This is a genomic window from Hydrogenophaga taeniospiralis CCUG 15921 (assembly GCF_001592305.1).
Classification (GTDB): Bacteria; Pseudomonadota; Gammaproteobacteria; order Burkholderiales; family Burkholderiaceae_C; genus Hydrogenophaga; species Hydrogenophaga taeniospiralis.
Map to the genome: position 1 here is coordinate 1 of NZ_BCWR01000015.1, position 55443 is coordinate 55443.

Sequence of the window (55443 nt, forward strand, 5' to 3'; positions counted from 1 at the left end):
GTATTTCTATGTGTGTGGTCTGAAAAGCATGGAAGAGGGCGTGGTGCTGGCGCTGCGCGACGTGGCGACCCAGGCGGGGTTGAACTGGGAGCAGATCGGCCAAGCGCTCAAGCGCGAGGGGCGTTTGCACCTCGAAACCTATTGAGTCGGCCCTGGATGTGAATCGGCACCAGGTCTGGCAGGGCAAGCGGATCGGCGACCATGCAACGCTGTGACCGAAAGTCCGGGCGACCGATTCCAGTGCCGGACCGGTGTTCGCAGTTGCGAGCGTGGATACACCCGATCACGGAGTGAGCCCGACGTCAAGCTCTTGCGCCGATTCACTGCCCATCGTGGAAGGTCTTCGAGATTTCGATTCGTTGTCCTGCTAGGATGCGTGCCGTCGAAAAGAGAGCAGACCGTTTGGTAGCACGGTCGGTCGCTGGGAAGCGGTATCTCACTCCGGTCACGGACCCACGACACCCGACGCCTGGTTCAACCAGGCGATTTTGGTGTGTCGAAGGGATCTTTCGTCGGCGCACCTGTCTTCAAATGTCAGGTCACCATGAGTTTCAAAGTTGCCATCATCGGCGCCGGTATCGGCGGCCTCTGCTTGGCCCAGTCGCTAAAAAGCGCGGGCATCGAGTTCCAGATTTTCGAGCGCGATTCCTCGCCTTCAGCACGACGACAGGGCTACCGCCTGCACCTCGACGCGGACGGCATCCATGCCTTGAAAGAGGCGCTTCCCGACCCGCTGTACAGGCTCCTCGAGGCCACCTCGATGACGCCTCTTCCCTATACGACCTTGCTGGATCCGGGTTTCGGTCTGCGGCGACGGTTCCCGACCGACGACTACAGCAAGACGCAGCACCATGTCGCAAGCGGTATCGCGGCACACATCAACGTGAATCGCATCACCTTGCGGCAGATACTCATGACCGGCCTGGAAGACCATATGCGTTTCGGTGCCGGGTTCGACCACTATCGATGCGACGCGCAGGGCGTGACCTTGGTGCTGTCCGACGGCGAGGAACTGCGTTTTGATCTGCTGGTGGGCGCCGATGGCGCTGGTTCGGCGGTCCGGCGCCAACGCGCGCCGCAAGCGAGGATGATGGATTCGGGAGCGCGGTCGATCTACGGCCGCCTCTCGGTGCCGCGGGCCCGGGACGTGGTGCCCGCTCACGCGCTGGCGGATCTGTTCACAGGTGTCACCAGCGAAGACAAGATGATCCTGGGTCTTGGCCCTGTGCTGTTTCCCATGGAGCCGAGCCAGGCCGCGGGCCTGCTGACACCCGGTGCGCAACTCAGCGAGCAGCAGGACTACCTGGGTTGCATTGTGGCTGGCCGCCGCGAGTTTTTTGGGTCGGATGAAGCCATGCGGGCCATGGACAGCGACAAACTCCAGGCGTTCGCGGCCACGGTGCTGCTGCGCAGGTGGTCGCCCTTGGCGGCACAAGTGGTCGAGGCGGGGGCGTCCGGCTCGTTCTTCTATATCAAGATGGAGTCCAGCGTGCCGTTTGAACTCGATGCCTGCTCCCATGTGACGCTGCTGGGAGACGCCGCTCACACAATGACGCCGAGCCTGGGTCGGGGCGCCAATGTCGCCCTCCACGACGCCGCATTGCTCGGGCGCCGCCTGGCCGAGGTGGCGCATGGCGAGACCTCGCTTGCCGTTGCCTTGCGTCGCTATGAGCAAATCATGATGGCCTATGGATTCGACGTCGTGCGTCACTCCGCAGAGATGGGCGCTCGGTTGCTCGGCCAGAACCCGCTGCCCCCGGGCTGAGAGATCGTTTGTGGTGACCGTGTCGTCCATCCCGTGGTGTGTGTCGGCTGCGAGCGAAGCGCATTCCCCTGCGCCTCCCGTGGTTGACCATCCAAGCGCACAGGGGCATGCTCTACGAGGGCAAGCTCCTGTGCTTTTTCAGGGTATTCCCTCGGGCACGCAAGAGGGTGCCCGTTTGCGACAAATTGTCGCGATGCATGCCTTACATTGCCGCTTGTGATGGCCGAACATATGAACGAGACAAGCGCCCCCGCGCGCCCCGCCATCGAGGTGGACGTGGTGATGCGCCGTGAACCGGTCAGCGGCCCCATGAGCCGCTGGCAAGCTTGGCGCTGGGTGCTCGCCGACGTGCTGCTGCACAGCACCCCCGACGAAACCACCGCGAGCGAACCCGCCGCATCGCACGAGCCGCAGGCGGTGGAGCCGGTCGAAGGCTCGGCGGAGCACCCCGGCACGCACTGGCTGTTTCCGCGCTTTCGCGTGGAGCTGTTCCGCGACGATGCCGAAGGCTATTTCCTGAACCTGAACAGCCCCAGCCCCTGTTTCTGGGTGGTCTGGCGCCCCGACGACGAGCGCCTGCTGGACGGCGAACCCATGGCCGTGCCGCAGACCGTCACGCTGAGCTACCACGACGCCGGACGCTGGCTCGACGCGCAGGAGCGGGTGGAGCAGGTGGCGGCCTCGGACGATGTGACCGACTGGCTGCGCGGCTTCGTGGACGCCAACTACCAGCCCGAGCCCAAGCGCCGCCAGCGGCCGCAAAGCTTCCAGGCGCTGACCGACCGTTTCGGTCAGCCGGTTCGCATTTCCACCGAGAAAAAAGGCGCAGGGCCCCAACGATGACACTCCGCATCGGTATCAGCGCCCGTTTGCTGCACGATCCACCACCCGGTCTGGGCCTGCCGCAGAAGCGGCTGCAGTTCCTGGAAAGCTCCATGGCGCACTGGATCATGGCCCACCGGGCGATCGCGCTGATGGTCCCCTTCATCGACGAGGAAAGTCCCTTGTCGGCCAACCGCGCGCCCATGACCGAACTGGTCGATCTGCTCGATGGCCTGGTCCTGCAGGGTGGCATCGACATCTGCCCGGAAACCTACGGTGACACACTGCGCGACCCGGCCTGGGCCGGCGACGCCGTGCGCGACCGCTACGAGCTCAATCTCCTGCGCGGCTTCATCGCGGCGGGCAAGCCGGTGCTTGGGGTGTGCCGCGGAGCCCAGCTCATCAACGTCTATTTCGGTGGCAGCCTGGTGCAGGACATCCCTTCGCAGCGCCCCGGAACCATCCAGCACCAGGACACCACGCGCTACGACCGGCTGACGCACGAGGTGCATTTCGAGACTGGATCTTCGCTGCAGCGCTTGTATGGCAACAGCGTGCCGCACCGCGTCACCAGCATCCACCACCAGTGCGTGGACCGCCTGGGCGAGGGGCTGGTGGTGGAGGCCGTCAGCTCGAAGGACGGCATCATCGAAGCCATCCGGCACACCGGCCCGGGCTATGTGCTGGGCGTGCAGTGGCATCCCGAATTCCACCTCACGCCAGGCGAAGAGATGCAGGGTCTGCTCGACAGCGGTCCGATGATGATGGACTTTCTGCGCGCCGCGCTGGCACGCGCCGACCGCCACCAGAGCGGTGCGGCCGTGGTGCACCCCGGTGTGCCCCTGTCTGCGCGATCATGAAACCCGACGAAGACGACAACTTCTTCTCGCGCTGGTCGCGGCGCAAGGCGCAGGTGCGCTCCGGGCAGCCCTTGCCCGCCGAGCCGCCAGCGCCTGAGCCCCCGGTGGCTGTGGCCCCGGTGACCGCACCAGGCGCTGTCGAAGGCTTGGCGCCAGCGACCTCGCCACCGCCGGTTTCTGCCGGGCCGGCGGAGCCCCCGCCCGCACCCACGCTGGAAGACGTGGCCCGCCTGTCGCTCGACGGTGACTTCAAGCCTTTCGTGGCGCGCGGCGTGCCGGCCGAGGTGCGCAACGCCGCGGTGAAAAAGCTCTTCACCGACCCGCGCTACAACGTGATGGACGGACTCGACATCTACATCGACGATTATTCGAAACCCAGCCCGCTGTCCGCCGTTGACATGGCCAAGATGGTGGGCGCGCAATTCCTGAAACTGGTCGACGACCCCAACGAAGTGAAACCCCCGGTGGCGCCTGTCCCCGTTGCAGCCACCGAAGCACACGCCGCAGAGCCCGAAGAGGCCCCCGCACTCCAGGTTGATGCGCCCGAACAGGTCGCCCAGCCAGACCCACCAGAACCCCACGATGACCACGCTGATCTGCAACTGCAACCAGACCATGCCGCTGAACCCCAAGACCCTGGGCGAGGCGCTGGATGAAGACCTGACGCTGCACACCACCTTGTGCCGCCGCGACGCGCCCGCCTTCCAGAAGGCCTGCCGCAGCAGCGACGATCTGGTGGTGGCCTGCACGCAGGAAAGCCGGCTGTTCACTGAGCTCTCGGAGCAGACCGAAGGCGCGGTGTCGCTCGACGTGCGGCCGATCCGTTTCGTGAACCTCCGCGAAACCGGCGGCTGGGGCCGCGAGGCCGCGCAGTCCACGCCGAAGATGGCGGCGCTGCTCACCGCGGCGCGCCTGCCCGAGGCCGAACCCGTGCCCACGGTGACCTACACCAGCGAAGGCCGCTTGCTGATCATCGGGGCGCTGGAAGACGCCGAACGCGCCGCGGACCTGGTGGCCGACGCGCTGGACGTGACGATCATGGCCACCGGTGGCGCCGGCATGCAGGCGCGCCGCTACCCCGTGATCGCGGGCGAGCTGCCGCAGGTGCGCGGCTGGCTCGGCGCCTTTGAAGTGCAGTGGCGCACCAGCAACCCGATCGACCTGGACCTGTGCACGCGCTGCAACGCCTGCATCGCCGCCTGCCCGGAAGACGCCATCGGCCTGGACTACCAGATCGACATGGACCGCTGCCGCTCGCACCGCGCTTGCGTGAAGGCGTGTGAGGCCGCGGGCGCGATCAACTTCCAGCGCGAGCCGCAGAGCCACAGCGAAAGCTTCGACCTGGTGCTGGACCTGCGCAAGACCCCAGCCTTCACACAGCACGCCCTGCCGCAGGGCTACACGCACCTGCCCGGTGGTCTGGGCGATGCCGCAGCCCTGCAGGCGCTGATCCGCCTGCGCGATCTGGTGGGCGAGTTCGAGAAACCGAAGTTCTTCACCTACAAGCAGAAGCTCTGCGCGCACGGCCGCAACGAGCAAGTGGGCTGCAACGCCTGTGTCGACATCTGCTCGGCCTCGGCCATCAGCAGCGACCTCAAGCGCAACCAGATCGTCGTCAACCCCAACCTCTGCGTGGGCTGCGGCACCTGCACCACCGTCTGCCCCACCGGCGCGCTCAGCTACGCCTACCCGCGTGCCAGCGAGCAGGGCGTGAAGCTGCGCACCCTGCTGGCCACCTACGCCAAAGCCGGCGGCAAGGACGCCGCCCTGTTGCTGCACAGCCAGGAAGCGGGCGCCGCGCTGATCGGCGACCTGGGCCGCGCCGCCGCGCTGGACAAGACCGTGCGCGGTGTGCCCGCGCGCGTGATCCCGCTGCCGCTCTGGCACACCGCGTCCATGGGGCTGGACGTCTGGCTCACCGCCTTTGCCTACGGCGCGTCGCAGGTCTGGGTGTTGATGACCGGCGAAGAAGCGCCGCAGTACCGCGACGCCGTGCGCGAGCAGATGGCGGTGGCGCAGGCCATCGTCAGCGGTCTGGGCTACAGCGGGCAGCACTTCCAGCTGCTGGAAGCCCGCGACGCGCGCGACCTCATGGCACTGGACGAGGCGCTGGGCGCCGCGCCGGCCCAGGGCGTGTCGCGCCGCGCCAGCTTCGCCGTGCAGGCCGACAAGCGCGCCACGCTCGAACTCGCGCTCGACCATGTGATGCAGGACAGCGCCGCGCAACGCCAGACGGGGCCAGAGGCCCTGCCGCTGCCGGCGGCCTCGCTGCTGGGCAGCATCGCCGTCAACCCGGACGCCTGCACCCTGTGTCTGAGCTGCGTGAGCGCCTGCCCGGCCAGCGCGCTGCAGGACAACGCCGATCGCCCACAGCTGCGCTTCATCGAAAAGAACTGCGTGCAGTGCGGTCTGTGCGAAAAAACCTGCCCGGAAAACGCCATCACCCTGCAACCGCGCCTGCTGCTCACCGAGCAGCGCAAGCAACTGCGCGTGCTCAACGAGGCCCAGCCCTACCAGTGCGTGCGCTGCGGCAAACCCTTCGGCACGCTCAAGGGCATCGAGGTCATGCTGGGCAAACTGTCGGGCCACGCCATGTTCCAGGGCGAGGCGCTGGAGCGCCTGAAAATGTGCGGCGACTGCCGCGTGGTGGACATCTATTCGAACCCGGGCGAGACCCGCATCACGGACCTCTGACCATGACCGATTCCATCCCCGTGTCTTCCGCCCTCGACGAAGAAACCGCCCGTGCCGAGGTGTACGGCCTGCTGGCCGCGCTGTTCTACGCGCCGCCCACGCCCGAGCTGCTGGCCCAACTGCGCGTGGCCGTGACCGAAGCACCCGCGCCCGGCGGTTTTCTGGAAGAACCCTGGCGCCAGTTCGTGGGCAGCGCGCGCGAGCTGAGCGACCAGCAAGTGGCCGACGAATACGACGCCCTGTTCGGCGGCGTGGGCAAGCCCGAGGTCTACCTGTTCGGCTCGTACTACCTCAGCGGCTTCCTCAACGAAAAGCCCTTGGCCGCCCTGCGCGGCGACCTGGCCGCCCTGGGTCTGGCACGCGACGAAACCATGAACGAGACCGAAGACCACTTCGCCTGCGTCTGCGAAGTCATGCGCTACCTGATCGCCGGCGACGACGTGGAAGTGGCCAACCTCACGCAGCAGCAGAAGTTCTTCAGCACCCATGTGCAGAGCTGGGCGCCGGCGCTGTGCGAAGCCATCACCGCCCACCCCAAGGCGCGCTTCTACGCAGCGCTGGCCGGGTTCACGGCTGCGTTCGTCAGTGTGGAGACGCAGGGGTTTGATTTGATGGTGTGAAGGGGCTACGCTTTCGGTTCGATGACCAACCGCTACCAAACCACTGGGGCCGAGGGCGAGTTCGAGCCCGGCTCGAACGGGCAGGTGCTGCGCAACCTGGTGGGCATCACCTCGGTCGACGACATGGACGAATTGGAGTTGCGACTGCTGGGCGAGCTGTACGACGAAGTGTTGCTGCAGGACTTCCCCGACCGGGCACTCACCGTCGAAGACCTCAAGCGCTGGCACCACCAGTGGCTGGGCAACGTGTACCCGTGGGCGGGGCAGGAGCGTTCGGTGAACCTGGGCAAGGGAGGCTTTCAATTCGCCACTGCCGGGCCTGCTCTTGGATTTCGAGCGGCAATACCTGGCAAGGTGGACATCTTGCTGGCAACTCGCCCCCGCCGAGATTGTGAACGCCATCGCGGTGACCCATGTGGAGCTGGTCTTGATTCATCCGTTCCGCGAGGGCAATGGGCGCTTGGCCCGTCTGCTGGCCGATGTGATGGCCGTGCAGGCTGGCCATGAGCCTATGGACTACAGCAGTTGGGAGCAGCGCAAGCCGGCGTACGTCGGTGCCATTCACGCCGGGTTGTCGGGCGACTACAGCCCCATGGGCCAGTTCGTGGCCGAAGCCATGGCCGCTGGCGATGCCAGCCTCAGCGGGCCAGCTTGATGTGAGCGAAACGCACCGCGGGCTGTTGCAACTTCTGCTCCAGCTGGGTCACGCTGCGGCCCGTTTCCACGGCGGTGGAGCTGGCCACGGCGCGCAGCATGGCTTTGCTGCTGGGCTTCTTGCGTTGGGGCTCTGTGGACTTGAGCATGCTGTGGTGTCGCGATGTCGGTGGTTGCTTAGTTTACCGCTGGACCTCATAACGATCACCCCCCAGGCCGCCCATCCCGCGTGTTCACCGCCTCCGGCGCCTGCGGCTCGGTCAGCAGCCTCACACTGAACACCGCGCCGCTCTGGCCGTCTTCCCGGTTGGCGGCGGTGATGTTGCCGCCATAGCGCTCCACCAGCCCCTGGCTGATCCACAGGCCCAGGCCGTTGCCGTCGTTCCGGGTGGTGAAGAAGGGGCGGAACAGGCGTTCGGCCACGCCGGGCGCCAGGCCCGTGCCGGAGTCCTGCACTTGCAGCAGCGCCCCGCGCGCGCCGTGTTCGTCGGCCCAGTCTTGTGTCACCAGTTGCAGCACACCGCCCTCGGGCATGGCCTGGATGGCGTTGATCAGCAGGTTGATGATGACTTGCTGCAGTTCCTGGCGGTTGAAGCCCACGGCCTGGCTGGCCCGGTGGTCGCGCCGCACTTCGATGCGCGTCTGCGCGAGCAGGTGTGCCACCAGCACCAGGCAGTCGTCCACCGTGCGGTTCAGGTCCAGGTTTTCCACGTAGCCGGCGTATTCGGTGGGGCGTGCGTACTGCAGCAACTGCGTGACGATGATGCGCATGCGCTCGACCTGCTCGTCGAGCAGTCTGAGTTCGCCGCGCACCGGCAGGCTGGCCTCGCCCAGGGTCTCGCGCATCAGGTCCAGGTTGCCCTGCATCACGGCGATGGGGTTGTTGATCTCGTGCGCGATGCTGGCCGTGAGCTGGCCAATGGCCGCCAGCTTCTCGCTCTTGACGAGCTGCTGCTGCGCGAGTTGCAGCGAGGCGTTGCTCGCTTCGAGCTCGCGCGTGCGCTCGGCCACCTTGCCGTCGAGCTCTTCGCCCCAGCGCTGCAGCGCGCGCGTCTTGTCGTCGATCACGTCGAGCAGCTGGTCCAGGTGGCCGGCGAGCGCGCCGAGCTCGTCGCGCGCGCGCAGCGGGCCCACGCGCGCGCCGGCCTGGCCGGCTTGCACCCGCTGCATGGTGCGGTTCATGCGCTGGACCGGCCGGAAGATGCTGCGCGCCCAGCGCACGGAGAACAGCGCCGAGAGCGCCATCACCAGCAGGAAGATCAGGCCGATAGCTCCGAGCATGGCGTAGCGCACCAGCCGGAACGGGGCTTCGAGATAGCCCACGTAGAGCATGCCGATGCGCTGGCCCCGTACGTCCTGCAGCGGCTCGTAGGCCGAGACGTACCAGTCGTTGACCACGAAGGCGCGGTCCAGCCAGGTCAGGCCCTGGCCCAGCACGGCGTCGCGCACGGTCTGCGAGACCCGCGTGCCGATGGCGCGCTGGTCCTGGAACAGGCGCACGTTGGTGGTGATGCGCACGTCGTCGAGAAACAGCGTGGCCGTGCCCTGGCTGTCGAAGGGCAGCGAGCCGTCGGGGTAGACGATGCGGTTGATGTGGTCGATGAAGTCGAGGTTCTGGTTGAGCAGCAGGCCCCCGGTCAGCAGGGCGATGGTGCGGCCCGCGCCGTCGCGCACCGGCAGGGTGGACAGCACCACCATGGCGCGGTCTTCGACCGTGCGCGTGCTCGGTGCGGCGTTGCGCGTGGGCACCACCGGCAGCCGCACGCGCGCCAGCAAATGGGGCGCCAATGCTTCCAGCGCCTGCGGGTCGAGCAGCAGCAACCGGGCCTGGGCCCGTTGCTGGTTGTCCTGCAGCGAGTCGCGCAGGGCGGCGGGCATGGCCGCCAGGGGTGCGGCGGCATCGCTGGTGCTCAGGCCGGCGGGCAGGGCGCGCGCGAGCGGCTGGCCTTGCGGCTGGTAGAGCACCAGAAAGTCCAGGCCGAGGCGTGCGCGGGCCTGGTCCAACTGGGCGGGGAGGGCGCTGCGGCCGTCGGGCGCGGGCGCCTGCAGGGCGGCGAAGAGAGCCTGCGAGCTGGCCACGCCTTGCGTGCCCGAACCCACCTCGATCAGCACCTGGTCGAAATAGCCGCGCGCCACGGCCAGGTCGCTGCGCACCTTGGTGATGAGCAGGCGGTCGTAGGCCACGTTGCCCCACAGGGCGAGCGCCAGCACCAGCAGCGGGAACGCCACCAGCAGCGGCAGCAGCGCCATGGCCAGCAGCTTGTTGCGCACCGAGGTGGCGAGCCAGCGGGGTGTGCGCCAGAGGGTCATGCTGCTGGCCGCGCACCGTGCGGCGAGCGTGTTGCTTCACCGGAGCGCGTGACCGGACCCAGTGGGTGCCGTGGAACCGGCTTCGCCGGGCCACTGGCACCGCCCCCTTGAGGGGGACGCGCGAAGCGCGGCGGGGGTGTGGTCACCCTCTCCCCCATTCGGCCACACGGCGTTCCAGCGTGCGGCGCGACACGCCCAGCAACTGGGCCGCGCGCGTCTTGTCGCCCTGCACCGAGTCGAGCACCGAGAGGATGTGCTGCTTCTCCAGCGCGTGCAGGTCGGTGGGCCTGGGGTCGGTGGACGCGCTCTGCCGCGGGGCCTCGCCCGGGTAGAGCGCCGACACGTTGAGCGTGCCCAGGATCAGGGAGCGCTCGATCAGGTTGCGCAGTTCGCGCACGTTGCCGGGCCAGTCGTACTGCCGCAGGAAGTCCATTTCCGCTTCGCTGATGCGCAGCGGCGCCACGCCCAGCGAGGGCGCGAGCTGGTCCATGAAGTGCGCGATCAGTGCGGGTATGTCTTCCTTGTGTTCGCGCAGCGGGGGCAGGGTGAGGTCCACCACCTGCAGGCGGAAATACAGGTCTTTGCGGAAGCGGCCGGCGGCCACTTCGTCGGCCAGGCGGCGGTTGGTGGCGGCCATGATGCGCAGGTTCACCGGCATCAGCTGTTCACTGCCCACCGGGCGGATCTTCAGGTCTTCGATGGCGCGCAGCAGCGTGGCCTGGATGGGCAGGGGCAGGTCGGCGATCTCGTCCAGAAACAGGGTGCCGCCCTGCGCGTAGTGGAACAGCCCGTCGCGCGCGCGGGTGGCGCCGGTGAAGGCGCCGCGCGCGTGGCCGAACAGCTCGCTCTCGATCAGCTCGGGCGACACGGCGGCGCAGTTCAGCGGCACGAAGGGGCCGCTGGCGCGCGGGCTGCGGGCGTGCAGCTCGCGCGCCACCAGCTCCTTGCCGGTGCCCGACTCGCCCTGCAGCAGCACGGTGCTGTGGACCGGTGCGACCCGGTCGATGGACTCGCGCAGACCTTGCATGGCAGGCGACTGGCCGACCAGCGCGTGGCCCTGCCCGGGCGCGCTAGCGACGGCGCGGCGCAGCACGAAGTTTTCGCGGCGCAGGCGCGAGCGCTCGACGCAGTGTTTCACCGCGTTGAGTATCTGCGGCACGCGAAACGGCTTGAGGATGAAGTCGGATGCACCAGCGCGCAGCGCCTCGATGGCGGTGTCCAGGTCGGCGAAAGCGGTGATCAGGATCACTTCGCCGTTGAAGCCCGATTCCCGCAGTTCCTTGAGCCAGACCACGCCGCTTTTGCCGGGCAGGGAGATGTCGAGAATGATCAGGTCCACGTGGTGGCCGCGCAGCCAACCGGCGCCTTCTTCGGCGCTGCCGGCGCTCATCACGAAGTGACAGCGTGGCGCAAGCGTCTTGACCAGAAAGTTGAGCATGCCCTGCTCGTCGTCGACGATCAGAATCGACCAGTCGGGCCAGCCTTCGAGGGCTTTGTCGGGAGGCGGCGCAAAGTAGGTGGGTTCCACCCGGCGGCATTCTACGGATGAAGCCTACAAGATCGCTTGGGTATTCATGCGATTCCGACACCGCCGGTGGGCGACCTCGGGGGGCCTGCCGGGCGACGGCTGCGACAAGTTGTCGCGCTTTCGAACGACAGCCTGACGCGGGCTTGCGTGGCGCAGATCGGTGGCATCAGGGTTATCCCGTGATGGCCCGTGTCGTTGCGGTGCGACACACCTTGCGTGCCAAGGGGAGAGGCCCGAAGGCGATGCATGAGAAGAATAAGCAATTGATGATGGCACGCTTTTGGCTATCAAAACGGAAGCGGCACCACGTGCTGTGTTGCGGCAGAAAGGCGGGACCACCGATCCGTTGCAAATCCATGCCATCAGTGGCAAGTCTTCCTTGCACACCTTGTAACGGGGGGTTAAATTCCACTTATGCAAAAAGTCCGCAAGTGACGCCGTGTGGCGTTTGAGGGGCTTTTGTTCAACCAGGAGACATGCATGAGCAAGCCCCTTTCCGACCCCCGCGAGGGCCGCCCCGGCCTGAGCCGCCGCACACTGTTTGCCGGTGCCTCCACCGTCGGGGCCCTGGCCGCCGCGGCCACCCTGATACCGCGTGCCCAGCCCACCGCCGTGACCCCCGCCGAGCCCCGCCCGGCGCCCGAAAAGGGCGGTGGCTACAGCTTGTCGGACCACGTCAAGCAGTACTACAAGACCACCCAGATCTGAGCCAGCAGGAGAACCCCATGTTGCTGACCAAAAAATCATCCACCACCAGCGCCCAGGGTGGCCGCGCGCACAGCGCCTTCGTCCACAGCCTGCAGCGGGGCCTGTCGGCCGCGCTGCCCACCATGGACCGTCGCGGTTTTCTGCGCCGCTCCGGCCTCGGGGTCGGTGTGGGCCTGGCCGCCACACAGCTCACGCTGGTGAAGAAGGCCAAGGCCGCCGAAGGGGGCTCCACCGACGGCTCCGGCAAGATCGAAGTCAAACGCACCGTCTGCACCCACTGCTCGGTCGGCTGCGCCACCGACGCCATCGTGGAAAACGGCGTCTGGGTGCGCCAGGAGCCGGTGTTCGACTCCCCCATCAACCTCGGCGCCCACTGTGCCAAGGGCGCCGCCCTGCGCGAGCATGGCCACGGCGAGTACCGCCTGCGCTACCCGATGAAGCTGGTCAACGGCAAGTACCAGCGCATCAGCTGGGACACCGCGCTGGACGAAATCACCGCGAAGATGAAGGAGCTGCGCGAGGCCAGCGGGCCCGACTCGGTGTACTTCGTCGGCTCCTCCAAGCACAACAACGAGCAGTCCTACCTGCTGCGCAAGTTCGTAAGCTTCTGGGGCACCAACAACTGCGACCACCAGGCGCGCATCTGCCACTCCACCACGGTGGCCGGCGTCGCGAACACCTGGGGTTACGGGGCGATGACCAACTCGTACAACGACATGCAGAACAGCAAGTGCGCGTTGTACATCGGCTCCAACGCCGCGGAAGCGCACCCGGTGTCCATGCTGCACATGCTGCACGCCAAGGAAAACGGCTGCAAGATGATCGTGGTGGACCCGCGCTTCACCCGCACGGCCGCCAAGGCCGACGAATACGTGCGCATCCGCTCCGGCACCGACATTCCCTTCCTGTTCGGCCTGCTGCACCACATCTTCAAGAACGGCTGGGAAGACAAGCAGTACATCAACGACCGTGTCTACGGCATGGACAAGGTGCGTGAAGACGTGCTGGCCAAATGGACGCCGGACAAGGTCGAAGAAGCCTGCGGCGTGCCCGAAGCACAGATGGCCAAGGTCGCCAAGATGATGGCCGAAGCCAAGCCAGCCACCATCGTCTGGTGCATGGGCCAGACGCAGCACTCCATCGGCAACGCCATGGTGCGCGCGTCGTGCATCCTGCAACTGGCACTGGGCAACGTGGGCAAGAGCGGTGGCGGCACCAACATCTTCCGCGGCCACGACAACGTGCAGGGCGCCACCGACGTCGGCCCCAACCCCGATTCGCTGCCGGGCTACTACGGCCTGGCCGCCGGCTCGTGGAAACACTTCGCCAAGGTCTGGGGCGTGGAGTACGACTGGATCAAGGCCAAGTACGCCGAGGGCATGATGGAAAAGCCCGGCATCACCGTCTCGCGCTGGATCGACGGCGTGATGGAAAACAACGAGCTGATCGACCAGGGCCCGAACCTGCGCGGCATCTTCTTCTGGGGCCATGCGCCCAACTCGCAGACGCGGGGCCTGGAGATGAAGCGCGCGATGGACAAGCTCGACCTGCTGGTGGTGGTGGACCCGTACCCCTCGGCCACCGCGTCGATGGCGGCCATGCCCGGCAAGCCCGAAGACCTCAACCCGAACCGCGCGGTGTACCTGCTGCCGGCGGCCACCCAGTTCGAAACCAGCGGTTCCTGCACCGCGTCCAACCGCTCGATCCAGTGGCGCGAACAGGTGATCGAACCCCTGTGGGAGAGCCGCAGCGATCACATGATCATGCACCAGTTCGCCGAGAAGCTGGGCTTTGGTGCCGAGCTGTCGAAGAACTACAAGATGCAGAAGGTCAAGGGCCTGGACGAGCCCGTGCCCGAAGACATCCTGCGCGAAATCAATGCCTCGGTCTGGACCATCGGCTACACCGGCCAGAGCCCTGAGCGCCTGAAAGCGCACATGCGCAACATGGGCGCCTTCGATGTGAAGTCGCTCAAGTGCAAGGGCAAAGTGGTCGACAAGGAAACCGGCTACGACATGAGCGGGGATTACTTCGGTCTGCCTTGGCCGTGCTACGGCACCGCCAAGATCAAGCACCCGGGCTCGCCCAACCTGTACGACACCTCCAAACACGTGATGGAAGGCGGCGGCAACTTCCGCGCGAACTTCGGCGTGGAGCGGGAAGGCGTGAGCCTGCTGGCCGAAGACGGATCCCACTCGCTGGGCGCCGAGATCACCACCGGCTACCCCGAGTTCGACCACGTGCTGCTCAAGAAACTGGGCTGGTGGGACGACCTCACCGACGCCGAGAAGACCGCCGCCGAGGGCAAGAACTGGAAGACCGACCTCTCGGGCGGCATCCAGCGCGTGACCATGGCGCACGGCTGCCACCCGTTCGGCAACGCCAAGGCGCGCGCCGTGGTGTGGAACTTCCCCGATGGGATTCCACAGCACCGCGAACCCATCTACGGCACCCGCCCGGACCTCGTGGCCAAGTACCCCAGCCACGACGACCAGAAGAACCGCTGGCGCCTGCCGGTGCTCTACAAGTCGCTGCAGCAGAAGAACGTGGACGACAAGGTCTACGAAAAATTCCCGCTGATCATGACCAGCGGGCGCCTGGTCGAGTACGAGGGCGGTGGCGAGGAAACCCGCTCCAACCCCTGGCTGGCCGAGCTGCAGCAAGAAATGTTCGTGGAACTCAACCCGGCGGCTGCGGCGTCGCGCGGCATCCGCAACGGTGAGCGCGTGTGGGTGAGCACCCCCACCGGCGCACGCATCAACGTGCAGGCCCTGGTGACCGAACGGGTGGGGCCGGACACGGTGTTCCTGCCGTTCCACTTCTCCGGGCGCTGGCAGGGCGAAGACATGAAGCCGTACTACCCGGATGGCGCCTTCCCGGTGGTTCGCGGTGAGGCGGTCAACACCGCCACCACCTACGGCTACGACATCGTCACCATGATGCAAGAGACCAAGACGACGGTCTGCAACATCGAAAAAGCATAAGGAGAACGCACGATGGCACGAATGAAATTCATCTGTGACGCCGAGCGTTGCATCGAGTGCAACGGCTGTGTCACGGCCTGCAAGAACGAGCACGAGGTGCCGTGGGGTGTGAACCGCCGCCGCGTGGTCACCCTCAACGACGGCGTGCCGGGCGAAAAATCGATCTCGGTGGCCTGCATGCACTGCAGCGATGCGCCCTGCATGGCGGTCTGCCCGGTCAACTGCTTCTACCGCACCGACGAAGGTGTGGTGCTGCACGACAAGGACGTCTGCATCGGCTGCGGCTACTGCTCCTATGCCTGCCCGTTCGGCGCACCGCAGTTCCCTTCGCAGGGCACGTTTGGCGTGCGCGGCAAGATGGACAAGTGCACCTTCTGCGCCGGTGGCCCGGAAGAGCACGGCAGCCAGGACGAGTTCGAGAAATACGGCCGCAACCGCCTGGCCGAAGGCAAGCTGCCGGCCTGCGCCGAGATGTGCTCGACCAAGGCCCTGATCGCCGGCGACGGCGACGTGGTGGCCGACATCTTCCGCACCCGGGTGCTGCGCCGTGGCAAGGGCGCCGAGGTCTGGGGCTGGGGCACCGCCTACGGTACGGCTCAGGAGACCAAGTCATGATGAACACCACCACGATGATCCGTCTGCTGGCCCTGTCGGGGGTTCTGGCACTGGGTGCCTGCGGCGAAAAGCCGCAGGACATGACCGGTGGGGGCGTCAAGCAGGACAACGCGCCCTACCAGGGTGTGGGCAACAGCCAGTACGCCCAGGCCGGCTGGAAGGTCGGCGACAAGAGCAGCTGGGAACAGCAGCTCAAGGCCCGTGCCCAGTACGGCCAGAACGACTACACCCGCATGGGCGCCAAGCCTTGAAGGGACAGCCATGAACCGGCACCCGATGATCCTGAACCCCGCAGCCTGGCGTGGCTGGGGCGTCGCTGCACTGCTGGCACTGGGCGCCAGCTGGGCCAGCGCCCAGACGGCTCCGAACCCACCCGTGCCCGACGATCCGGCACCGCCCGCTGCCCAGTCCGCACCCGCGGCCGTGGGTGGCATCAAGAGCGCCAACATCTTCGAGATCGCGCCCGACGCGAGCAAGGACCCGGACTACGAGAACCAGACCAACGCGCAGCGTCGGCAGGTGCAGCCCGGCAACAACGCGCCGATGTGGCGTGACGTGGGCAAGGGCGTCACCGGCTACAGCAGTCTACCGCTGAGCCAGGCGCCGGAAGCCGGCAACCTGATCCAGCCCTTCGTGCAGTACCCGGGTTCGCGCCTGACCACCGCCGGTGAGGCCTGGCGCCAGGTGCGCAACGACTGGCTGATCCCCTACGGCGGCTCGCTGCTGTTCATCGTGTTGCTGGCCCTGGCCATCTTCTACCTGACCAAGGGTCCGCTGGGCGGGCATCTGAAGGACACCGGGCGCAAGATCGAGCGTTTCACGCCCCTGGAGCGCGCGGCCCACTGGTCGAATGCCATTGCCTTTGTGGTGCTGGCCATCTCCGGCATCGTGATGGCCTTCGGCAAGTTCTTCATCCTGCCCGTGATCGGTACCACGCTGTTTGGCTGGCTCACGTTCGCGCTGAAGAACGCACACAACTTCATGGGCCCGCTGTTCGCCGTGTCGTTGCTGATCGTGGTCGTGACCTTCATCAAGGACAACATCGCCAACGCGGCCGACTTCGTCTGGCTGTCCAAGCTGGGCGGCATGCTCAGTGACAAGGAAGTGCCGTCGCACCGCTTCAACGCGGGCGAGAAGGGCCTGTTCTGGTGGGGTGTGACCATCCCCGGCATCGTGGTGGTGGGCTCCGGCCTGTTCCTCGACAAGCTCCTGCCGGGCATGCTGTATCTGCGCGGCGACATGCAGATCGCCCACATGCTGCACATCGTGGGCGCGCTGATCATGATGGCGCTGATCATGGGCCACATCTACATGGGCACGGTGGGCGTGAAGGGCGCGTACGGCGCCATGCGCACCGGCTACGTGGACGAGGCCTGGGCCAAGGAACACCACGAGCTCTGGTACGACGATGTCAAGGCCGGCAAGATTCCCGCCCAGCGCAGCCAGCCCACCCCGTCGGCGCCGGCGGGCGACGCGGTGGCCAAGGCCTGACCCCTCCTCCAAGGACATTTGCGATGAAACGAATCCTGCTGATCTCCCTGCTGCTCGCCGGTTCGGCCAGCGTGATGGCCAAACTGCCGGCACCGGTGCTGGACGACGCCGCCAAGGCCAAGGCCGAGGAAGCCAAGGCCAAGACCGCGCACGCCGGCAAGGTGGACGCCTACAAGCTCTGCCTGTCCATGGAACGCGCCGCAGCCAACTATTTCAAGACCGCGTCCACCGCGGGCAAGACGGTGAAGCCGGCTCAGGCCGCTCCGGCCTGCGCCGATCCGGGGCCGTTCGTGCCGACCACGGGTGCTGCCCCGGCCCCGGCCGCTGCCGCCGTGGCCCCCCAAAAGCCCTGATGCCTCACGCCGCTGGGGCTACCGGTACAGAAGAGGCCCGCCGGGCCTCTTTTTTGTTGTCGGGTCGCTCCTGGGGCCTTGCCCGTGGCGTCATACTTTGGAGCCTGTCCACCATGTCCACGAGCCTGCTCGAACCCATGTCCCCGCCTGAAGCCTTGCACACCGCGCCCGCCGACGCGAAACCCCGTCCCGTGCGCCTGCCGCAGCTCACCCATGCCCGGGCGCCGCTGACGCAGGAGGTGGCCGTGCTCAACGAATACGGCCAGCGCAGCCAGGTGTCGATCCCGGCCGAGCGCGATCTCACGGTGTACGTTGACAAGCGTGAGCTGGTCACGCTCATGACGCTGGGCGCCCACCCGGAGTGGCTGGTGCTCGGTTATCTGTTGAATCAGCGGCTGGTCCGCTCGGTGGACGAAGTCGAGTCCATCACGGTGGACTGGGACGTGGGCAGCGCCGCGGTCAAGACACGGCACGGCATCGACCGCATCGAAGAGCGCACCGCCCGGCGCGTCGTCACCACGGGCTGCGGCCAGGGCAGCGTGTTTGGTCACCTGATGGACGAGATCGACAACATCCACCTGCCCGAGGCCGCGGTGCTGCGCCAGTCGCAGCTCTACGGCATCGTGAACGCGATCCGGCTCAAGGAGAGCACCTACAAGTCGGCCGGCTCGGTGCACGCCTGCGCGCTGTTCCGCGGCGAAGAACTGCAGCTGTTCGTGGAAGACGTGGGGCGCCACAACGCGGTGGACACCATCGCTGGCTGGATGTCCCTCGAAGACCCGTCCCTGGCCCGCAGCGCCGACAAGGTGTTCTACACCACCGGCCGCCTCACCAGCGAGATGGTCATCAAGTCGGCGCAGATGGGCGTGGCGGTGGTGGTCTCGCGCAGCGGCATCACGCAGATGGGGCTGGAAGTGGCGCAGCGCGTGGGCCTGTGCGCCATCGGGCGCGCCACCCACAAGCGCTTCCTCTGTTACGCCAACACCCAGCGCCTGCTGCTCGACGCCGTGCCGCCGCCAGCGCCCATGACGGGCCCCGCGACCGCAGCCTGACCGTCGCCCTCGGGCCCGCCCGGGCCCGCGAACGGGCATAAACTTGGCCGGTTCACGGGTCCGCACGCGCCTTGGCCGGCGGCTCCCAGCCATGTCCCCCTGTTTTCTGAAAGCCCGCAGATGAGCCGAGAAGTCCACGTCATCGACCACCCCCTGGTCCAGCACAAGCTCACGCTGATGCGCCGCAAGGACACCAGCACCAAGAGTTTTCGCGAGCTGGTGCACGAGCTGTCGGCCCTGCTGGCGTACGAGATCACGCGCGAGATGCCCATGCAGGAGATCGAGATCGAGACTCCGCTGGAGAAAATGACCTCGCGCGTCATCGACGGCAAGAAGGTCGTGCTGGCTTCCATCCTGCGCGCGGGCAATGGTTTCCTTGACGGCATGCTGCAGGTCATCCCGGGCGCACGCGTCGGCCACATCGGCCTGTACCGCGACCCAGCCACGCTGCAGGCGGTGGAGTACTACTTCAAGATGCCGCAGGGCATGGAAGAGCGCGATGTGATCGTGCTCGACCCCATGCTGGCCACCGGCAACTCGGCGGTGGCGGCGGTGGACCGGCTCAAGCAGACCCACCCGCGTTCCATCCGTTTTGTCTGCCTCGTGACCTGTCCCCAGGGCATCAAGACCTTCCACGACCACCATCCGGACGTGCCGATCTACACCCCGGCGGTGGACCGCGGCCTGAACGAGCACGGCTACATCGTGCCGGGCCTGGGCGACGCGGGCGACCGCATTTTCGGCACGAAGTAGGACCACCCCCATCGCTGGCTCACTGCGTGTAGCCAGCTCCGCCCCTCAAGGGGCAACGCCTGCGGGCCGGCGGAGCCGGACCCGCGGCGTTCTGGGTTATTGGGCCTCCCGCTCCGGATGCCGGGCCACTCACATCGTCCCCCTGAAGGGGGTGACATGTCCGCGAATGCGGACGTGGCGCAGGGGTGAATCAATTCAGTTAAGGTCGCAGGATGGCTGTCGCACCCGTTCCGCTTCCTGTCTCCTTCTGGTCCCTGGGCTGGCGCTCGCTCTGGCGCGACTGGCGTGCGGGTGAGTTGCGGCTCTTGTTGCTGGCCGTGACGCTGGCGGTGGCCGCGCTCACCGCGGTGGGCTTTTTTGCCGACCGGCTGCAGGGCGGTCTGGCGCGCGATGCGCGGGCGTTGATCGGTGGCGACGCGGTGGTCAGCAGCGACAACGCCACGCCACCGGCGTTCGAGCAGCAGGCGAAGGCGCTGGGGCTGCAGACCACGCAGACGCTGGGTTTCCCCACCATGGGCCGGGCCCGCGACGAAGAGGGTGGCGCGGCGCGGCTGGTGGCGCTCAAGGCGGTGGGTGAGGGCTATCCCCTGCGCGGCAACCTGCGGGTGGCCACGGCCCCGCTAGCGCCCGATGCCGCTACCCGCGACATTCCCGCGCCCGGCACCGCCTGGGTGGACGCGGCGCTGCTGGTGGCTCTGGATCTTTCCGTGGGCCAGCCGCTGCTGCTGGGTGACGCCCAGCTGCGCATCACCCACGTGATCGTGGTGGAGCCCGACCGGGGCGCGGGCTTCATGAGCTTTGCGCCACGCGTCATGATCAATGCCGCCGACCTGCCGGCCACCGGCCTGGTGCAGCCGGCGAGCCGGCTCACTTACCGGCTGGCCGTGGCCGGCGGCGACCCGGCCGTGAAGCGGTTCGTGGACTGGGCGAAGGCACAGATCGAGCAGCCCGGTGTGCGGGGCCTGCGCCTGGAGTCGCTCGAAGGCGGGCGGCCCGAGATGCAGCGCACGCTGGAGCGCGCCGAAAAATTCCTCAACCTCGTGGCCCTGCTGGCCGCGCTGCTGTGCGCGGTGGCGGTGGCGATCGCCGCGCGCGGGTTTGCCCAGCGCCATCTGGACGACTGCGCCATGTTGCGCGTGCTGGGGCTGTCGCAGGGCAGCATGGCGCGGGCCTACACCTTCGAGTTCGCGCTGGTCGGTTTGTTTGCCAGCGTGCTGGGGGTGTTCCTGGGCTATGTCGTGCACCACGGTTTCGTGTGGCTCTTGGCGGGCCTGGTGGACGCCTCCTTGCCCGCGCCCGGCCCCGCCCCGGTGCTGCTGGGCCTGGGCATGGGCCTCACGCTCATGATGGCCTTTGGCCTGCCGCCGGTGCTGCAACTGGCCAAGGTGCCGCCGCTGCGCGTGATCCGGCGCGATGTGGGCCAGCTCAAGCCGGCCTCGCTGGCGGTGTTGGGGCTGGGCGTGGCGGGTTTTGCCGCCTTGCTGCTGGCCGCCAGCCGCGACCTGCTGCTGGGCGCGATTGCCGTGGGCGGCTTTGCCGGGGCCGTGCTGCTGTTCGCGCTGGCCAGCTACGCGGCGGTGCGCTTGCTGCGCGCCAGCGTCAACGAGGCCACCGCGCCGCGCGCCCTGGTCATGGCCACGCGCCAGCTCTCGGCACGCCCGGCCTACGCCGTGGTGCAGATCAGCGCGCTGGCCGTGGGCTTGCTGGCATTGGTGCTGCTGGTGCTGCTGCGCACCGACCTCATCGCCAGCTGGCGCAACGCCACGCCGCCCGATGCGCCGAACCGCTTTGTCATCAACGTGCAGCCCGACCAGGGCGAAGCGTTTCAGCAGGCACTGCGCCAGGCCGGTGTGCAGCGCTTCGACTGGTACCCCATGATCCGGGGCCGGCTGGTCAGCATCAACGGCAAGACGATCAGCCCCGACGACTTCACCAGCGACCGCGCCCAGCGCCTGGTGGACCGCGAGTTCAACCTGTCCAACTCCGCCACCTTGCCCGAACACAACCCGGTGGTGGCGGGCCGCTGGCAGGACAACGAAGCCGATGCCTTGAGCGTGGAAGAGGGCCTGGCCGAAGAACTGGGGCTCAAGCTGGGCGACCGGCTGGGCTTCGACATCGCCGGGCAGGTCAGCGAGGGCCGCATCACCAGCCTGCGCAAGGTGGACTGGGGCTCGATGCGGGTCAACTTCTTCGTGGTGTTCCCGGTGGCCCAGGTGCCCGATGCGCCGGTCAGCTTCATCAGCGCCTTTCGAGCGCCCGAGGCCGATGTTCAGTTCGACAACGCGCTGGTGCGCCAGTTTCCCAACATCACCAACGTCGACATGAGCCAGACCATTGCCCAGGTGCAGCGCGTGCTGGGCCAGGTGATCGGCGCGGTGGAGTTCCTGTTTGCCTTCACGCTGGCGGCCGGCCTGGTGGTGTTGCTCGCCGCCGTCACCGCCACGCGCGGCGAGCGCGAACGCGAGTTCGCCATCCTGCGCGCGGTGGGCGCCGGCTCGGCCCTGCTGCGCCAGGTGCAGCGCATCGAGTTGCTCGGCGTGGGCCTGCTCGCGGGTTTCCTGGCTTCGGTGGTGGCGGTGGTGGTGGGCTGGGCGCTGGCCCGCTTCGTGTTCGAGTTCACCTGGACCGCCTCGCTCTGGGTGCCGCTGGGCGGCAGCCTGGCCGGTGCCGTGCTGGCCTTGCTGGCCGGCTGGTGGGGGCTGCGCAGCGTGCTGCGCACGCCGGTGGTCGAAACCCTCCGCCGAGCAACCGTGTGACCCCCTGCGCCGCCACCTTCTTCATCCACTCCCATGACCTCATCCGAGACCGCTGCATCACCCACCACCCCGTTTGAATGGATCGGCGGCGAAGCGCGCGTGCGCGCGCTGGTGGACCGCTTCTACGACCTGATGGACATCGAGCCCGGCTACCGCGAGCTGCGTGCGAGCCATGGCAATACGCTGGACGATGCGCGCCAGAAGCTGTTCTGGTTTCTCTGTGGCTGGCTGGGCGGCCCCTCGCACTACGAAGACCGCTTCGGCCACCCGCGCCTGCGCCAGCGCCACATGCCGTTTTCCATCGGCGTCGTCGAACGCGACCAGTGGCTGGCCTGCATGGACCAGGCCATGGGCGAGACGGGCGTGCCCGAAGACCTGCGCGCCCGCTTGAAGGACAGCTTCTTCAAGACCGCCGACTGGATGCGCAACCGCCCCGGGAGCGCCTGATTGGACCCGCAGCCACCCGAACCCGGCCGTCTCGTGGCGCGCACCACGCGGCGGGGCGCGTTGGCCATCGCGGCCTTCTGGCTGGTGCTGATGGGGCTGTTGTACCTCGTCTTTGATCAGGTCGAGCAGCGCCAGCAGGCCCGCTATATGGCCCATGAAGGTGGGGCCGGCGAGCTGGTGATTCCGCGCGGCCCCGATGGCCACTTCCGCGTCGCCGGCCGGGTCAACGGGCAGCCGGTGGAATTCCTGGTCGACACCGGAGCCAGCACGGTCACGGTGAGCGAGGCCTTTGCCCGCATGGCGGGCCTCGATGGCGGGCAGAGCGTGACCTTTCAGACCGCCAACGGCGAGTTGCAAGGCCGCATGTTGCGGCGTGTGCCGGTGCAGGCGGGGCATCTGGGGCTCGCTGCGACGCAGGTCGCGGTCGGGCTGGTGGGGCTTGAGAGCGGAGAGGCGCTGCTGGGGCAGAGCTTCCTCTCGCGCTTCGACATCCACATCCGGCAGGGCGAGATGCGTTTGAGTCCACGTTAGGCCGGGCGCAGCAACACCACCAGCGCCCCGGCGCCGCCTTCGGCCGGCCGCGCCTGCACGAAGGCCAGCACCTCGTTTTTCTGCACCAGCCAGCGCTGTACCCGGCCCTTGAGCACCGGTGCGCGGCCAGGCGAGCCCAGGCCCTTGCCGTGCACCACGCGCACGCAGCGCAGACCCAGCTGGTGCGCTTCGCGGATGAAGCGGCCCAGCGCTTCGCGTGCTTCGTCAACGCGCAGACCGTGCAGGTCGATCTGGCGCTGGATGCTCCAGCGGCCCTCGCGCAGTTTGCGCGTCACGTCCGGCCCCAGGCCCGGGCGGCGAAAGCTCAACTGGTCGTCGGTGTGCAGCAGGGTTTCGACGTCGAAGTCGTCCGACAGCGCCTCGCGCATCACGGACGCCTCGTCCAGTTGGCGCTGGCGGGGCGCCGGCTCCACGGGTCTCGGCGGGTGGTGCACGCGCCGTGCGCCGACCAGAGGCCGCACCGGACCCACCGCCAGCTCGAACAGGCGCGTTTCCCGGTCCAGCCGCTGCAGCCGCAGGCGCTCGGCCTCGCGCACCGCTGCCTCGGCGGCTACCCGCTGGGCGATCACCTTCTGCAGCGTCTTGAGTTCGGCGAGCGAGCGCAGTTTCATGGTGGCGCGATTTTCGCGCAGGCGCCAAGACCTTCAGATCAGACCGAGTTCGGCCATCGACGCCGCCTGCTCGCGCGTCACGATGAAATGGTCCAGCACGCGCACGTCCACCAAAGACAGCGCGGCCTTGAGCGACTGGGTGAGCGCTTCGTCGGCGCGCGAGGGCTGGGCGGTGCCGCTGGGGTGGTTGTGTGCGAGCACCACGGCGGCGGCGTGGTGGTGCAGGGCGCGCAGCACCACTTCGCGCGGGTAGACGCTGGTCTGCGTCAGCGTGCCGCGAAACAGTTCTTCGAGCGCGATCAGCCGGTTCTGGCTGTCCAGGAACAGCACGGCAAACACCTCGTGGTTGCGTGCGCCCAGCTGCAGCTGCAGGTATTCGCGCACCGCCTTCGGGCTGTCGAACAGGGCTTTCTGCTGCAACTCCTGCGCCAGCGCGCGGCGCGCGAGTTCGAGCACGGCCACCACCTCGGCGCGTTTGGCCGGCCCCAGGCCCTTGATGACCTTGAGCGCCTCGGCACCGGTGTGCAGCAGGCCACCCACGCCGCCGAAGGTGTTCAGCAGCTCCTGCGCGAGCTGCACCACGTGTTTGCCCTGGATTCCGGTGCGCAGCAGCAGCGCCAGCAGTTCGGCGTCGCTGAGCGCCGATGGCCCGCGCGCGAGCAGTTTTTCGCGCGGGCGCGCGTCGTGGGGCAGGCTTTTCAGCCCGGTACTGGCAAGGCCATTCATGTTTTTCCTCCCTGGATCAGCCTGCTTTTTACAATAGGCGGAGTTGCCGCTCACAAACCCGCTTCCACCCGTGCGAGGCGCGCTGTACCGGTTCACCGTATTCCAACCTCCCCCAAGACCCATGGCTCACGTTCAAGAAGGCTCCTTCCTTACCCTGCACTACCGCATGTCCGGGCCGCAGGGCCAGGTGATCATTGACACCTTCGAGGGCCAGCCCGCCACGCTGAGCCTCGGCTCCGGGCAGCTTTCACCGGCCATCGAGCAGCGGCTGATCGGCCTGGAGGAGGGCAGCCGCACGGTGATCGAGCTCGAAGCCGGCGAGGCCTTCGGTGAGCGCCAGCCGGACATGGTGCAGTGGGTCGCGCGCAAGCTGCTGAGCGAGCTGGGTGACCCGCACGAGCAGTACGCGGCCGGTGACGTGGTGCAGTTCCCCACGCCCGATGGCCTGGGCAACTACGCCGGCTCGGCCGTGGAGGTGCGTGAAGATGGCGCGGTGCTGTTCGACTTCAACCACCCGCTGGCGGGCCAGCCGGTGCACTTTGAAGTGCAGCTGATCGGGGTGCTGTGATGGACGAGCCCAAAGAAGTCCTGCTGGCCGAACCGCGCGGTTTCTGCGCGGGCGTGGACCGCGCCATCGAGATCGTCGAGCGCGCGCTGGCCAAGTTTGGTCGGCCCATCTATGTGCGCCATGAGATCGTGCACAACACCTATGTGGTCAACGACCTCAAGGCCAAGGGCGCGATCTTCATCGAAGAACTGTCCGACGTGCCGCCCGGCGCCACGCTGGTGTTTTCCGCCCACGGCGTGAGCAAGGCCGTGCAACAGGAAGCGCAGGCGCGGGGTTTCAACATCTTCGACGCCACCTGCCCGCTGGTGACCAAGGTGCACGTGGAGGTGGCCAAGCTGCACAAGGAAGGCTTCGAATTCATCATGATCGGCCACAAGGGCCACCCCGAGGTCGAGGGCACCATGGGCCAGCTCGACAGCGGCATTCACCTGGTCGAAGACGCGGCCGACGTGGCCCGCGTGTCGCCGGCGCAGACACAGAAACTCGCGGTGGTGACGCAGACCACCCTGAGCGTGGACGACGCGGCCGGCATCCTGGCCGCGGTGAAGGCGCGTTTCCCCAGCGTGCGCGAGCCCAAGCAGCAGGACATCTGCTACGCCACGCAGAACCGGCAGGACGCCGTCAAGCTGCTCAGCCCGCAGGTGGACGTGGTGATCGTGGTCGGCAGCCCGACCAGCTCCAACAGCAACCGCCTGCGCGAGGTCGCGCTCAAGCTCGGCACACCAGCCCACATGGTGGACAGCGCCGACGAGCTGCAGGCCGAGTGGTTCGAAGGCCGCTCCCGCGTGGGCCTGACGGCTGGCGCCTCGGCGCCCGAGATCCTGGTGCGCCAGGTGATCGACCGCATCAAGGCCCTGGGCGCGATCTCGGTGCGCACCATGGAAGGCCTGACCGAGACGGTCAAGTTCCCGCTGCCCAAGGGGCTGAGGATCGATGGCGATAGCCCTTCACTGATCGAACATCTGCACTAGGATGACCCACCCCCGCAGCGCTTCGCGCTACCCCCTCTAGGGGGCGCCACCAGCCGTCCGGCAAAGCCGGCCCGGCGGCGTTCCCCGGTTGGACCGTTGCATGCGACGCGGACCGCCCGGCCTCAAAACTACAATTTCCCCATGCTTGACATCGTCCTACTGAGAAAAGACCTCGACGCCGTGATCGCCCGGCTCGAGACCCGCAAACAGCCCCAGGCCTTCCTGAACGTGGACGCTTTCCGCGCGCTGGAGACCGAGCGCAAGACGCTGCAGACGCGCACCGAAGAGCTGCAGAGCCAGCGCAACAGCCTGTCCAAGCAGATCGGCATGCTCAAGGGCAAGGGCCAACACGCCGAGGCCGACGCGGTGATGGCACAGGTGGGCGCGATGAAGGCCGAGCTGGAAGCTTCCGGCACGCGGCTGGAAGTCATCCAGGCCGAGCTGCAGAACCTGCTGCTGGCCGTGCCCAACCTGCCGCACGAAAGCGTGCCGGTCGGTGCGGGCGAAGACGGCAACGTGGAAGTGCGCCGCTGGGGCACGCCCCGCAGCTTTGACTTCGAGGTGCGTGACCACGTGGACATCGGCGAAAAGCTGGGCCTGGACTTCGACACCGGCGTCAAGCTGGCCGGTTCACGCTTCACCTTCATGCGCGGCCCCATCGCCCGCCTGCACCGTGCGCTCGCCCAGTTCATGCTCGACGTGCAGACGCAGGAACACGGCTACACCGAGTGCTACACGCCCTACATCGTCAACGGCGAGACCCTGCGCGGCACCGGCCAGTTGCCCAAGTTCGAAGGCGACCTGTTCGCCGTCAAGAAGGGCGGGCAGGAGGGTGAAGAGATGCCCGACACCCAGGCGCTCTACCTGATCCCCACCAGCGAGGTGACGCTGACCAACGTGGTGCGCGACACCGTGCTGGCCGAAGCCGAGCTGCCGATCAGGATGACGGCCCACACCCCGTGCTTCCGCTCCGAAGCCGGCAGCGCTGGGCGCGACACGCGCGGCATGATCCGCCAGCACCAGTTCGACAAGGTCGAGATGGTGCAGATCGTGCACCCCGAGAAGAGCTACGAAGCGCTGGAGGCCATGACCGGCCACGCCGAGGTCATCCTACAGAAGCTGGGCCTGCCGTACCGCGTGATGAGCCTGTGCACCGGCGACATGGGCTTTGGCGCCAGCAAGACCTACGACCTGGAAGTCTGGGTGCCGGCGCAGGGTACCTACCGCGAGATCAGCTCGGTGTCGAACTGCGAGGCCTTCCAGGCGCGCCGCCTGCAGGCGCGCTTCAAGAACGACCAGGGCAAGAACGAGCTGGTGCACACGCTCAACGGTTCCGGCCTGGCGGTCGGTCGCGCGCTGGTGGCGGTGCTGGAGAACAACCAGAACGCCGACGGCAGCGTGACCGTGCCCGAGGCGCTGCGACCCTACATGGGTGGCGTGGAGCGCCTGGCCGCGGCCTGACGCGCCAGCGGCGCGCCCAAGAAAAAGCCCCGCAGTGCGGGGCTTTTGCATTTGGCGGAGAGAGAGGGATTCGAACCCTCGGTACAGGAATACCTGTACGCCGGATTTCGAATCCGGTGCATTCGACCACTCTGCCATCTCTCCTGTGTCGAAGCCCATGATTCTAGCAGGACCGAAGACGGTTTTTTTTGGCGGTTCACCGGAGAACACCTGGGTGCGACAATGCCGGCTTACGCTCCTTCACCTCCCATGCTCGTCGACACCCAGCCTGCCACCTACCAGCACGTGCCCGCCACCGTCGAGGTGCGTGACCAATGGGTGAATTCCCAGCTGATCTCGGTCCTGATGGACAACATGGTGCCCTCGCTGCTGGCGGCCGGCATGGCGTTGCCCGTGCTGGTGTTCCTGATGGTGGGCGAGGTGGATCTGGTGGTCCTGTCGGTCTGGATCGGCCTGCTGGTGGCGATGTTGGTCTACCGCTACCGCCTGATCGGCATCTACCGCCTGCGCCACGACAGCAGCGAGGGCCCCCAGCGGATGGACTTCGTTCGCCGCTACCAGTGGTCCTGGGCTGCCATGGGTTTCCTGTGGGGCGGCGGCGTGCTTCTGACCTACCAACTGGCCAGCATCACGACGCAGTTTGTCTATGGGCTCATGGTGCTCGGTCAAGGGTTGTTGGCCCTGACCTCCTACAGCGCGTATCTGCCCATCTTCCGGGCCTATGTCCATGCCCTGCTGCTGTCCGTGATGCTGGGGTTGTTGGTCAATACCCTCCGGGCGGTGGGAGAGGTGGGCGCGCTGGAAACCGGTGTGGCCTTGATGGCGCTGCTGATGGTGTTCTGGTGGTTGTTGCTGATCGCGGGCAGACGGTTGCACGAGGTGTACCGCTCCAGTTTCGAGCTGCAGTTCTCCAACCAGGAGCTCATCGATTCGCTGACGCTGCAGACCCGTGCGTCGTTGCGCGCCGTGGCCACCAAGAACCGGTTTCTGGCGTCCGCCGCGCACGACCTGCGCCAACCCGTGCACGCGCTGAGCCTGTACGCCGACTGGCTGGCCACCGAGCCCGAGATGGCGCGTGAAATTTCGCCGCGCATCCTGCAGTCCACCCGGGCCATCAACGAGCTGTTCGACTCGCTGTTCGACCTGACCCGCATCGACGCGGGCAACTACAAGGTGCGCCTGCAGCACGTGGACGTGCGCCAGCTGTTTGCCGATCTGGCCCTGCAGTTCGAGCCGGTCGCGGCGGGCAAGTCGCTCAAGCTCAAGACCCACACGCGCCCCACGACGATCTGGGCCGACCCGGTGGTGCTGCGCCGCATCCTGGGCAATCTGCTGTCCAACGCCCTGCGCCACACCCATCGGGGAGGGGTCCTGCTGGACCTGCGTCACCGCGAGGACATGCTGGTGTTCGAGGTGTGGGATACCGGCGTGGGCATCGCCCGCGAGCACCAGCAGGCGATCTTTCAGGAGTTTTTCCGGGTGTCGCAGCACCAGGGTACCGAGGACAGCCTGGGCCTGGGATTGACGATCGTTTCCAAGCTGACCACCCTCATGGGCTACCAGCTGGCGCTGACGTCGGTGGAGCACAAAGGCAGCGTGTTCCGCCTGATGTTGCCGGCCTACACCCAGAACGGCCAGCCAGACGAACTGGTGCCGACGGTGGTGTTGAACTCGGAATTCATGGACCTGCGCTGAACGGGCAGGGGGTGTGCGGTAAATGAACGGGCGCTGGGCCCGTTCTCCCGATTCGGATCCGACTCAGAGGTCGAGCAGACCTGCGGTGCGTGCCAGATGGCTGGCTTGCGAGCGGCTCTTGACGTTGAGGCGCCTGAACAGGCGCCACAGGTGCACCTTGACGGTGTGTTCGCTGATCTGCAGCTGTTCGGCGATATCGCGGTTGCTCAGGCCCCGGTCGAGCATGACCAGCAGCTGTTTCTGCCGTTTGGACAGCTTTTCGGGAATGGTGGGTGCGTTCTCGTCCTCAACCTCGTCGGCCAGGAACTCGCGCAGAACCTTGCCGATCTGGGCCGCGCCGGCGGACTTCTCCACATAGGCGTCGGCACCGGCTTCACGCGCCAGGTCTTCGTAGTCGGAGGCGGGGGAGGCCGACAGCACGATGAGCGAGGTGTCGGGCAACATCTGTCGTATTTCGCGCACGCCCGAAACACCATTGGTGTCGGGCAGCTTCAAGTCCAGGCACACCAGTTCGGGCTCGCCGTGTTCGGCAATCGCCTTGCTCACCGAGGCCAGACGCTCCAACTCGATCACCTGGGTGGAGGAACGCAGGCGGCGCAGCAACATGACGACGGCTTCGCGCATCAGCGGGTGATCGTCAATGACAAAAATACTCATGGCGGGGTGTGCTGTAGATATTTGGTTTCAGTGTGACAGCATATCGGCATTGGCGGTGTTTGGCGATAGCGAATAGCGTCCGAATGCTGTCCTTGTTTTTTTGCTCTGACTCCGGGGTGGCGCTTGGTCGGAACGCAGCAGCTGCGGGCCGCTGGAGTCGCTTTCCCCCATACCGCTGGGGCCTCAGTCGGCGGGGCGCACGAAGTGATCGAGCGCCTCACTCACGGCCTGGGCATCGGCATGCAGACTCAGGCAGGCCTGAAGCTCGGGCAGCACCACGCTGCCGCCTTGCTGCAACCGGGCAATGGTTTGTGCGGCTTCCTTGGGCGAGGCAAATCCGGTGCTTTGCAGCAGCAGCAGGCCTTTGGCGTCCAGCAGCTTGAAATAGAACTGCCCGTCCGTTTCGCGGTACTGCTTGAAGCTGGGCGCGGCGACCTTGCCGGCCTTGGAGGCCTTGCCGGCGGAGGGCACGGCGTCCAGCCGGCGCAGACCCACGGCATGGCGCAACCGGGCCGTGAACGGGGTGGCCACGGCCCGGGCCTTTTCGGCGCCCGCCTGCAGGGTCTTTTCAATCTGTGCCGGGTTCTGGATCAGTTCGTCGTACACCGCGCGCAGGGGCGCGATTTCGCGGTCCAGCCGCTCGAACAGCACCTGCTTGGCGTCGCCCCAGGCGATGCCGTTGGCATAGGCCTGGGCCAGCGCGGCGGTTTCTTCCGTCGAGGCAAAGGCCTGGTAGAGCTGGAACAGCGCCGAACCTTCGGTGTCCTTGGGTTCGCCGGGCGCGCGCGAGTCGGTCACGATGCCCATGATGAGTTTTTTCAGCTGTTCGCGCGGCACGAACAGCGGGATGGTGTTGTCGTAGCTCTTGCTCATCTTGCGGCCGTCGAGCCCCGGCAGGGTGGCCACGTGGTCTTCAATGGCGGCGTCGGGCAGCGTGAAGTGTTCGCCGTACAGGTGGTTGAAGCTGGCCGCCATGTCGCGCGCCATCTCGATGTGCTGGATCTGGTCACGGCCCACGGGCACCTGGTGGGCGTTGAACATCAGGATGTCGGCCGCCATCAGCACCGGGTACATGAAGAGGCCGGCGGTCACACCCGCATCGGGGTCGACGCCGGCGGCGGTGTTCTTGTCCACCGAGGCCTTGTAGGCGTGGGCACGGTTGAGCACGCCTTTGCCGGTCACGCAGGTCAGCAGCCAGGTGAGTTCGGGGATTTCGGGAATGTCGGACTGACGGTAGAAGGTGACCTTCTCCGGATCCAGGCCGCAGGCCAGCCAGGTGGCGGCGATCTCCAGCGTGGAGCGCTGCACGCGCGCCGGGTCGCCCACCTTGATGAGGGCGTGGTAGTCGGCCAGGAAGTAGTAGCTTTCCACTTCGGCCAGGCGGCTGGCACGCACCGTGGGGCGGATGGCGCCCACGTAATTGCCCAGGTGGGGCGTGCCCGAGGTGGTGATTCCGGTGAGGACGCGCAAGGTTTTCATGGACGGGAAGGGAACGGGAATATTAAAGAATCAGCATGCGCAGGGGCGTGAGCAGCACTTCGATGGCACTGTTGGTGATGCCCATCAGCGGGTACAGCCAGAGGTTGCCGACCACGCCGCTGATCACCAGCGCCATCACGATGAAAAAGCCCCAGGGCTCGACACGCGAAACCAGTTCGGCCTGCTTCCAAGGCAGCAGTCCCACCAGGATGCGGCCGCCGTCCAGTGGTGGCAGCGGGAACAGGTTGAAGGCGAACATCACCAGGTTGACCAGCACGCCGGCGCGGGCCATTTCCAGAAAGAAACGTTCTTCCACGCCCAGGGCCACCAGCAGGTAGATCAGCAGGGTCCAGAGAATGGCCTGGGCCAGATTCGCACCAGGGCCGGCGAGGGCGACCCAGACCATGTCACGTTTGGGATTGCGCAGACGGCCGAAGTTGACCGGCACCGGTTTGGCGTAGCCGAACAGGAAGGCGCCCGAGGTCGCGAAGTACAGCAGCAGCGGCATCGCGATCGTGCCCAGCGGGTCGATGTGCTTGAGCGGGTTGAGCGTGATGCGACCCTGGGCGTAGGCTGTGTTGTCGCCGAAATGGCGTGCCGCGTAACCGTGTGCCGCTTCATGCACCGTGATCGCGAACAGCACGGGAATGGCGTACAGGGCAATGGTCTGAACGATCTGGGCGAAATCCATGGCGGGCGTCGGGCAAAGCGCTATTGTCCCAGATGGGCGCGCGCTCCCCGGGGGCCGGGGGGCACGCGTGACCGGCTGGTGGATTTCAGAGACCCAGAGGGTCGAGGGCGCCCTGGCCGATGCGCACCACCTCGGGTTCGCCGCCGGTGCCCATGGGGGTGAGGTCGATCACGGTGGTGGGTTCGAGCGCACAGGCGCCCGCGTCGATCACCCCCGCGATGTCGTGCTCGAAACGCTCGCGAATCTCCTGCGCATCGTTCAGCGGCGCGGTTTCGCCGGGGGGGATCAGGGTCGTGGCGAGCAGCGCGCCGTTGTGCAGTTCCAGCAGCGCCAGCAGGCTGTGGTGCCGTGGCACGCGCAGGCCAATCGTCTTGCGTGACGGGTGGCTCAGGCGCCGGGGCACTTCCTTGCTGGCCTCCAGAATGAAGGTGTAGGGCCCGGGCGTGGCCAGCTTGAGCAGGCGGTATTGGCGGTTGTCCACCTTGGCGTAGCTGGCGAGTTCGCTCAGGTCGCGGCACAGCAGGGTCAGGTGGTGTTTGTCGTCCACCTGGCGGATGCGGCGCAGCCGGTCGGCCGCGGCCTTGTCATCGAGGTGGCAGACCAGGGCGTAGCTCGAATCGGTGGGCACGGCGAGCACGCCGCCGCGCTCCAGCAATTGCACCGCCTGCTTGAGCAGTCGAGGTTGCGGGTTCTCGGGATGGACTTCGAAATACTGGGACATGCCCGTATTGTGACGAGGCTCGCCGCGTCGTGCACCGGGGCGGCTCAGGCCTCCGGCTGGTCCACCGGCAGGCGCTGGTCGCGCGCGGTGAGCCAGCTCGCGCTGGCGCCGCACAGCACGATCATGGCGATGCCCGCGAGTTCGAACCGGCCGGGAACGTGGTCAAACACCAGCCAGCCGCAGAACATGGCGAAACCGATCTGCGCGTACAGGTAGGGTGTGAGCGTGGAGGCCCGGGTGCGTGCAAAGGCCAGGATCAGCAGGAAGTGGCCCACCGTGCCCATTAGACCGACCACGCACAGCAGGGCAAAGGTCCGCATGTCGGGCATGGCCTGCCAGGCCAGCGGCAGCGCCGCGCTGGCCAGCAGCGCGCCGACCCAGCCGGTGTAGAAGTGCATGGTCATGGGGTCTTCGGTGCGGGCCATCTGGCTGGTGAGGATCTGGAACCAGGCGTAGGTGAACACCATCAGCAGCGGCAGCAGGCTGGCCCAGCCGATCACGTCGCCCCCGGGTTGCACCACCAGCAGGGCGCCGACAAACCCCCCGGTGACCAGCACCCAGCGCAGTGCGCTCACGCGTTCCTTCAACAGCAGCGCCGCCAGCAGCGTGACCACCAGGGGGGTGATCATGACGATGGCGGTGAACTCGCCCACCGGCATGTATTGCACGCTGATGAACGACAGCACGCTGACCAGCAGCAACAGGGCTCCCCGCAGCAACTGAAAGCGCGGGTGCGCCGTGCGCAGCAGTGAGCGCCCACGCATCGGCAGCATGACGGCCGTGACCGCGACCGCCTGGAAGGTGTAGCGGAACCAGACCGCGACCAGGACCGAGACGAAGGCCCCGACGTATTTCACGGCGGTGTCGAGCACGGCGAAGCAGGCCGTGGCACTGACCAGAAACACGATGCCCAGCATCGCGTGCGTGTTCCCGCGCGGGGAAGACGGCGCGCCCATCAGTGGATGCGCGACTGCAGCAGCTCCCACACCGGCGTGACGCTGCCGGGCAGGTCGGGCAGCTTGCCCAGATCGGTATGGCTTTCCTCGGGGCTGTGGAAGTCGCTGCCGCGTGAGGCCGCCAGACCGAACTCGTGGCAATAGCCGGCGTACTTCACATAGTCGGCCTGGCCGTGGGCGCCGGTCACCACCTCCACGCCCTGGCCGCCGTGCGATTTGAATTCGGTGAAGAGGGCGAACTCTTCGTTGGCGGTGAGCTTGTAGCGCCCCGGGTGGGCAATCACCGCCATGCCACCGGCCTGCGTGATCCAGCCCACGGCATCGCCCAATGAGGCCCAGCGGTGCGGCACGAAGCCGGGTTTGCCTTCGGTGATGAATTTGCGGAACACCTCGTTGGTGTCGCGGCACACGCCGGCCTCCACCAGGTAGCGCGCGAAGTGGGTGCGCGAGATGAGTTCGGGGTTGTCCACGTACTTCAGGGCGCCTTCGTAGGCGCCGGGTATGCCCACGCGGGCCAGGTCGTCGCTCATGGCGCGGGCGCGCTGCTCGCGTCCACCGCGTGTGGCGCGCAGACCGTTCACCAGCCCGGGGTGGTCCGGGTCCATGCCGAGCCCGACGATGTGAACCGTGGTGCCGGCGAAGGTGACAGAAACCTCGGCGCCGGTGATGTAGCGCAGCCCCAGCGCCTGGGCGGCTGCCAGGGCGCGGGCCTGACCACCGATTTCGTCGTGGTCGGTCAGCGACCAGAGTTCCACCCCGTTGGCCTGGGCGCGCTGCGCGAGCGCCTCCGGCGTGAGGGTGCCGTCGGAGACGATGGAATGGCAGTGGAGGTCGGCGTTGAGCATGTGGGTCACCGATTCATTTTAGGGTTGACGGGGTCGCCGTGCTGACCCGAGGAGCAAAACCTGAAACGAGTGAGGTGACTGCCACCCGGAACACCGTGCAACGGGCTTCGCCCGGCCGCAGGTGTTGCCCCCTTGGGGCCGGTGCGGGGGGTCAGCCCGTGTTCCGCAGGCCCGCAGCAATGCCGTTGATGGAAATGTGGATGCCGCGGCGCACCTTTTCGTCGCGATCGGCCTGGTTCTCCCCCGCGCGGTAGCGCCGCACCAGCTCCACCTGCAGGTGGTGCAGCGGGTCGATGTAGGGGAAGCGGTGGCGCATGGAGCGCTGCAGCGCGGCGTTGTTCACCAGCCGGTGTTTCTCGCCCGTGATCAGCGAGAGCGCGTCGGCGGTGCGGTGCCATTCCGCTTCGATGGCGGTGAAGACCTTGGTGCGCAGTCGTTTGTCGGGCACCAGTTCGGCGTAGCGCGAGGCCAGGGCCAGATCGCTCTTGGCCAGCACCATGTCCATGTTGGAAAGCAGGGTGCTGAAGAACGGCCACTGTTTCACCATCTTCTGCAGCAGGGCTTTCTGTTTCGCCACGCCCTGGGGGCCGTCGCGGTGCAGAAAGGTCTGCACGGCCGAACCAAAGCCGTACCAGCCGGGCAGCGTCAGGCGGCACTGGCCCCAGCTGAATCCCCAGGGAATGGCGCGCAGGTCTTCGATCTTCTGGGTGGCCTTGCGCGAGGCCGGGCGCGAGCCGATGTTGAGCTCGGCGATCTCGCGGATCGGCGTGGCGGCGAAAAAGTACTCGGCGAAGCGCGGGGTGTCGTAGACCAGCGCGCGGTAGGCCGACATGCTGGCGGTCGAGAGTTCGGCTGCAGCGTCCAGATAGGCCTTGGGGGCGTTGCGCGTGGGTTGCAGCAGCGTGGCTTCGAGCGTGGCGGCCACCAGGGTTTCCAGATTGCGCCGGCCGATCTCCGGGTTGGCGTATTTGGAGCCGATCACCTCGCCCTGCTCGGTCAGGCGGATCTGACCGCGTACCGTGCCGGGGGGCTGGGCCAGGATGGCCTGGTAGCTCGGGCCGCCGCCGCGCCCCACGGTGCCGCCGCGGCCATGGAACATTCTCAGGCCGATCTTCTGCGGCGCGTCCAGGTTCAGCGCGTCGAACAGTTCGACCAGATCGGTCTCGGCACGGTAGAGTTCCCAGTTGCTGGTGAAGATGCCGCCGTCCTTGTTGCTGTCGGAGTAGCCGAGCATGATGTCCTGCTCGCAGTAGCCGTCCGTGGCGCCACGCTGCACCATGGCGCGCACGCCCGGCAGGGCATAGTAGTCGCGCATGATGGGCGCGGCGTTGCGCAGGTCTTCGATGGTTTCGAACAGCGGCACCACGATCAGGTCGCAGCGCGCGTCTTCCTGCAGCAGGCCGCGCATCAGGCCGGCTTCTTTCTGCAGCACCAGCACTTCGAGCAGATCGCTCACGGTTTCGGTGTGGCTGATGATGCAGTGGCGAATGGCCTGCGCGCCAAAGCGTTCGCGCCCGCTGCGGGCGTTCTCGAAGATCGCCAGCTCGCCCAGGGTGTGGGCGGAATAGGCCGCGCCCGGCACGCGCAGCGGTCGCGCGTCGTTGAGCTGGCGCAGCAGCAGGGCGCGTTTGCCGGCTTCGTCCAGTTGCGAATAGTGTGGTTCGATGCGTGCGGTGGCCAGCAGCTCGGCCACCACGGCCTCGTGCTGGTCCGAGCTCTGGCGCAGGTCGATGGTGGCGAGGTGAAAGCCGAACACCTCGACGGTGCGGATCAGGGGATGCAGTCGCGCGCGCGCCAGGGCCGCGCCGTGGTTCGCCTCCAGCGAGGCTTCGATGGTGCGCAGGTCGGCGAGGAACTCACCGGCGTTGTCATAGGGTTGCTGGGGTGCCACAGCGTGGCGTGCGGCCTCGCCGCCGGTCAGCTTTTGCAAGGTGGCGGCCAGGCGCGCGTACATGCCGGTGAGGGCGCGGCGGTACGGCTCGTCCTGGCGGTGCGCGTTGGTGTCGGGCGATCGTTCGGCCAGTGCCTGCATCTCGGGGCTCACACGCGCCAGCATGGCGGACACGGACAGCTCGGCGCCCAGGAGGTGCACCTGGGTCAGGTGGTGGCGCAGCACCAGGTCGGCCTGGCTGTGCAGGGCGAGCTCCAGCGTCTGGGCGGTGACGTTGGGGTTGCCATCGCGGTCGCCACCGATCCACTGGCCCATGCGCAGAAACGGCGCCACGCTGTCGCCCAGGCCTTCCTCCAGGTCGCGGTAGATGCGGGGGATCTGCTTCAGAAAGGTGGCTTGGTAATAGCTGAGCGCGTTTTCGATCTCGTCGGCCACGGTCAGCTTGGTGAAGCGCAGCAGACGGGTCTGCCAGAGCTGGGTCACGTGGGCGCGCAGCCGGGCGTCGAAGTCGGCCTGGTCGCGCGGCAACAGGTGTTCGCGTTCGGCCAGCAGATGGGCGATGGCGCGCTCGGCATCCAGGATGCTCTTGCGCTGCACTTCGGTGGGGTGGGCGGTGAGCACCGGCGAGATGTGGGCCTCTGCGAGCGTTTGCACGATCTGGTCCGGCGCGATACCGGCTTTTTTCAACCGTTGCAGCGTCATGGCCAGGCTGCCTTCCTGCAGATCGCCGGCCCGCTCGTGCACGGCGCGGCGCCGGATGTGGTGCCGGTCTTCGGCCAGGTTGGCCAGATGACTGAAGTAGGTGAAGGCGCGGATCACGCTCACGGTCTGGTCGCCGCTGAGGCCTTTGAGCAGTTTCTTCAACGCCTTGTCGGCCGACTGGTCGGCATGCCGCCGGAACGCCACCGAGAGCTGGCGGATCTGCTCGATCAGATCGTAGGCGGCCTGCCCCTCCTGTTCGCGGATCACGTCGCCCAGGATGCGCCCGAGCAGCCGGATGTCGTCGATCAGCGGCTGGTCTTTGTCGGCCCGGGTGGCGCTCCGTGTGGGGGCGGGGCGGGCGGGAGAGGTGGCGACGGGACGGGCTGGCGATCGGCTCATGGCGGGCGTGTCGGGTGGGGGTTGCTGGTATTTTTGGCAGCGGCCATGCTAGCATCCAAAGTTGCCCTTCCCGTTACCAAGCGGGTACGGAAACGCCCCTTCGGGCATGATCTTTCGTGATCCTTTGCCGTGTCGATTTCAAACACCCCCCCCGCGCTGTCCATCACCATCGCCACCCGCGAAAGCCGTCTCGCCCTGTGGCAGGCCGAGCACGTCAAGGCGCTGCTGGAGCAAAAGGGGCACCGGGTGAACCTGCTGGGCATGACCACCAAGGGCGACCAGATCCTGGACCGCAGCCTGTCCAAGGTGGGGGGCAAGGGGCTCTTCGTGAAGGAGCTGGAGGTCGCCCTCGAAGAAGGTCGCGCCGACATGGCCGTGCATTCGCTCAAAGACGTCCCGATGGACCTGCCCGATGGTTTCGTGCTGGCCTGCGTGATGGAGCGCGAGGACCCGCGCGACGCCTGGGTGTCTTCGGTGTGCGCTTCGCTGTCCGAGCTGCCCCAGGGCGCGGTGGTGGGCACGTCCAGCCTGCGCCGCCTGGTGCTGTTGCGTGAAGCGCTCGACGCGCTCGGCCGTGCCGACGTGCGCATCGAACCGTTGCGTGGCAACCTGGACACCCGCCTGCGCAAGCTCGACGAAGGTCAGTACCACGCCATCGTGCTGGCCGCCGCGGGCCTCAAGCGCCTGGGCCTGTCCGGCCGCATCCGCCACGTTTTTGAACCCGCCGATTCCTTGCCCGCCGCCGGGCAGGGCGCGCTGGGCATCGAGGTGCGGGCCGACCGGCCCGATCTCATCCAGGCGCTGGCGCCGCTGGTGCACTTGCCAACGTGGCACCGCGTGGCGGCCGAGCGCACGGTGTCGCGTGCCATGGGCGGCAGTTGCTCCATGCCGCTGGCGGCCTATGCCCAATGGGAAGCGGCCGAGTCGGGTCAGCTGCGGCTCGACGCCGCCTGGGGCGACCCCGAAGGTCTGCAAGGTGTGGTGCGGGTCAGCGAGCAGGCTCCGGTGCACGATCTGGCGCAGGCCGAGGCCCTGGGCCAGCGTGTGGCCGAGGCCCTGCGGGCGGCCGGTGCCCAGCCTCCCGCCGTGGGGGATTGAAGCCTTGACCGCGGCACCCGCCCAGCGGCCCGGAGCGAGCCCGCTGGAGCGGCTCATCGTCACGCGGCCCGCGTCGGAGGCTGGCATCTGGGTGGAGGCGCTGAGGGCCCAGGGCTGGCCGGCGCAGGCCCTGCCACTGATTGAGATCACCGAACCCCATGATCCGGCGCAGCTGGCTACGCTGGCGCACTGGCGGGCCCATTGGTTCGAGGCCGATGCCATCATGTTCGTGAGCGCCGCTGCGGTGGGTCACTTCTGGTCGCCGGCCATGCCCGTGCGCGTGCCCGACGCAGTGCACACCCGGTTCTGGGCCCCGGGGCCCGGCACGGCGCGTGTGCTTGCCCAGGCGCTGGCGCCGCTGGGCCTGGGGGCCGCTCAGATCGACGCCCCGCCGGTCGATGCGGCGCAGTTCGATTCCGAAGCCTTGTGGCCGGTGGTCGCGCCGCAGCTGCGTGCCGGTTCCTTCGTGTTGATCGTGCGTGGTGCATCCTCGGACGCGCCGGCCGAGCCGGGCGCTGGTGCGTTGGCCGGCAATGGCCGCGACTGGCTGATCCGTCGTTGCGAAGCCGCGGGCGCCCGGGTGGAAGCCTGCGTGGCCTATGAGCGCCATGCGCCGGTGTGGGACGGTGCCCAGCGTGCACAGGTTGACGCCGCTGGTGCCACCGGCAGCGTCTGGCTGTTCAGCAGCTCGGAAGCTCTGGCGCACCTGCAGACCGTCGCGCCAGAACACGACTGGACAGGCGCGACAGCGCTGGTCACGCACCCCCGCATCGCGGCCGCCGCGCGCGCGGCCGGCTTCGGCCGGGTGATGGAAACCCGCCCAGCCTTGCCCGACGTGCTGCGCGCTCTAGAATCGAACTGGAGCCGCCCATGAGCCAGACCCAATCCGATACCCCTCTCTCTGCGCCATCCGCCGCTGGCGGTGCGGCCCCGGTGACACCCGTCACGGCGTCGGTGGCCGGGTCTCCGCGCTCCGGTCGCTGGCTGGCGGCGTTGGCCATGGTGTTGGCAACCCTGGCGCTGGTCATGAGTGGCCTGCTGTGGGAAAAGCTCGGCTCCACCCAGCAGGAACTCGCGCGGCGCAGCCAGGACAGCGCAACGCAGGCCGCTGACGCGCGCCGACTGGCCGCCCAGGCCGAGGCCCTGACGCAGGAGCTGCAGGCCCGGCTGGCGGTGGCGGAGGTGCGGCTGTCCGAGGTGAGCCTGCAGCGCAGCCAGCTCGAAGAACTCATGCTTACCCTTTCGCGCTCGCGCGACGACAACCTGGTCCAGGATCTGGAGTCGGCGCTGCGTCTGGCGCAACAGCAGGCACAGCTCACGGGCACGGCCCAGCCGCTGATCTCCGCTCTGCAGGCGGCTGACCAGCGCATCGCTCGCGCGGCCCAACCCCGTCTGAACCCGGTGCAGCGCGCCATTGCGCGCGATATCGACCGTATCCAGAAAGCACCGCTGGCCGACATTCCCGGCCTGGTGCTGCGGCTGGACGAACTGGCGCGCCAGGTGGACGAATGGCCGGTCCTCAACGAAGTGGGGCCCCGCGCCCGCGTGATCAAGAAGGCCACCCCGAAGGCGGGGGGCAAAGCGGCCCCGGCAGTTGGTGCGACCCCTGCGGCAACCGCCGGCGGCAGCGATGCCGCGGCCACCGCATCGACCGAAACCTCGCCACCCCCCGATGGCGACGCGTTGGGTCGGGGTTGGGCCCAGGTATCGCAGGCCTGGCGGACCCTCTGGGCCCGCATTTGGGCCGACGTCACGCGCAGTGGGCGTGAGCTGGTGCGGGTCAGCCGTATCGACCGCCCGGAGGCCGCCCTCATGGCGCCCGAACAGGCCTTTTTCCTGCGAGAGAATCTCAAGCTCAAACTGCTCAACGCCCGTCTGGGCCTGCTGGCCCGGCATCTGACCTCCAGCCAGGCCGACGTGAAGGCGGTGGAGGCCGCGATGGTGCGCTATTTCGACACCACCTCGCCGTTGGTGGGTGGTGCACAACACGCACTCGCGCAGTTGCGCAAGGACCTGGTGGACAACGAGTTGCCGCGTCCCGACGAAACCCTGGCTGCGCTGGCCGCCGCCGCCGGAGGGCGCTGATGACCGGCAGACGACAGGGCGGGGCCATGCGCAGTGTGTTCTGGCTGCTCGGGCTGGCCACGCTGGCCGTGGCGCTGGCCTTGCTGGTGGGACACAACGCGGCCACGCTCACGCTTTTCTGGCCACCCTACCGTTTCGACGTTTCCTTCAACTTCGTGTTGTTTGCCCTGGTGGCGGGCTTTGTGCTCTTGCACCTGGCCCTGCGGGCCTTCGGGGCCTTGCGCGATCTGCCCGCGCAGGCGCAGCGTTGGCGCAGTCAGCAGATCGAACGGGCAGTGGTGGGTGCCGTGATGGACGCCTTGTCGCTCCAGCTGTCGGGTCGTTTCGTGCGCGCCCAGGCGGCGGCCCAGCAGGCGCTGGACCAGCTGAAGTCCGCCACATCGACCCCCTGGCCCCGGCGTGAACAGCTGCAACTGCTGGCGCACCTGTTGTTGGCCGAGAGTGCGCAGTCGCTGCAGAACCGCGAACGGCGCGATGCCAACCTGCAGGCTGCACTGCAGCCCAGACTGGCCCGCAGCGCACCCGAAGCCGTCGAGGGCGCGCTGCTGCGTGCCGTGCGCTGGGCGGTGGAAGACCGCGATCACGGTGCAGCGCGCAGCCGCCTGGCCGAGCTGCCACAGGGTGCGGCGCGTCGCACCCAGGCGCTGCGCCTGAAGCTGCGTGTCGCGCGGCTCGGTGGGGCCACCGCGGAGGCGCTGGAAACTGCGCGCCTGCTGGCCAAGCACCGCGCGTTTTCGCCCGAGGCTTCGCGCAGCATCGTGAGGGGGCTGGTGCTCGACGTCTTGCACGAGGCGCATGACTTGCCGCAATTGCAGGAGGTGTGGAATGGGCTGGACGCCAGCGAGCAGGTCATGCCCGAACTGGCGCTGGCGGCCGCACAACGTGCCAACCAACTGGTGGCCGACCCGTTGGTCAGCGAGTCTGACCGCGTGCAGGCGGCGGACCTGGCCCGGACCTGGCTGGAGCCGGTGTGGCAAGGATTCGAAGCCCTGGATGCCGGGCAGCAGCGACAACTGGTGCTGGCACTGGAACCCGGACTTCCCCAACTCGACGCCACCTGGCTGGCGCGCCTGGAGCAGGCCCAGCGCCAGATGCCCAACAACGCGTATCTGCAATACCTCGCGGGGCAGGCCTGCATGCAGCGCCAGCTCTGGGGCAAGGCCGCCCAATTGCTGGGTCAGGCGAGCCACAGCCTGCTCGAGCCAGGCCTGCTGCGCCGCACCTGGTGCGCCCTGGCCCTGCTGGCCGAAGAGCGGGGCGACGAGGCCACCGCGCAGGGGGCTTGGAAGAAGGCTGCTTTGTTGAACTGACCGATATCCCTGCTCGGGTCGCAGTTCGGTACTGCGCACCCGCCCAGGTGCCCACACCAGGTTTCGTGGACACAAAAAAACGCCGGTCGATGTCGACCGGCGTTTTTGTTGGAGGGGTGGGGCACCCTGCCGCAGCAGGGCAGGGTCTCACTGGGCTTCGAACGGCAGCGGCATGTTGCGCAGGTCCTTGCGCGTCTCCACCAGCACCAGCGGGCCATCGTCGGGCAGCACCACCGGCTTGATCTCGCGTGGCACATGGATCGGCTTGGGTTCGGCGGCAATGGCCGCTTGCACCTGGGCCACCTTGTCGGCGTCGGAGTTGATCCACTTCAGACCGCTGGCCTGTGCCACCTGGTTCAACTCCTCGATCGACACCGTGAACGGTTGCACCTTGGGCAGGCCGCGGGCGACGGGAGCCTCCGCAGGAGCGGGGGCGTTGCTGCGTGCCACAGGGGCGGGTGCCGGGCGAGGCGCTGGAGCGGCAGCCAGCACGGGAACCGGTTCGACCATGGGTTCAACCGCCTCCACCACCGGTGCCACGGGGGTGGGCTCCACCGGCAGGCTGAAGTAGCTGCTGCGCACCGGGGCCTCGGACACGGCTTCCTCGCTCGGGTTCACCGGGGTGCCTGGAGCGGTGCTGTCGTCACCTTCCGGGGCGGTGGCGTCGCGCGGAGCACGTTCGCGGCGGTCACGGCCATAGCGGTCACGGCTGCGGCGTTCGCGCGGGGCACGCTGGCCACCGTTGTCGGCATCGCCAGCCTCTGCGGCGGGTGCCGAAGCTTCGGCATTGGCCTGGGCGTCCTGTTCCACGCGCTGGGCGGTGGCTTCGTTCAGAGCTTGTGGTGCTGCATCGTTGCCCTCTTGGGGGCGGCGACGGTTGTCATTGCGTGGGCGGCGTTCGCGCCGTTGGGCTTCGGCCGCTTCGGGCGTTTCAGTGCCCGCGGTCGGTGCGGCGTTCAGCAGCTGTTCGGTGCCTTGCGCGACATCGACAACCGGCACGGCCTCGCGGCGGTTGTCCCGGCGGCCACCATTGCGGCCCTCACCACGGGATTCACCGCGTGCCTCGCCTCGGCCTTCGCCGCGACTCTCTACCCGGTTCTCGCCACGGCGTTCACCATTGCGGCCGCCTTCGCGACCCTCACGGTTTTCCGGGCGGCCCTCCACGCTGCGGCCTTCGCCACCACGTCCACCGCGGCCACCTTCACGGCCTTCGCGCGGGGTGCGGCCCTCGGCGCCGTTGCGACCACCACGGCCGCGGCCGTCGCGGCCGCCCTCACGGCGACCTTCGGGGCGCTGTTCGCGGTCTCCGGACTTGGCGGCCGGAGCCACAGCGGGCTTCTCTGCGACCGCTGGCGTCGGTTCCGAGGCACCACCAAACAGGCTCTTGAGCCATCCAAAGAAACCCTTCTCGGCCGGAGCCGGAGCCTTGGCTGCAGGTGCAACAGGTGCTGGGGCCACGGGGGCCGCAGCCACCGGGGCTTCCGGCTTGGGAGCCGCCACGGGCGCGGGACCGTCGGGCAGTACGCCCTTGATCACCGGTTCCTGCTTGTTGGTGCGTTCCTGGCTGCGGCGCGTGAAGCTGGCCACGTCGTCCACCTCATCAGCGAGTTTGTAGCTGGCATCGAGGTTGTCCAGGCGCGGGTCGTCATGCTTCAGGCGTTCGAGCTTGTAGTTCGGCGTGTCCAGCGACTTGTTGGGCACCAGCAGCACGTTGATGCGCTGCTTGAGTTCGATCTTGGTGATCTCGGTGCGCTTTTCGTTGAGCAGGAAGCTGGCCACTTCGACCGGCACCTGCACCAGCACGGCGGCCGTGCTGTCCTTGAGCGATTCTTCCTGGATGATGCGCAGGATTTGCAGCGCCGAACTCTCGGTGTCGCGGATGTGGCCCGAGCCACCGCAGCGCGGGCAGGGGATGGACGAACCCTCGCTCAACATGGGTTTGAGGCGCTGGCGGCTCATTTCGAGCAGACCGAACTTGCTGATGGCGCCGAACTGCACACGGGCGCGGTCCTGGCGCAGCGCATCGCGCAAACGGTTTTCCACTTCGCGCCGGTTCTTCGACTCTTCCATGTCGATGAAATCGATCACGATCAGGCCGCCCAGGTCGCGCAGGCGGGCCTGGCGGGCCACTTCGTCGGCGGCTTCGAGGTTGGTACGGGTGGCGGTCTCTTCGATGTCGCCGCCCTTGATGGCGCGTGCCGAGTTCACGTCCACCGCCACCAGGGCTTCGGTCTGGTCGATCACGATCGCGCCGCCCGAGGGCAGGTTCACCGTGCGGCTGTAGGCGGTCTCGATCTGGTGTTCGATCTGGAAGCGGCTGAACAGCGGCGCGTCGTCACGGTAGCGCTTCACGCGATGCCCATGCTCGGGCATCACGTGGCTCATGAACTGGTGCGCCTGCTCGAAGATGTCGTCGGTGTCGATCAGGATCTCGCCGATGTCGCTGTTGAAGTAGTCGCGGATCGCACGGATCACCAGGCTCGATTCCTGGTAGATCAGGTAGGCGCCCTTGCCGCCCTTGGCGGCGCCGTCGATGGCGTTCCACAGCTTGAGCAGGTAGTTCAGGTCCCACTGCAGTTCGGGCGCTTCGCGGCCGATACCGGCGGTGCGCGCGATGATGCTCATGCCGTTGGGGTATTCAAGCTGGTCGAGCGCAGCCTTGAGATCCTGGCGGTCTTCGCCTTCGATGCGGCGGCTCACGCCGCCACCGCGCGGGTTGTTGGGCATCAGCACCACGTAGCGGCCAGCCAGGCTGACAAAGGTGGTCAGTGCCGCGCCCTTGTTGCCGCGCTCTTCTTTTTCGACCTGGACCAGCAGTTCCTGGCCTTCCTTGATCACGTCGTTGATGCGCGCCTGGTTGACGGGCACGCCGGCGGCGAAATACTGGCGCGAGATTTCCTTGAACGGCAGGAAACCATGGCGCTCTTCGCCATAGTCGACGAAGCAGGCTTCCAGCGAGGGTTCGACGCGCGTGACCACCGCCTTGTAGATGTTGCCCTTGCGCTGTTCGCGCCCTTCGATTTCGATTTCGTAGTCGAGCAGTTTCTGCCCGTCCACGATCGCCAGGCGGCGTTCTTCAGCCTGCGTGGCGTTGATCAACATTCGTTTCATGATGCGTTTTCCTTTTTCTCTGACACTGACATGGCGCCGGGACAGACCCAGGCACCGACCTGCCGTGAACCAGCGGAAAAGCGCAAACGGGGAGGAATTGCCGGAGAGCCAATGACCCGCTGCCGCCTGGCTTCACCAGGGATGCAGGCAGTGCGTTCGAAAGGTCGGGCACGCCGGTGGCGTACCACGTCGAACCGCCGGGTCAGGGCGTAGGCGCGTGGACTTGGGTGAGCAGGGAAGGCTTGATGGCTGTCTGGGACATGAATCTTGCCGGTGGTGTCTCTGGCTTCACTTCATCCTCACCCAGCCGGTTTTCAAAGCGCCTGTGGCGTCTCTGAAGCGGGGCTGGGCAATTGGGGTATTCCGTGTTCGGGTTCGCAGTTTTCTGACGGGTTCGCCCGCAGCTTCCACCTGACGAGTGCGGCACCCGGCCTCTTCAAAGAGTGCTTCAGGGGCGGCAACCCAGTCCGGGTGCGGCGGGTGGCAACGATTGTCCAATCGGCTCCCAGGTATTCAAAGCGGGGAGGCCTGCTGGCGGCGACTGCCTTAAACTCAAGGAAATCAATCACTTACAGCACACGACTGGCGCAGCACATTATAGTGCGCTCCTGTGGCTCGTGGGGCCCGAATTTCTGGCGGCACTTCCTTGAGTTTCAAGTCTTCCACACCGGCTCCCGTGGCCGTTCAATACCTCACCGTCGACGAAGAGTCGGCGGGTCAGCGCCTCGACAACTTCCTCATCCGGATTCTCAAAGGGGTGCCCAAGACCCACATCTACCGCATCATCCGATCGGGCGAAGTGCGGCGCAACAAGGGACGGGTGGGCGCGGACGACCGGGTGGTGGCGGGCGACGTGTTGCGCATTCCGCCGATTCGCCTGTCGGAACGCGCCGAAGAAAAAGTGGCCAATCCCGCTCCGGCGCGCGAATTCCCCGTGGTGTATGAAGACGATGCATTCATGGCCATTGACAAACCCGCGGGTGTGGCGGTGCACGGCGGCAGTGGTGTCAGCTTCGGTGTGATAGAGCAAATGCGGCAGGCACGACCACAAGCCCGTCTGCTCGAATTGGTGCACCGGTTGGACCGGGAAACCAGCGGCATTCTGTTGATCGCCAAGAAGAAGAGCGCACTCAAGGCATTGCAGGACCAGTTTCGTGAACGCGAAACCGGCAAGACCTATCTGGCGCTGGTGAAGGGCAACTGGCCCGCCAAACTCAAGGTGCTGGACCAGCCCCTGCACAAATACCTGCTGGCCGATGGCGAGCGGCGTGTCAAGGTGGTGGGCAAGGAGGATCCGGACGGTATGCGATCGCTCACCCTGGTCAAGGTGGCTCGGCATATCCCGGCGCCTGTGGGGCTGGAGGTCGCGTCGCCCGACGGGTTCAGTCTCCTTGAAGTCACCATCAAGACGGGGCGCACGCACCAGATCCGGGTGCACCTGGCTACGGCTGGATATCCGATTGCAGGCGATGACAAGTATGGCGATTTTGAACTCAATCGGCTATTGGGCAGATCGGGGCTCAAGCGCATGTTTCTCCACGCGTGGCGGCTTCGACTTTCGCACCCGGTGTCAGGTGTGCCATTGGAGTTACAAATTGAATTGCCCCCGGAGCTTGAAAAATGGATGCGGCTTGAAAATAGGCATTAGAATGCCGCATAGCATCGTTGGGATGCTGAAATACCGGTTGACACAATCAAAGGAAAATCAATGGCAAGCTATTCCGAACTCATGGCGCAGGCACAATCCCTGATGGCGCAAGCCGAACAGGCCCGCAAGGATGAACTGTCCGCTGTCATTGCAGACATCAAAGCCAAGATGAAACAATTCGGCATCACTGTGGCCGATCTGGGTGGTGCCACGGGTGGCAAGAAAGCCGGCAAGTCCAAGTCCAGCGCTCCGGCCAAGTTCCGTGGCCCCAACGGTGAACTCTGGGCCGGTGGCCCGGGCCGCAAGCCCGAATGGGTGCGCGCCGTGCTGGCTTCGGGCAAGAGCATCGAAGACTTTCGTATCTGACGGAGCCGCCGCCGTCCATGCCAAGGGCACCTTCGGGTGTCCTTTGTTGTTTAGTGGCTGAGCTGCTGTCGCCGAAGGGGCGATGGGCGGGGTCGACAATGCGGAACTCCACTGATCGATCTGGAACCATGCGCCCGCGCCAATTCGACCTCATCGCCTTCGACTGGGACGGCACCCTTTTCGACTCCACCGCCATCATCACGCGCTGCATTCAAGCGGCTGTGCTCGATGTGGGCGGGGTCGTGCCCAGCGACCAGGCCGCCAGCTACGTCATCGGCATGGGACTGATGCAGGCACTGGCCCATGCGGCGCCCGATGTGCCGCGCGAAAAATACCCGCAGCTTGGCGAGCGTTATCGTCACCACTATCTGGCGCACCAGCACGACATCAGCCTTTTTGAAGGTGTGCTGCCCCTGCTGTCCGAGCTCAAGAGCCGGCACCACTGGCTGACCGTGGCCACCGGAAAAAGTCGAAACGGACTCAACGAGGCCTTGCGAGCCATGGAACTGCAGGGGCTGTTCGATGGTTCGCGCACAGCCGATGAAACCGCTGGCAAACCCAGCCCGGTCATGTTGCACGAACTCATGCGCGAGTTTGGCGTCGCTCCTGAGCGCACCTTGATGATTGGCGACACCACCCACGATTTGCAGATGGCGCTCAACGCAGGGTGCGCGAGTGTTGGCGTGAGTTATGGGGCTCACGAGCCGGATGCATTCGGCGCGCTGGCCCCCCTCCACATCGCGCATTCCGTGCGCGAACTGCACGATTGGCTTCGAGTCAATGCCTGATTCCGGCGGCGTTATGCATTCTCTGGACGGCGATGCCGTTTTTCCGCTCTGTGGCAGCGCAGATCTGGTCAATGGAGGCCGGGCGGTGTCCTTCGATGTCGTGTACGCGGGGCAGACCTGCCGTGCGTTTGCCATCCGCTTCAAGGGAGAGGCCCATGCCTACCTCAACCGTTGTGCCCATGTGGCCATGGAAATGGACTGGCAGCCCGAGCGCTTTTTCGATGACAGTGGCCGCTGGCTGCTGTGCGCGACGCACGGTGCCATCTACCAGCCCGACACCGGCGAATGTCAGGGGGGGCCCTGTCGGGGTGGCCTGATCAAGATCGCGTTGTTCGAGCACGATGGCGTCGTGCATTGGCGGTCACAATACAACCTCAAACCCGTTGAATTCTGAGAACCATCTGAACATGAACAACGACGACATGGGCCTACCTGCTGGCTCCAGTGGGGACCGAAGCAGGGACGTGGCTTGGGAGCGCACGACCCTCGAAAAACTGGTCTTCGCCACCATTCGGGAGCAGCAGGCGGCGCGACGCTGGAAGCTGTTCTCACGCCTGTTGTGGCTGGTGTTTCTGGGCTTCATCGCCTGGATGGTTTACAGCGCGAACAGCGCTGGCGCATCCGTGAGCACACCCCACACGGCGGTGATCGAGATCAGGGGCGAGATTGCATCGGATGCCGAAGCCAGTGCGGAAAACGTGATCGCATCGCTGCGCTCAGCCTTCGAGGACAACGGCGCACAGGCGGTGGTCTTGCTGATCGACTCGCCTGGTGGCAGTCCGGTGCAGGCCGGCATCATCAACGACGAAATCACTCGCCTCAAGGCCCTGCACCAGAAAAAGGTCTACGCCGTTGTGGAGGAGACCTGCGCCTCGGCGGCTTACTACATTGCTGCCGCCGCAGACGGCATCTATGTGGACAAGGCCAGCCTGGTCGGAAGCATTGGTGTGCTTATGGACGGCTTTGGGTTCACCGGCTTGATGGAGAAGCTCGGCATCGAGCGCCGCCTGATGACCGCCGGCGCCAACAAGGCCATGCTGGACCCGTTCAGCCCACAGGACGAAGCACAGCGCGCCTACATCCAGAACATGCTGGCCGAGATTCACGCACAGTTCATTGCCGTGGTGAAAAGCGGCCGGGGGGACCGCCTCAAGGAGTCGCCCGACACTTTCAGTGGTCTGGTCTGGAGTGGACAACAGGCCGTGGCTTTGGGCTTGGCCGATGGTCTTGGAAGTCTGGATTCAGTGGCGCGTGAGATCGTCAAGGCCGAGGACATCGTGGACTACACGCAGCGCGAGAATGTCGGTCTGCGTCTGGCCAAGCAGCTCGGCGCCAGCATGGGCCAAGGCATCTTCATGGCGGCACGCTCCGCCGGGGTGCAACTCAAGTAACCAAACCTCTCAGGCGGAACTGCGCGCTGTTCAGGGGAATCCACCCCGCTTGTCGCGGTTTCGCAAGATGGGAGCCCACAAGAAGGTCTGTGCCTGGATGGGCTTGCCCCATTGCTTTAAACGGCCAAACCGGTTTCGAGCCCGCTACGGTGGGCATGGTTGAACACAACAACGTCTGGAAGTGTCGATGAAGATTCAAAAAGCTGTTTTCCCCGTTGGGGGCATGGGTACGCGTTTTTTGCCCGCCACCAAGGCCATTCCCAAAGAGATGCTGCCCGTGGTTGACAAACCATTGATCCAGTACGCGGTGGAAGAAGCGTATGCGGCGGGTATCCGGGAGATGATCTTCGTGACGGGGCGTCACAAGCGCGCGATCGAAGACCACTTCGATACCGCCTATGAGCTGGAGGCCGAGCTGGAGGCGGGCAACAAGCGCGCGCTGCTGGAGTTGGTGCATGCCATCAAACCCGACGACATGGACTGTGTGTACGTGCGCCAACCGCGTGCCTTGGGTCTGGGTCATGCGGTGTTATGTGCGGAGCGGCTGGTGGGTGACGAGCCGTTTGCCGTGTTGCTCGCGGACGATTTGATGATGGGCAGGGACCAGACCAGGGGTGGGCCGACCGTGCTGCAGCAAATGGTGCAGGCCTACGAGCGCGACCCGGGCACAGTGTTGGCGGTGCAGGACGTGCCTCGCTCGGAAACCCGTCGCTATGGTGTGGTGGACGTGAGGGGTGTCAGCGGGAATGTGGCGGAGGTCTTTGGCATGGTTGAAAAGCCGTTGCCAGAAGTCGCTCCGTCGACGCTGGCGGTGGCCGGACGGTACATCCTGACGCCGGCGGTGTTTGACAGCATTCGCCGCCAGCCGCGGGGTGCCGGTGGCGAAATCCAGTTGACCGACGGTATCGCTGCCCTCATCGGGACCGAAAAGGTTTTCGCGTTCCGCTACGAGGGGACGCGTTACGACTGTGGCAGCAAGGAAGGTTTCCTGGAGGCCACCATCGACCTTGCGCTGGCCAACCCGGAGCTGAGCGCGGCGGTGCGTGCGCACATGCTGAAGGCTCTGGGCTGAGTCGGCGGCTCGCCGGCATTTTTCGCCGCTGATTCAGCGGCCGATCAGAAATACAGCTGGCGCCTCCAGCGGCAGTTTGTCGCCGAGGGCCAGTTTCTTCCAATCACCTACCAGCGCGCTGCGGGTCGTCTCTTGCGGCAGCGTGAGCCCGCAGCACACGGCCAATCGGGTGTGCGGGTGCAGCGTCTGCAGGACGGTCTGGAGCAGGGCGGTGTTGCGGTAAGGGGTCTCGATGAAGATCTGCGTTTGTCCGGTCTTTAGGGCCAAGGCCTCCAGTTCGCGCAAGCGTTTGGCGCGCTCGCTCGCTTCCTGCGGCACGTAACCCACAAAAGCAAAACTCTGCCCGTTCAGGCCACTGCTGGCCAGCGCCAGCATGAGAGAGACCGGGCCGGTCAGCGACACCACCCGCATGCCCATGGCATGCGCCGCGCGCACGATGGAGCTGCCCGGGTCGGCGATGGCAGGCATGCCGGCTTCGCTGACCAGGCCGATGTCGTGCCCGTTCCGGGCCGGTGCCAGCAGCGCGCGGGCCTGGGCGTCACCATCGGCTTGTGGCGCATGGTCCCCCTTCTTGTGCGCTGCGCGTGGAAGTTCGGTGATCTGCTGTGCCTGCAACGGAACCCCGAGTCCGACCACGGTATCCACGCGTTTGAGAAAAGCGCGTGTGCTTTTGGCGTTTTCGGTGATCCAGTGGGTGAGTCGACTGGCGACGGCCAGGGTCTGCGCTGGTAGCCACTGGCTGGGCGGGGTCGAGGTGGTCGGTTCAGGACCAGGGGTCACCGTGCCGAAGTCCAGCGGCGTGGGCACGAGATACAGCGTGCCAGGCAGGGTGGTGTCGGTTTTCACAGGACGTGCACCCCGGCGGCGCGAATCATGCGGCAGGTGCGGATGAGCGGCAGGCCCACCAGCGCTGTGGGGTCGTCGTTGTCGATGCGTTCCAGCAAGGCAATGCCCAGGCCTTCGCTCTTGGCGCTGCCGGCGCAGTCGTAGGGCTGCTCGGCGCGCAGGTAATGTTCGATCTCTTCGTCATCGAGCTGGCGGAACACCACGCGCACGGCCGCCAGGTCGGCCTGTTCAAAGCCGATGTCCTGGCAGACCACGGCCAATGCGGTCTGAAAGATGACCGTTTCGCCGCGCATGCGCTGCAACTGGGCCACGGCGCGCTCGTGGGTTCCGGGCTTTCCCAGCGGCTCACCGTTCAGGTCGGCCACCTGGTCGCTGCCAATGACCACAGCCTGGGGGTGGCGCCGCGCCACCTCGCGGGCCTTGGCCAACGCCAGCCGCATCGCCAGGTCGGCGGGCTTTTCGCCAGGGTGTGGCGTTTCGTCGACCTGGGGGCTGGCGACATCGAACGGCAGCCCGAGGCGCGCCAGCAATTCCCGCCGGTAGCGGGAGGTGGAGCCAAGGATGAGGGCGCGCGACGTCGTGACGGAAGGAGCTGGGCGGTGCGTGGACATGCCGGTATTCTCCCCGCATTCTTTTACACTCCCGGGATGAAAGCGAACCCCAAGATGGCATGGAGTGCCGACCGGCTGGACGTGCGTGCCTTTGCTCAGGCGGGCGTTCATCTTCAGGTCGATGATCCCTTGAACCGGTTCGAGCGCCTGTGCAGCGAGCAACACGGGATGGCTGATCAGGCTTCGGTCCAGCGGGTTCGGTGGCGGGCGCAAGGCGAGCTTCGTCCCAGTGCTTCGGGTGGGTCGCCAGCTGTATGGCTGCATTTGCAGGCCGACACGGTGATGGCGCTGACTTGTCAGCGCTGCCTGGGGCCGGTGGACGTTTCTCTGACGGTGGACCGCTGGTTTCGGTTTGTGGCCGATGAAGCCACGGCCAGTGCCGAAGACGACGATTGCGAAGAGGATGTGCTTGCTCTGGAGCCTCGCCCAAGCCTGTACGAGTTGCTGGAAGATGAACTGCTGATGGAGCTGCCCCTGGTGCCCATGCACGAAACCTGTCCAGAGCCAGTGATCATGCGCGTGGCGGATTCGGCGGTTGCCGCGGCCGATGACGAGCCGGAGCGGAAGAATCCATTTGCCGAGTTGGCCCGCTTGAAAAAATGACACGCACTGGGCGGGTCATGGCCTTGGCCTGCACCTGCGTCGAATCGGGTGGCTTTGACCCCTGGCCACCTTCGGGCTATAATGCTTGGCTTTGCGCTCACATCCATTTGCACGTCTGTGTGCACGGGTCAGGCGCACGATAGTTATCGCAGTTGGTTGATTGGGTGTTCTGGCATGTTTTGGCCACCCCATTTGCCACCCCGTTTGACCCCAACCGATTTCAGGAGCCCACCATGGCCGTTCAGCAAAACAAAAAGTCCCCTTCCAAGCGTGGCATGCACCGTTCGCACAATGCGCTGAACGTGCCCGGCATTGCCGTGGAGCCCACCACGGGCGAAATTCATCTGCGCCACCACATCAGCCCCAACGGCTTCTACCGTGGTCGTCAGGTGCTGAAGAACAAGTCCGAAGCCTGATGTGACGGACTGCCTCAGGCCTCGCCGCGGTGCCGCGATCGAGGGTTGGGGGTCTATCCAGGCGCAGGCCCGCATGCTCCATGCGGGCTTTTTTCATTGTTGTGGTGCCGTGAGTGCCACCACCAGGATGTTGTCATGATCACCGTTGCTGTGGATTGCATGGGTGGGGATGTCGGTCCGGCGGCCACCCTGCCTGCCTGTGCGGCTTTTTTGGCGAGCCATCCGCAGGCCCGGTTGTTGCTGGTGGGAAAACCCGAGGACTTTGCACCCTGGCCTGGGGTGCTTGGTGATGCACGCTGCCGCGTGATCGCCGCCAGCGAGGTTGTCGCCATGGACGATCCGGTGGAGGTGGCGCTGCGGCGCAAAAAAGATTCGTCCATGAGGGTGGCCATTCAGCAGGTCAAGGAGGGTGCTGCCCAGGCTGTCGTGTCGGCGGGTAACACGGGCGCGCTCATGGCGATCGCCCGCTATGTGCTCAAGACACTGGATGGCATTGATCGTCCCGCCATTGCGTCCCAGTTGCCCAATGCCCGTGGAGGGGCTACCACTGTGCTCGATCTCGGCGCCAATGTGGACTGCACCGCTGAGCACCTGTTGCAGTTCGCGGTGATGGGCTCGGCACTGGTGGTGGCAATCACCGGGCGGCCGGAACCCACGGTGGGACTGCTCAATGTGGGTGGGGAAATTATCAAAGGCAGTGAAATCATCAAAAAAACCGGTGTTTTGTTGCGTAATGCAGCCAACACGGGTGATTTGAACTTCTTTGGGAATGTCGAGGGAAACGACATCTTCAAGGGAACGACCGATATCGTTGTCTGCGATGGCTTTGTCGGCAATGTGGCCCTCAAGGCGAGCGAAGGCGTGGCGACCATGCTCGCTGGCTTCATCAAGGTTGAGTTTTCTCGCAACTGGTTGACAAAACTGGCGGCGATTTGTGCTTATCCGGTTCTATCTGCTTTTAAAAAACGTGCTGACTACCGTCGCTACAATGGTGCTGCCCTGCTGGGGCTTCGGGGGTTGGTGTTCAAGAGTCACGGGTCGGCCGACGCCTTCGCGTTTGAGCAGGCCTTGTGCCGGGCTTATGATGCGGCCCACAACAATTTGCTCGACAACGTGCGCGAGCGCATCGCCCATGCCGCCCCTTTGATCGCGGCAGGGTCGGTGTCTGGCGAGTTCAAGAGTATTTCGATTTCCTAAGATACAGCCCCCATCCCCGCATGACACGCTTCGCCCGCATCACTGGCACCGGCAGCAGCTTGCCCCCTCAGCGCTTGAGCAATGCCGACATGGTAGAGCTGCTGGCCCGGCGCGGGGTCGAGACCAGCGACCAATGGATCGTGGAACGCACCGGCATCCGGGCGCGCCATTTTGCCGCCGAGGGTGTCTTTGCCAGCGATCTCGCGGCCGACGCGTGCAGACAGGCCATGTCGGCGGCCGATGTGGCGCCCGGGGACATTGACCTGATCATCGTGGCGACGTCCACGCCGGACATGGTGTTCCCGTCCACGGCGGCCATCTTGCAGCACAAACTGGGCATCGCTGGTTGCCCGGTTTTTGATGTGCAGGCGGTGTGCAGCGGCTTTATCTACGCCTTGACGGTTGCGGACGCCCTGATCCGGACCGGGAGTGCCCACAAAGCGCTGGTCGTGGGGGCTGAAGTGTTCAGCCGCATTCTGGATTTCAACGACCGCACCACGTGCGTGCTGTTTGGCGACGGGGCGGGGGCGGTGGTGCTGGAGGCCAGCGAGACGCCGGGCATCCTGTCCACCGACATCCACGCGGATGGCAAACACACCGGCATTCTGTGCGTGCCCGGTCATGTGTCGGGCGGCCATGTGCTCGGCGACCCCTTGCTCAAGATGGATGGTCAGGCCGTTTTCAAGTTGGCTGTGGGTGTGCTCGAAGACACCGCGCGCGCCGTGCTCGACAAGGCTGGCAAGACCTCAGCCGATATCGACTGGCTGATCCCTCACCAGGCCAATATCCGCATCATGCAGAGCACGGCCAAAAAATTGAAGTTGTCGATGGACAGGGTGGTGGTCACGGTTGACGAGCACGGCAACACGTCGGCGGCCTCTATCCCGCTGGCATTGGATCACGCTGTGCGCGGTGGACAGGTGAAGAAGGGCGATACCCTCTTGCTAGAAGGCGTGGGTGGTGGCTTCACCTGGGGTGCGGTTCTGCTGGACCTTTGATTCACAGCGATTTTTTGCCAAAGAGTGATTCCATATTTCATGAAGAAGTTTGCTTTTGTTTTTCCGGGTCAGGGTTCGCAATCCGTCGGCATGATGGACGCATGGGGCGAACACCCGGCGGTGTTGGAAACACTGAAAGAGGCGTCCGATGCCTTGGGTGAAGACGTCACCCGTTTGATCAAGGAGGGGCCGAAAGAGGCGCTGGCCTTGACCACCAACACCCAACCGGTGATGCTGGTGGCGGGTGTGGCGGCATGGCGCGTCTGGCGTGCCGAGGGCGGGCCGTTGCCTTCCGTGGTGGCAGGGCACTCGCTGGGCGAGTATTCGGCGCTCGTGGCCTCCGGTGTGTTGACGCTGGCGCAGGCTGCGCCATTGGTGCGGTTTCGCGCCGCAGCCATGCAGGAAGCCGTGCCGGTGGGCACGGGAGCCATGGCCGCCATCCTGGGGCTGGATGCCGCGAAGGTCATCACCGGTTGTGCCGAGGCTCAGACGACGTTTGGTGTGAGCAGTGCCGAAGTGGTCGAGGCCGTCAATTTCAACGATCCGGCACAAACCGTGATCGCCGG

At 66.4% G+C, this 55443-nt stretch carries 53 protein-coding genes, 1 tRNA gene and 1 pseudogene (1 of these 55 only partly in view); 39 read left to right on the forward strand and 16 right to left on the reverse strand.

Annotation, left to right across the window (positions count from 1 at the left end; genetic code table 11):
• The 9 genes and pseudogenes from HTA01S_RS26035 to HTA01S_RS26040 all read left to right on the forward strand — a co-directional run.
• Window positions 1-145, forward strand: a pseudogene (locus tag HTA01S_RS26035) (benzoyl-CoA oxygenase); the annotation flags it as partial.
• A gap of 399 nt (window positions 146-544) precedes the next feature.
• Entirely contained in the window at window positions 545-1765 is a 1221-nt protein-coding gene (locus tag HTA01S_RS16825; protein WP_068173903.1) for an FAD-dependent oxidoreductase, read from the forward strand.
• Window positions 1766-1996: 231 nt separating this feature from the next.
• Window positions 1997-2608, forward strand: a complete 612-nt coding sequence (locus HTA01S_RS16830; RefSeq protein WP_068173904.1) for a DUF3305 domain-containing protein — start codon at window positions 1997-1999, stop codon at window positions 2606-2608.
• Window positions 2605-3447, forward strand: a complete 843-nt coding sequence (locus HTA01S_RS16835) for a gamma-glutamyl-gamma-aminobutyrate hydrolase family protein (RefSeq protein ID WP_068173905.1) — start codon at window positions 2605-2607, stop codon at window positions 3445-3447. The genes HTA01S_RS16830 and HTA01S_RS16835 overlap by 4 nt, the downstream gene beginning before the upstream one ends.
• Window positions 3444-4103, forward strand: coding sequence for a DUF3306 domain-containing protein (locus HTA01S_RS16840; RefSeq protein WP_068173906.1), 660 nt, complete (start codon window positions 3444-3446; stop codon window positions 4101-4103). Before HTA01S_RS16835 ends, HTA01S_RS16840 begins: the two co-directional genes overlap by 4 nt.
• Complete coding sequence (locus tag HTA01S_RS16845) at window positions 4063-6141, forward strand: 4Fe-4S binding protein (protein WP_068173907.1); 2079 nt, start codon at window positions 4063-4065, stop codon at window positions 6139-6141. Before HTA01S_RS16840 ends, HTA01S_RS16845 begins: the two co-directional genes overlap by 41 nt.
• Before the next feature lie 2 nt (window positions 6142-6143).
• On the forward strand, window positions 6144-6761 hold the full coding sequence (locus HTA01S_RS16850) for a TorD/DmsD family molecular chaperone (protein WP_068173908.1): 618 nt from the start codon (window positions 6144-6146) through the stop codon (window positions 6759-6761).
• Window positions 6762-6782: 21 nt separating this feature from the next.
• A complete protein-coding gene (locus HTA01S_RS16855) occupies window positions 6783-7268 on the forward strand; it encodes a hypothetical protein (RefSeq protein WP_245638135.1) in 486 nt (161 codons plus the stop codon).
• Complete coding sequence (locus HTA01S_RS26040; RefSeq protein WP_245638116.1) at window positions 7153-7416, forward strand: Fic family protein; 264 nt, start codon at window positions 7153-7155, stop codon at window positions 7414-7416. The genes HTA01S_RS16855 and HTA01S_RS26040 overlap by 116 nt, the downstream gene beginning before the upstream one ends.
• On the opposite strand, the gene HTA01S_RS25375 is transcribed toward HTA01S_RS26040, so the two are convergent.
• The 3 genes from HTA01S_RS25375 to HTA01S_RS16865 all read right to left on the reverse strand — a co-directional run bounded on the left by HTA01S_RS25375 (window position 7400) and on the right by HTA01S_RS16865 (window position 11253).
• Window positions 7400-7564 (reverse strand): hypothetical protein, encoded by a 165-nt coding sequence (locus HTA01S_RS25375; RefSeq protein WP_157572156.1) that lies wholly within the window; start codon window positions 7562-7564, stop codon window positions 7400-7402. The two genes, HTA01S_RS26040 and HTA01S_RS25375, sit on opposite strands and share 17 nt — an antisense overlap.
• Before the next feature lie 55 nt (window positions 7565-7619).
• Window positions 7620-9725 carry a sensor histidine kinase gene (locus HTA01S_RS16860; protein ID WP_068173909.1) on the reverse strand — a complete coding sequence of 702 codons (2106 nt, stop codon included), beginning with the start codon at window positions 9723-9725 and terminating at the stop codon, window positions 7620-7622.
• A gap of 142 nt (window positions 9726-9867) precedes the next feature.
• Window positions 9868-11253, reverse strand: coding sequence for a sigma-54-dependent transcriptional regulator (locus tag HTA01S_RS16865; RefSeq protein WP_068173910.1), 1386 nt, complete (start codon window positions 11251-11253; stop codon window positions 9868-9870).
• A 480-nt stretch (window positions 11254-11733) separates the two neighbouring features.
• Here HTA01S_RS16865 and HTA01S_RS16870 point away from each other — a divergent pair, with 480 nt between their 5' ends.
• The 11 genes from HTA01S_RS16870 (at window position 11734) to HTA01S_RS16920 (ending at window position 22943) form a co-directional block, all read left to right on the forward strand.
• Window positions 11734-11961 (forward strand): formate dehydrogenase, encoded by a 228-nt coding sequence (locus HTA01S_RS16870; RefSeq protein WP_068173911.1) that lies wholly within the window; start codon window positions 11734-11736, stop codon window positions 11959-11961.
• 17 nt (window positions 11962-11978) lie between these two features.
• Window positions 11979-14945 (forward strand): formate dehydrogenase subunit alpha, encoded by a 2967-nt coding sequence (locus tag HTA01S_RS16875; RefSeq protein ID WP_068173912.1) that lies wholly within the window; start codon window positions 11979-11981, stop codon window positions 14943-14945.
• 12 nt (window positions 14946-14957) lie between these two features.
• Window positions 14958-15560: a formate dehydrogenase FDH3 subunit beta gene (fdh3B, locus tag HTA01S_RS16880; RefSeq protein WP_068173913.1), complete on the forward strand. Its 603-nt coding sequence runs from the start codon at window positions 14958-14960 to the stop codon at window positions 15558-15560.
• Window positions 15557-15811 carry a hypothetical protein gene (locus tag HTA01S_RS16885; RefSeq protein ID WP_245638117.1) on the forward strand — a complete coding sequence of 85 codons (255 nt, stop codon included), beginning with the start codon at window positions 15557-15559 and terminating at the stop codon, window positions 15809-15811. Before fdh3B ends, HTA01S_RS16885 begins: the two co-directional genes overlap by 4 nt.
• 10 nt (window positions 15812-15821) lie before the next feature.
• Window positions 15822-17051, forward strand: a complete 1230-nt coding sequence (locus HTA01S_RS16890) for a formate dehydrogenase subunit gamma (RefSeq protein ID WP_245638118.1) — start codon at window positions 15822-15824, stop codon at window positions 17049-17051.
• Window positions 17052-17074: 23 nt separating this feature from the next.
• Complete coding sequence (locus HTA01S_RS16895; protein ID WP_068173915.1) at window positions 17075-17404, forward strand: hypothetical protein; 330 nt, start codon at window positions 17075-17077, stop codon at window positions 17402-17404.
• A gap of 137 nt (window positions 17405-17541) precedes the next feature.
• Complete coding sequence (locus HTA01S_RS16900) at window positions 17542-18456, forward strand: formate dehydrogenase accessory sulfurtransferase FdhD (protein WP_068174131.1); 915 nt, start codon at window positions 17542-17544, stop codon at window positions 18454-18456.
• A gap of 120 nt (window positions 18457-18576) precedes the next feature.
• Window positions 18577-19209, forward strand: coding sequence for a uracil phosphoribosyltransferase (gene upp, locus HTA01S_RS16905; RefSeq protein ID WP_068173916.1), 633 nt, complete (start codon window positions 18577-18579; stop codon window positions 19207-19209).
• A 212-nt stretch (window positions 19210-19421) separates the two neighbouring features.
• Window positions 19422-21965, forward strand: a complete 2544-nt coding sequence (locus HTA01S_RS16910) for an ABC transporter permease (RefSeq protein ID WP_068173917.1) — start codon at window positions 19422-19424, stop codon at window positions 21963-21965.
• 33 nt (window positions 21966-21998) lie between these two features.
• Window positions 21999-22412 carry a group II truncated hemoglobin gene (locus HTA01S_RS16915; RefSeq protein ID WP_068173918.1) on the forward strand — a complete coding sequence of 138 codons (414 nt, stop codon included), beginning with the start codon at window positions 21999-22001 and terminating at the stop codon, window positions 22410-22412.
• On the forward strand, window positions 22413-22943 hold the full coding sequence (locus HTA01S_RS16920) for a retropepsin-like aspartic protease family protein (RefSeq protein ID WP_084236195.1): 531 nt from the start codon (window positions 22413-22415) through the stop codon (window positions 22941-22943). It begins immediately after the preceding gene.
• Here HTA01S_RS16920 and HTA01S_RS16925 read toward each other — a convergent pair.
• Window positions 22940-23575, reverse strand: a complete 636-nt coding sequence (locus HTA01S_RS16925; protein ID WP_068173919.1) for a Smr/MutS family protein — start codon at window positions 23573-23575, stop codon at window positions 22940-22942. The genes HTA01S_RS16920 and HTA01S_RS16925 overlap by 4 nt on opposite strands.
• A 33-nt stretch (window positions 23576-23608) precedes the next feature.
• Complete coding sequence (gene radC, locus HTA01S_RS16930; protein ID WP_068173920.1) at window positions 23609-24301, reverse strand: RadC family protein; 693 nt, start codon at window positions 24299-24301, stop codon at window positions 23609-23611.
• A gap of 121 nt (window positions 24302-24422) precedes the next feature.
• Here radC and HTA01S_RS16935 point away from each other — a divergent pair, with 121 nt between their 5' ends.
• From HTA01S_RS16935 to serS, 3 genes are all read left to right on the forward strand, one after another.
• Window positions 24423-24869 carry an FKBP-type peptidyl-prolyl cis-trans isomerase gene (locus tag HTA01S_RS16935; RefSeq protein ID WP_068173921.1) on the forward strand — a complete coding sequence of 149 codons (447 nt, stop codon included), beginning with the start codon at window positions 24423-24425 and terminating at the stop codon, window positions 24867-24869.
• Entirely contained in the window at window positions 24869-25840 is a 972-nt protein-coding gene (gene ispH / locus HTA01S_RS16940) for a 4-hydroxy-3-methylbut-2-enyl diphosphate reductase (RefSeq protein WP_068173922.1), read from the forward strand. The genes HTA01S_RS16935 and ispH overlap by 1 nt, the downstream gene beginning before the upstream one ends.
• A gap of 141 nt (window positions 25841-25981) precedes the next feature.
• Window positions 25982-27301, forward strand: coding sequence for a serine--tRNA ligase (serS, locus tag HTA01S_RS16945; protein ID WP_068173923.1), 1320 nt, complete (start codon window positions 25982-25984; stop codon window positions 27299-27301).
• A gap of 52 nt (window positions 27302-27353) precedes the next feature.
• On the opposite strand, the gene HTA01S_RS16950 is transcribed toward serS, so the two are convergent.
• Window positions 27354-27445: transfer RNA gene (locus HTA01S_RS16950), tRNA-Ser, on the reverse strand.
• Window positions 27446-27550: 105 nt separating this feature from the next.
• Here HTA01S_RS16950 and HTA01S_RS16955 point away from each other — a divergent pair.
• Entirely contained in the window at window positions 27551-28996 is a 1446-nt protein-coding gene (locus tag HTA01S_RS16955; protein WP_068173924.1) for a sensor histidine kinase, read from the forward strand.
• A 63-nt stretch (window positions 28997-29059) separates the two neighbouring features.
• Here the strand turns inward: HTA01S_RS16955 and HTA01S_RS16960 are convergent, their stop codons facing one another.
• The 7 genes from HTA01S_RS16960 to ppc all read right to left on the reverse strand — a co-directional run bounded on the left by HTA01S_RS16960 (window position 29060) and on the right by ppc (window position 37337).
• The gene (locus HTA01S_RS16960; RefSeq protein ID WP_084236197.1) at window positions 29060-29653 is read right to left on the reverse strand and encodes a LuxR C-terminal-related transcriptional regulator; all 594 of its coding nucleotides are present in this window, start codon (window positions 29651-29653) and stop codon (window positions 29060-29062) included.
• 183 nt (window positions 29654-29836) lie between these two features.
• Complete coding sequence (locus tag HTA01S_RS16965; protein WP_068173925.1) at window positions 29837-31132, reverse strand: tryptophan--tRNA ligase; 1296 nt, start codon at window positions 31130-31132, stop codon at window positions 29837-29839.
• A 22-nt stretch (window positions 31133-31154) separates the two neighbouring features.
• Window positions 31155-31823, reverse strand: a complete 669-nt coding sequence (locus tag HTA01S_RS16970) for a site-2 protease family protein (protein WP_068173926.1) — start codon at window positions 31821-31823, stop codon at window positions 31155-31157.
• Between the two features lie 85 nt (window positions 31824-31908).
• Window positions 31909-32544 (reverse strand): L-threonylcarbamoyladenylate synthase, encoded by a 636-nt coding sequence (locus HTA01S_RS16975; RefSeq protein ID WP_068173927.1) that lies wholly within the window; start codon window positions 32542-32544, stop codon window positions 31909-31911.
• A gap of 44 nt (window positions 32545-32588) precedes the next feature.
• On the reverse strand, window positions 32589-33500 hold the full coding sequence (locus HTA01S_RS16980; protein ID WP_068173928.1) for a DMT family transporter: 912 nt from the start codon (window positions 33498-33500) through the stop codon (window positions 32589-32591).
• Window positions 33500-34354 (reverse strand): 3',5'-nucleoside bisphosphate phosphatase, encoded by an 855-nt coding sequence (locus tag HTA01S_RS16985; RefSeq protein WP_245638119.1) that lies wholly within the window; start codon window positions 34352-34354, stop codon window positions 33500-33502. The genes HTA01S_RS16980 and HTA01S_RS16985 overlap by 1 nt, the downstream gene beginning before the upstream one ends.
• Window positions 34355-34496: 142 nt before the next feature.
• Complete coding sequence (gene ppc / locus HTA01S_RS16990; RefSeq protein ID WP_068173930.1) at window positions 34497-37337, reverse strand: phosphoenolpyruvate carboxylase; 2841 nt, start codon at window positions 37335-37337, stop codon at window positions 34497-34499.
• 135 nt (window positions 37338-37472) lie between these two features.
• On the opposite strand from ppc, the gene hemC reads away from it, so the two are divergent.
• Genes hemC through HTA01S_RS17010 form a run of 4 tightly spaced genes read left to right on the forward strand, consistent with a single transcriptional unit; the run spans window position 37473 to window position 41830 of the window.
• Entirely contained in the window at window positions 37473-38435 is a 963-nt protein-coding gene (gene hemC / locus HTA01S_RS16995) for a hydroxymethylbilane synthase (protein ID WP_157572175.1), read from the forward strand.
• A gap of 4 nt (window positions 38436-38439) precedes the next feature.
• Window positions 38440-39309: a uroporphyrinogen-III synthase gene (locus HTA01S_RS17000; RefSeq protein ID WP_068173932.1), complete on the forward strand. Its 870-nt coding sequence runs from the start codon at window positions 38440-38442 to the stop codon at window positions 39307-39309.
• The gene (locus tag HTA01S_RS17005) at window positions 39306-40520 is read left to right on the forward strand and encodes a uroporphyrinogen-III C-methyltransferase (protein ID WP_068173933.1); all 1215 of its coding nucleotides are present in this window, start codon (window positions 39306-39308) and stop codon (window positions 40518-40520) included. The genes HTA01S_RS17000 and HTA01S_RS17005 overlap by 4 nt, the downstream gene beginning before the upstream one ends.
• A gap of 26 nt (window positions 40521-40546) precedes the next feature.
• Window positions 40547-41830 (forward strand): heme biosynthesis HemY N-terminal domain-containing protein, encoded by a 1284-nt coding sequence (locus tag HTA01S_RS17010; RefSeq protein WP_068173934.1) that lies wholly within the window; start codon window positions 40547-40549, stop codon window positions 41828-41830.
• Between the two features lie 147 nt (window positions 41831-41977).
• Here the strand turns inward: HTA01S_RS17010 and HTA01S_RS17015 are convergent, their stop codons facing one another.
• The gene (locus HTA01S_RS17015) at window positions 41978-44941 is read right to left on the reverse strand and encodes an Rne/Rng family ribonuclease (protein WP_068173935.1); all 2964 of its coding nucleotides are present in this window, start codon (window positions 44939-44941) and stop codon (window positions 41978-41980) included.
• Between the two features lie 676 nt (window positions 44942-45617).
• On the opposite strand from HTA01S_RS17015, the gene HTA01S_RS17020 reads away from it, so the two are divergent.
• The 6 genes from HTA01S_RS17020 to galU all read left to right on the forward strand — a co-directional run bounded on the left by HTA01S_RS17020 (window position 45618) and on the right by galU (window position 50206).
• Window positions 45618-46589 (forward strand): RluA family pseudouridine synthase, encoded by a 972-nt coding sequence (locus HTA01S_RS17020; protein WP_322788366.1) that lies wholly within the window; start codon window positions 45618-45620, stop codon window positions 46587-46589.
• Between the two features lie 60 nt (window positions 46590-46649).
• Complete coding sequence (locus HTA01S_RS17025) at window positions 46650-46955, forward strand: H-NS histone family protein (RefSeq protein WP_068173936.1); 306 nt, start codon at window positions 46650-46652, stop codon at window positions 46953-46955.
• A gap of 128 nt (window positions 46956-47083) precedes the next feature.
• Window positions 47084-47743: an HAD family hydrolase gene (locus HTA01S_RS17030; RefSeq protein ID WP_068173937.1), complete on the forward strand. Its 660-nt coding sequence runs from the start codon at window positions 47084-47086 to the stop codon at window positions 47741-47743.
• Entirely contained in the window at window positions 47736-48137 is a 402-nt protein-coding gene (locus HTA01S_RS17035; protein WP_245638120.1) for a Rieske (2Fe-2S) protein, read from the forward strand. The genes HTA01S_RS17030 and HTA01S_RS17035 overlap by 8 nt, the downstream gene beginning before the upstream one ends.
• A gap of 28 nt (window positions 48138-48165) precedes the next feature.
• Window positions 48166-49134 carry a S49 family peptidase gene (locus HTA01S_RS17040; protein WP_245638131.1) on the forward strand — a complete coding sequence of 323 codons (969 nt, stop codon included), beginning with the start codon at window positions 48166-48168 and terminating at the stop codon, window positions 49132-49134.
• Window positions 49135-49321: 187 nt separating this feature from the next.
• Window positions 49322-50206, forward strand: a complete 885-nt coding sequence (galU, locus tag HTA01S_RS17045; protein WP_068173939.1) for a UTP--glucose-1-phosphate uridylyltransferase GalU — start codon at window positions 49322-49324, stop codon at window positions 50204-50206.
• 33 nt (window positions 50207-50239) lie between these two features.
• Here the strand turns inward: galU and HTA01S_RS17050 are convergent, their stop codons facing one another.
• Both HTA01S_RS17050 and HTA01S_RS17055 read right to left on the reverse strand, forming a co-directional pair.
• On the reverse strand, window positions 50240-51052 hold the full coding sequence (locus HTA01S_RS17050; RefSeq protein ID WP_068173940.1) for an SAM-dependent methyltransferase: 813 nt from the start codon (window positions 51050-51052) through the stop codon (window positions 50240-50242).
• On the reverse strand, window positions 51049-51663 hold the full coding sequence (locus HTA01S_RS17055; RefSeq protein ID WP_068173941.1) for a Maf family protein: 615 nt from the start codon (window positions 51661-51663) through the stop codon (window positions 51049-51051). Before HTA01S_RS17055 ends, HTA01S_RS17050 begins: the two co-directional genes overlap by 4 nt.
• Window positions 51664-51699: 36 nt before the next feature.
• Between HTA01S_RS17055 and HTA01S_RS17060 the strand changes: the two genes are divergently transcribed.
• The 5 genes from HTA01S_RS17060 to fabD all read left to right on the forward strand — a co-directional run.
• Window positions 51700-52266 carry a YceD family protein gene (locus HTA01S_RS17060; protein ID WP_245638121.1) on the forward strand — a complete coding sequence of 189 codons (567 nt, stop codon included), beginning with the start codon at window positions 51700-51702 and terminating at the stop codon, window positions 52264-52266.
• A gap of 233 nt (window positions 52267-52499) precedes the next feature.
• Entirely contained in the window at window positions 52500-52682 is a 183-nt protein-coding gene (rpmF, locus tag HTA01S_RS17065) for a 50S ribosomal protein L32 (protein WP_019575026.1), read from the forward strand.
• A gap of 135 nt (window positions 52683-52817) precedes the next feature.
• Entirely contained in the window at window positions 52818-53879 is a 1062-nt protein-coding gene (gene plsX / locus HTA01S_RS17070) for a phosphate acyltransferase PlsX (RefSeq protein ID WP_068173943.1), read from the forward strand.
• Between the two features lie 20 nt (window positions 53880-53899).
• Entirely contained in the window at window positions 53900-54877 is a 978-nt protein-coding gene (locus HTA01S_RS17075) for a beta-ketoacyl-ACP synthase III (protein WP_068173944.1), read from the forward strand.
• Window positions 54878-54916: 39 nt separating this feature from the next.
• A protein-coding gene (gene fabD / locus HTA01S_RS17080; protein WP_068173945.1) for an ACP S-malonyltransferase crosses the window boundary here: on the forward strand, window positions 54917-55443 show its 5' portion. 424 nt of this gene lie beyond the right edge of the window; 527 of the gene's 951 nt are visible here — the first part of the coding sequence; it begins with the start codon at window positions 54917-54919; the stop codon falls past the right edge of the window.

Excerpts from the sequence above, each read along its gene's own strand:
- HTA01S_RS16825 (WP_068173903.1), top strand. The coding sequence starts at position 545 with ATGAGTTTCAAAGTTGCCATCATCGGCGCCGGTATCGGCGGCCTCTGC.
- HTA01S_RS16830 (WP_068173904.1), top strand. The coding sequence starts at position 1,997 with ATGAACGAGACAAGCGCCCCCGCGCGCCCCGCCATCGAGGTGGACGTG.
- HTA01S_RS16835 (WP_068173905.1), top strand. The coding sequence starts at position 2,605 with ATGACACTCCGCATCGGTATCAGCGCCCGTTTGCTGCACGATCCACCA.
- HTA01S_RS16840 (WP_068173906.1), top strand. The coding sequence starts at position 3,444 with ATGAAACCCGACGAAGACGACAACTTCTTCTCGCGCTGGTCGCGGCGC.
- HTA01S_RS16845 (WP_068173907.1), top strand. The coding sequence starts at position 4,063 with ATGCCGCTGAACCCCAAGACCCTGGGCGAGGCGCTGGATGAAGACCTG.
- HTA01S_RS16850 (WP_068173908.1), top strand. The coding sequence starts at position 6,144 with ATGACCGATTCCATCCCCGTGTCTTCCGCCCTCGACGAAGAAACCGCC.
- HTA01S_RS16855 (WP_245638135.1), top strand. The coding sequence starts at position 6,783 with ATGACCAACCGCTACCAAACCACTGGGGCCGAGGGCGAGTTCGAGCCC.
- HTA01S_RS25375 (WP_157572156.1), bottom strand. The coding sequence starts at position 7,564 with ATGCTCAAGTCCACAGAGCCCCAACGCAAGAAGCCCAGCAGCAAAGCC.
- HTA01S_RS16860 (WP_068173909.1), bottom strand. The coding sequence starts at position 9,725 with ATGACCCTCTGGCGCACACCCCGCTGGCTCGCCACCTCGGTGCGCAAC.
- HTA01S_RS16870 (WP_068173911.1), top strand. The coding sequence starts at position 11,734 with ATGAGCAAGCCCCTTTCCGACCCCCGCGAGGGCCGCCCCGGCCTGAGC.
- HTA01S_RS16875 (WP_068173912.1), top strand. The coding sequence starts at position 11,979 with ATGTTGCTGACCAAAAAATCATCCACCACCAGCGCCCAGGGTGGCCGC.
- fdh3B (WP_068173913.1), top strand. The coding sequence starts at position 14,958 with ATGGCACGAATGAAATTCATCTGTGACGCCGAGCGTTGCATCGAGTGC.
- HTA01S_RS16885 (WP_245638117.1), top strand. The coding sequence starts at position 15,557 with ATGATGAACACCACCACGATGATCCGTCTGCTGGCCCTGTCGGGGGTT.
- HTA01S_RS16890 (WP_245638118.1), top strand. The coding sequence starts at position 15,822 with ATGAACCGGCACCCGATGATCCTGAACCCCGCAGCCTGGCGTGGCTGG.
- HTA01S_RS16895 (WP_068173915.1), top strand. The coding sequence starts at position 17,075 with ATGAAACGAATCCTGCTGATCTCCCTGCTGCTCGCCGGTTCGGCCAGC.
- HTA01S_RS16900 (WP_068174131.1), top strand. The coding sequence starts at position 17,542 with ATGTCCCCGCCTGAAGCCTTGCACACCGCGCCCGCCGACGCGAAACCC.
- upp (WP_068173916.1), top strand. The coding sequence starts at position 18,577 with ATGAGCCGAGAAGTCCACGTCATCGACCACCCCCTGGTCCAGCACAAG.
- HTA01S_RS16910 (WP_068173917.1), top strand. The coding sequence starts at position 19,422 with ATGGCTGTCGCACCCGTTCCGCTTCCTGTCTCCTTCTGGTCCCTGGGC.
- HTA01S_RS16915 (WP_068173918.1), top strand. The coding sequence starts at position 21,999 with ATGACCTCATCCGAGACCGCTGCATCACCCACCACCCCGTTTGAATGG.
- HTA01S_RS16925 (WP_068173919.1), bottom strand. The coding sequence starts at position 23,575 with ATGAAACTGCGCTCGCTCGCCGAACTCAAGACGCTGCAGAAGGTGATC.
- radC (WP_068173920.1), bottom strand. The coding sequence starts at position 24,301 with ATGAATGGCCTTGCCAGTACCGGGCTGAAAAGCCTGCCCCACGACGCG.
- HTA01S_RS16935 (WP_068173921.1), top strand. The coding sequence starts at position 24,423 with ATGGCTCACGTTCAAGAAGGCTCCTTCCTTACCCTGCACTACCGCATG.
- ispH (WP_068173922.1), top strand. The coding sequence starts at position 24,869 with ATGGACGAGCCCAAAGAAGTCCTGCTGGCCGAACCGCGCGGTTTCTGC.
- serS (WP_068173923.1), top strand. The coding sequence starts at position 25,982 with ATGCTTGACATCGTCCTACTGAGAAAAGACCTCGACGCCGTGATCGCC.
- HTA01S_RS16955 (WP_068173924.1), top strand. The coding sequence starts at position 27,551 with ATGCTCGTCGACACCCAGCCTGCCACCTACCAGCACGTGCCCGCCACC.
- HTA01S_RS16960 (WP_084236197.1), bottom strand. The coding sequence starts at position 29,653 with ATGAGTATTTTTGTCATTGACGATCACCCGCTGATGCGCGAAGCCGTC.
- HTA01S_RS16965 (WP_068173925.1), bottom strand. The coding sequence starts at position 31,132 with ATGAAAACCTTGCGCGTCCTCACCGGAATCACCACCTCGGGCACGCCC.
- HTA01S_RS16970 (WP_068173926.1), bottom strand. The coding sequence starts at position 31,823 with ATGGATTTCGCCCAGATCGTTCAGACCATTGCCCTGTACGCCATTCCC.
- HTA01S_RS16975 (WP_068173927.1), bottom strand. The coding sequence starts at position 32,544 with ATGTCCCAGTATTTCGAAGTCCATCCCGAGAACCCGCAACCTCGACTG.
- HTA01S_RS16980 (WP_068173928.1), bottom strand. The coding sequence starts at position 33,500 with ATGGGCGCGCCGTCTTCCCCGCGCGGGAACACGCACGCGATGCTGGGC.
- ppc (WP_068173930.1), bottom strand. The coding sequence starts at position 37,337 with ATGAGCCGATCGCCAGCCCGTCCCGTCGCCACCTCTCCCGCCCGCCCC.
- HTA01S_RS17005 (WP_068173933.1), top strand. The coding sequence starts at position 39,306 with ATGAGCCAGACCCAATCCGATACCCCTCTCTCTGCGCCATCCGCCGCT.
- HTA01S_RS17010 (WP_068173934.1), top strand. The coding sequence starts at position 40,547 with ATGCGCAGTGTGTTCTGGCTGCTCGGGCTGGCCACGCTGGCCGTGGCG.
- HTA01S_RS17015 (WP_068173935.1), bottom strand. The coding sequence starts at position 44,941 with ATGAAACGAATGTTGATCAACGCCACGCAGGCTGAAGAACGCCGCCTG.
- HTA01S_RS17025 (WP_068173936.1), top strand. The coding sequence starts at position 46,650 with ATGGCAAGCTATTCCGAACTCATGGCGCAGGCACAATCCCTGATGGCG.
- HTA01S_RS17030 (WP_068173937.1), top strand. The coding sequence starts at position 47,084 with ATGCGCCCGCGCCAATTCGACCTCATCGCCTTCGACTGGGACGGCACC.
- HTA01S_RS17035 (WP_245638120.1), top strand. The coding sequence starts at position 47,736 with ATGCCTGATTCCGGCGGCGTTATGCATTCTCTGGACGGCGATGCCGTT.
- HTA01S_RS17040 (WP_245638131.1), top strand. The coding sequence starts at position 48,166 with ATGGGCCTACCTGCTGGCTCCAGTGGGGACCGAAGCAGGGACGTGGCT.
- galU (WP_068173939.1), top strand. The coding sequence starts at position 49,322 with ATGAAGATTCAAAAAGCTGTTTTCCCCGTTGGGGGCATGGGTACGCGT.
- HTA01S_RS17055 (WP_068173941.1), bottom strand. The coding sequence starts at position 51,663 with ATGTCCACGCACCGCCCAGCTCCTTCCGTCACGACGTCGCGCGCCCTC.
- HTA01S_RS17060 (WP_245638121.1), top strand. The coding sequence starts at position 51,700 with ATGAAAGCGAACCCCAAGATGGCATGGAGTGCCGACCGGCTGGACGTG.
- rpmF (WP_019575026.1), top strand. The coding sequence starts at position 52,500 with ATGGCCGTTCAGCAAAACAAAAAGTCCCCTTCCAAGCGTGGCATGCAC.
- plsX (WP_068173943.1), top strand. The coding sequence starts at position 52,818 with ATGATCACCGTTGCTGTGGATTGCATGGGTGGGGATGTCGGTCCGGCG.
- HTA01S_RS17075 (WP_068173944.1), top strand. The coding sequence starts at position 53,900 with ATGACACGCTTCGCCCGCATCACTGGCACCGGCAGCAGCTTGCCCCCT.